Source organism: Streptomyces sp. NPDC041205, from assembly GCF_055591765.1.
The window spans coordinates 230,687-272,721 of sequence record NZ_JBVIZH010000010.1 but is presented as its reverse complement, the minus strand read 5'-3'; the positions used below and the strand labels follow the sequence as shown (position 1 = coordinate 272,721).

General features: G+C 73.6%; 10 protein-coding genes and 1 pseudogene (1 of these 11 cut by a window edge). 2 read left to right on the top strand and 9 right to left on the bottom strand.

Features of this window, described 5'->3' with window-relative positions:
• Nucleotides 1-248 (bottom strand): hypothetical protein (locus ACZ6BG_RS33565; protein ID WP_469008496.1); only part of this gene is annotated, 248 nt, incomplete at its 3' end.
• A 389-nt stretch (nucleotides 249-637) separates the two neighbouring features.
• On the opposite strand from ACZ6BG_RS33565, the gene ACZ6BG_RS33560 reads away from it, so the two are divergent.
• Nucleotides 638-838, top strand: coding sequence for a hypothetical protein (locus ACZ6BG_RS33560; protein ID WP_289943839.1), 201 nt, complete (start codon nucleotides 638-640; stop codon nucleotides 836-838).
• 210 nt (nucleotides 839-1,048) lie between these two features.
• Here ACZ6BG_RS33560 and ACZ6BG_RS33555 read toward each other — a convergent pair whose 3' ends face one another.
• From ACZ6BG_RS33555 to ACZ6BG_RS33535, 5 genes are all read right to left on the bottom strand, one after another.
• Nucleotides 1,049-1,798, bottom strand: a complete 750-nt coding sequence (locus tag ACZ6BG_RS33555) for a thioesterase II family protein (RefSeq protein WP_469008493.1) — start codon at nucleotides 1,796-1,798, stop codon at nucleotides 1,049-1,051.
• A 196-nt stretch (nucleotides 1,799-1,994) separates the two neighbouring features.
• A complete protein-coding gene (locus tag ACZ6BG_RS33550; protein WP_469008491.1) occupies nucleotides 1,995-3,113 on the bottom strand; it encodes an agmatinase family protein in 1,119 nt (372 codons plus the stop codon).
• Between the two features lie 123 nt (nucleotides 3,114-3,236).
• Complete coding sequence (locus tag ACZ6BG_RS33545; RefSeq protein ID WP_469008489.1) at nucleotides 3,237-4,508, bottom strand: cytochrome P450; 1,272 nt, start codon at nucleotides 4,506-4,508, stop codon at nucleotides 3,237-3,239.
• Entirely contained in the window at nucleotides 4,508-5,461 is a 954-nt protein-coding gene (locus tag ACZ6BG_RS33540; protein ID WP_469008487.1) for an ACP S-malonyltransferase, read from the bottom strand. The genes ACZ6BG_RS33545 and ACZ6BG_RS33540 overlap by 1 nt, the downstream gene beginning before the upstream one ends.
• 74 nt (nucleotides 5,462-5,535) lie before the next feature.
• Nucleotides 5,536-6,972: a class I adenylate-forming enzyme family protein gene (locus ACZ6BG_RS33535; protein ID WP_469008485.1), complete on the bottom strand. Its 1,437-nt coding sequence runs from the start codon at nucleotides 6,970-6,972 to the stop codon at nucleotides 5,536-5,538.
• A 446-nt stretch (nucleotides 6,973-7,418) separates the two neighbouring features.
• On the opposite strand from ACZ6BG_RS33535, the gene ACZ6BG_RS33530 reads away from it, so the two are divergent.
• The gene (locus ACZ6BG_RS33530; RefSeq protein ID WP_469008482.1) at nucleotides 7,419-8,861 is read left to right on the top strand and encodes an ArnT family glycosyltransferase; all 1,443 of its coding nucleotides are present in this window, start codon (nucleotides 7,419-7,421) and stop codon (nucleotides 8,859-8,861) included.
• A 260-nt stretch (nucleotides 8,862-9,121) separates the two neighbouring features.
• Here ACZ6BG_RS33530 and ACZ6BG_RS33525 read toward each other — a convergent pair.
• From ACZ6BG_RS33525 to ACZ6BG_RS33515, 3 genes and pseudogenes are all read right to left on the bottom strand, one after another.
• Nucleotides 9,122-22,045 (bottom strand): annotated as a pseudogene (locus ACZ6BG_RS33525) (SDR family NAD(P)-dependent oxidoreductase); the annotation flags it as partial.
• Nucleotides 22,046-22,185: 140 nt separating this feature from the next.
• Nucleotides 22,186-38,229: a type I polyketide synthase gene (locus ACZ6BG_RS33520; protein WP_469008479.1), complete on the bottom strand. Its 16,044-nt coding sequence runs from the start codon at nucleotides 38,227-38,229 to the stop codon at nucleotides 22,186-22,188.
• A 140-nt stretch (nucleotides 38,230-38,369) separates the two neighbouring features.
• Nucleotides 38,370-42,035: the end of a type I polyketide synthase gene (locus tag ACZ6BG_RS33515; RefSeq protein WP_469008511.1), read on the bottom strand. Its footprint extends 6,741 nt past the window's final position; only the last 3,666 of its 10,407 coding nucleotides appear in the window; its start codon lies beyond the right edge, outside the window — the gene reads right to left on this strand; the stop codon is at nucleotides 38,370-38,372.

Sequence of the window (42,035 nt, the reverse complement as noted above, 5' to 3'; positions counted from 1 at the left end):
CCCAACACAAACAACGGCCACACCCGCCGCACCACCAACACCACCACCACAACCACCTGCAACCCCAACCCCGCCCACGGCCCAAACCGCGGATGGCCTTCGTGATGGGTTTCGTTCCAGACGGCCACGACGACGTTGAGGACGATCAGGGCTGTCAGCAGGGTGATGTCGGTCGCCGTCGGGCGGAAAAAGGATGGCTTGCCGGACTCGTCGTCGGACTTTTCTCCGGACGTCCTGGCTGGCTGCACGACAAGCCCACCCCCGTACATGTCGGCTTCGCGCTCTGTGGGTCGTCCAGAGCTTAATGCGTGCGGCGGCTGGGCCCTACCCGCAGCCCTGACCTGGGGCTTTAACGCCCCCTTAGCGGCTTTCGCGACCCCTGGCCAACGCATCGTCGGCGAGAGTCGTGCACCTCCCGGCCTCGGCACACCAGGTCCACGAGAGGGGGAACGCCGGAGTCGGTCACTACTTTCGTCGGTAGAGGTACCAACGTTTCCCTCTGCCTCACCACCGGCGTCAACCGGTTGAATAAGTCTTGTTGGCAGCCCGGCAGGAGCAACACAGAAGCACCACCGGCCGGGGCGCGGCGCGAGAAGCAACAAGACTGCTCACCCGAACAGATCATTTGAGGAGCGACATGCTGTGGGTCGGCATCGTCCTGGCGGTTCAGGGATTCGGTTCATTCCTGACCGAGCGTATTTGGGACACAAAATTCGGTGTCACGGCACTCCTGGGTGACGACAGCCCCTCGTGGGTGAGCCTGGCGATCGGCGTGGTCGGTCTGGTCATCCTTGCGTTCTGCGCGAGTTCACGTACCCGTAAGTCCGTACACAACTGAAATCCCCCTCCCCCGGGTGTTTTTCACTCCCCTGCTGCCGCAGGGGGACAAGCTCCCGGTGGCCGGTTCTCCCCCGTAACCGGCCACCGGGTTTCTTCATGCCCGAAAACGGCCGGGTCGACGGACGCCCTGGCCCGGAAACGACCCGGAATCGACGTGGCGGGTCGGTCGGCGCGGTGACACACGCCGACCGACCCGCCACGTGCTGTTCTACGACGTGAAGTGCGCCTTGAGGACGGCGATGACGTCCTGGGCGTGGTCGGTCAGGTAGAAGTGACCGCCGGGGAACACCTTCATGTCGAAGGTGCCCAGGGTGTGCGGCTCCCAGGCCCGGGCCTCGTCGAGGGTCGTGCGCGGGTCGTCGTCGCCGACCAGGACGGTGATGGGGCTGCCGATCTGCGCGCCGGGCTCGGCGCGGTAGGTCTCGATGGCGGTGTAGTCGCTGCGGATGGCGGGCAGCACCATGCGCAGCACCTCGTCGTCGCCGAGGACCCGCGGGTCGGTGCCGCTGAGCTTGCGCATCTCGGCGATGACGCCGTCGTCGTCGCGCTGGTGGACGTTCTCCGGGCGGTGGCTGGAGGGGGCGCGGCGGCCGGAGGCGAAGACGTGCACGGGGGCGCGGCCGTCCCGCTCCAGGCGGCGGGCCACCTCGAAGGCGAGCACGGCCCCCATGCTGTGGCCGAAGAAGGTCAGCGGCAGCGAGTCGTCGTACGCGCGCAGGGCATCGGCGGCGCGGTCGGCCAGCTCGGCGATGGACTCGATGCCCTTCTCCGTGTGCCGGTCCTGGCGGCCCGGGTACTGCACGGCGACGACGTCGGCGACCGGGCTCAGGGCGGCCGACACGGGGAAGTAGAAGCTGGCCGAGCCGCCCGCGTGCGGGAAGCAGACCAGTCGGGCGGTGGCGTCGGGGGCCGGGTGATAGCTGCGGACCCACAGGTCGGCGGAGGCGGCGGTCGTCATGACGGGGTTCCATCCATGGTCTTCGACGGGCTTGCGGGGTGTTCTACGGGCCTGCTGAGGCTTGCTGAGGAACTACGGCTCGCCTCCGCGCGAGGGCCCGCTGAGAAGGGCTTGAGAAGGGCTGGTGAACGGGCCGAAGGCGGGCCGTGGCCCGCCTTCGACGCGTGCGCGGTACGCGCCCGGGATCCCGCCGCGCTCAGCGCAGCGGGAAGCGGACCTCACCGGCCACGATCGGGTTCGCGTAGTTCTTGCTGGAGATCTTGATGCGGTTCAGGGCGAGGCCGGTCAGCGCCTCGAAGACGGCCCTGCGGGCGTTCATGGCGGTGGAGTAGCCCGCGTCCAGGTGCGGGGCGACCTCGACCACGTCCATGCCGATCAGGTCGGTCTCGTGGGCGATCCGGCGCAGGGCCATGAACAGTTCGCGGGTGTTGAGCCCGGCGGGCTCGGGGGTGCCGGTGCCGGGGGCGTACGCGGGGTCGAGGACGTCGATGTCCAGGGACAGATAGACGTGGTCGGCGACCGCCTTGGCCTCCTCGATGACCTTGTCGATGACCGCGGCGAAGCCGATGCGCTCGATCTCCGCCATGAAGTGCGAGCGCATGCCGGCCCGGCGCATCCAGTTGAACAGCTGGTCGTCGGGTCCGGAGATGGTGCGGATGCCGACCTGGATGATGTTCGGGCCGGGCACCATCTCCTCGTCGATGAGGCGGCGGATCGGCGTGGTGTGGGTGGCGCGGTGCCCGAACAGCTCCTCGTGGCAGTCGGGGTGCGCGTCGAAGTGGATGACGGCGATGGAGCCGCGCCCGTGCACCTCCGAGAGCGCGCCGACGCTCGGCCACAGCAGCGAGTGGTCGCCGCCGAGGACGACGGGCCGCGCCCCGACCTCGGCGATCTCGCGGACCAGGCCGCGGATGGGCTCCATGGACCGGGTGATGTCGAAGGGGTCGACGGCCGCGTCGCCGTAGTCGACGACCTTCAGGACGTTGAACGGGTTGACGCGGGTCGCGGAGTGCACGAACCCCTCGGGCGTGGCGTACAGGTAGCGTTCGTCGGCGCGGATGGCGCGGGGGCCGTAGGCGGCGCCGCGGTGTCCGCTGGAGACGTCCACGGGGCAGCCCACCACGGCCACGTCCACGCCGCCCGCGCGCAGGTCCTCCTGGTTGAGGGCCAGGGGGACGCCCATGAAGGTGGGCACGCCCGAGTAGGACGGCTGGACGTAGTAGCGGCGCAGGTCGATGGGGCCGGGGTCGCGGCGCGGGAAGGTGGAGCGATCGACCTCCCGCCGCCAGGCCTCGGACTCGGGTGTCTCGCTCATCTCTCTCCTCGGATACGCGGGTTCGTCCCCGGCGCGGCGACGCCCGTGGGCGCGGCCCCGCCGGTACTGCGGGTGGTCCTCTGGCACCCGGGGGTGCTCAAGCGGGGTGGCCGGTGCCCGGTCTCACCCGGGGGTGCCGCTGACGGGCAGCCGGGTGCAGCCGCTGATCACGGGCGAGCTGCGGCGCACCACGGGCCCGGCGACGCGCAGGTCCGGCAGCCGTTCGGCGAGGACGCGCAGCGCGGTCTCGCCTTCCATGCGGGCCAGCGGGGCGCCGATGCAGTAGTGGATGCCGCCGGAGAACGACAGGTGCTCGGCCGGGTTCTCGCGGGTGAGGTCGAAGCGGTCCGGCTCGTCGTACACCTCGGGGTCGCGGTTGGCGGCGCCGATGAGGACGACCACGGAACTGTTGGCCCGGATGTGGTGCCCGGCGAGCGCGATGTCGCCGTGCGGGACGCGCTGGGCCTGGAGGGCGGGCGAGTCGTAGCGCAGGGTCTCCTCGACGGCGCGCGGCGCCAGGTCGGGGTCCTCGCGCAGCAGGTCCCACTGGGCGCGGTCGCCGGTCATCGCGAGGACGGCGTTGCCGATGAGGTTGGTGGTGGTCTCGAAGCCGGTGACGGCGAGGACGGTACAGAAGGCGAGGAGTTCCTCGGTGCTGAGCTTGCCCTCCTCGTTGGCCACGGTGAGGCGGCTGATGAGGTCGTCGCCGGGGTCCTTGGCGCGCAGCTCGATCAGCTCGGTGAAGACCTGGTCGAGGTCGTCGACGGCGCCGCGGAAGTCCCGTGCCATCTTCAGGGACTTGACGCCGTCGATGACGGGCCCGACCTTGCGTCCGGCGCGGATGAACCGGTCGTGGTACTCCTCGGGGACGCCCAGAAGCTCCCCGATCACCAACAGCGGCAGGGGCCCGGCGAAGTCCTCGATGAGGTCGAAGCCGTCGCGGGTGGACAGGTCGTCGAGCAGACCGTTGCAGAGCTTCTCCACCTGGACCCGGTACTTGCTGATCATCCGGGGGCCGAAGGCGGGCTGCGCGAGACGGCGCAGGCGGGTGTGGTCGGGCGGGTCGAGGCCGAGGATGGAGCTGTTCCAGGGGATCTCGGCCATCATCTCGTGGCCCGGCACGCCGCCCTGTTCGCGGTTGAGGAACAGGGTGCGGTCCCGCAGGATCCGGCTGCCCAGTTCATGGCTGCCGGTGACCCAGGTGCCCAGGTGGCTGCGGTGCACGGGGCCCCGCTGACGTACCTTCGCATACAGCGGGTACGGGTCCTCCTGGCCCTGGAGGAGGCGGGTGAACGGGTCGCCGAACACGCCGAAGGCGCGCAGGATCGCGCGGGTCGCGCCGAGCTTGGCGCTGAACTTGAACCCGGCCGACTTGCTGTCCATGAGCGTGGCCATCACTGCTCCTTGCGAGAGGCGGTCCTGGCGGGCCGGAGGGCCTGCTCCGGTCCCAGTGCCACCACGTCGAAGGCGCGGGTGGTGACGTCGAGGCGGTGGATGAGCCGGTCCGGGCCGGTGACGTGGACCGTGCGCACGTCCATGCCGCGCAGGGTGTCCACGACCGGGTGCCAGCGGACCGGGTGGTCGAAGGTGTCGAGGAGCAGGGTGCGCAGCTGGTCGGCGCGGGTGATCAGGGAGCCGTCGTGGTCGGCGACCAGGGGCAGTTCGGGGTCGGCGACGTCGAACTTGGCGAGGACCTCCTCCTCGACGCGGGCCCGCAGGCCGGTGAGGACGCGGCAGTGCGCGGGCGGCTTCATGGAGTACAGCGAGTAGCCGCCGACGGCGCTGATGCGGCGCTGGAAGGACTCGAGGACCTGCTCGCGCATCGTGACCATGTGCATGCCCTCGTCGAGGTGGCCGGAGACCTCGTGGAACTCACCGCGCTCGGCCAGCTCGCCGAGGACCTCCGCCAGCGCCGCCGCGGGCACCCGGGTGATGGTGAGCGTCACCAGGTCCTGGTGCTCCTCCTCGAAGAACCGCTGTTCGCACAGGGCGAGTTCATGGGTGAGGCGGACGGCCTCGGCGAACGGCAGGGCGCCGCTGAACGCGGTCGCGGCCTTCTGGCCGAAGCTGAAGCCGACGCAGACGTCGGGGGCGAGTCCCCGGGTCTCGACGGCCCGGTCGGCCAGGGCCACCGAGTTGATGAAGAAGGCGACCTGGGCGAACGCCCCGAAGTCCGTTCCCGCGGTGCGGAATTCGTCCAGGACCGAGCGGCCGAGGGCGTCATCCGCGGCCGCGAGGCGCCCCCGCACGAAGGGGTCGATCATCATGAACTTGCCCACGTCGGTGAAGCGCGAGGGCCCCATGCCCGGAAACACCACGGCGCTGCGTGCCTGGTCGGTCGTCATCATGTCCGCTCTGTCTGGTCTGCCTGGTCAAGCTGGTCTGGCTGGTGTGGCTGGTCGGTCCGCCGCCCCCGCGGGGCTCAGGCCGAGGTGGCGAGTTCCGCCGTGCTCCGCTCGGCCGCCCGCTGCTCCAGGGCGCGCCGGTCGGGCTTGCCGTTGCGGTTGAGGGGGAAGCTGTCGATGACGACGACCCGGTTGGGGTGTTCGTACGAGGGCAGGGCGTCCTTGATGCGGGTGCGCCACTCGGTGACGTCCCGGCCGCTCGCGTCCTCGACGAAGAAGACGAGTTCGCTGCCGCGCGCGTCGTCCGGCAGCGCGATCACCTTGACGGCGCAGCCCGCAGCGGCGGCCTTCCGCTCGATGATCTCCGGGTAGAGGGTGTAGCCCATGCGGTGCACGGCGAGCTTGCGGCCCGCGACGAAGAGGTTGCCGTCGGCGTCGAGGTGACCGAGGTCGCCGGTGCGGTACCAGCCCTGGTCGACCGGGTCGACGGTGCCGTCCTCGGCGAGGTAGCCGGCCATCATGTCGGGGGTGTTGACGACGAGTTCGCCCATCTCCCCGGCGGGCAGGGCGTTGCCGTCGTCGTCCTGCACGCTCAGGCGCAGGCCGTTCATGACGCGGCCGCAGGCGACGGGGTTGTCGATGGTGGCGAAGGCGATGTTGCCCAGTTCGGTGCTGCCGTAGCTGTCGAGCAGCGGCTGCCCGAAGGAGTCGACGTAGGCGTCGGACAGGGCCGGGTCGAGGGGGGCCGCGCCGCTGCAGAACATGCGGACGCCGCCCAGGGCGGCGCGCACGTCGCTCTGGCGCCGGGCGAGGTTGAGCATGCTGCGGTACGTGGCCGGGGTGGCGTCGATGACGGTGACGCCGCACTGCCCGGCCATCAGCAGGGACCGGTCGAGGCGCCGGTGGGGCGCGACGACGAGGGAGCACTTGGCGAGCCAGGCGATGAGGACCATCGACAGGCCGTACTGGTGGGCGAAGGGCAGCAGCGGGAGCAGGACGTCGCCGGGGCCGTGGCCCATGTGGTCGGCGTTGCGCCGCAGGTTCTCCAGGAAGCGGCCGCCGTTCTTCACCACGCCCTTGGGGGTGCCGGTGGAGCCGGAGGACCACATGATCAGGCCGTCGGGCAGGGCGCACCAGGCGTCGAAGTCGAGGGCCGGCTCGGTCGGGACCAGGCCGGACGCCTCGACGAGCAGCTTGTACAGGTAGACGGCGTCGCGCGTCTCGGCCGGCACGGGGGCGTCGTCGTCGTACAGACAGAGCCGGGCGCGGGTGCGCTCGACGATGCGGCCGGTCTCGCGCGCGTGCTCCTGCTGGTCGACGAGGACGATGGAGGCGCCGACGTGCATCAGCGCGAAGAAGGCGTTCAGCCAGGCCGCAGAGTTGCCGGCCTTGAGCAGGACCCGGTCTCCCGGTCGGACGCCCTCCGCGCGCAGGACCATCGCGACCCGCAAGGTCTCCTGCTCGAATTCGGCGAAGGTCCGCGCCGAATCCCCGGTGAATATGTGAGGTGTCATCAAAGCCGCCCCCTTTCCCAAACTTGAGAATCATCGGGCTCGATAGGCACGATAAGGTCGAGCATTTCTCCCGCCCCGATCGGCTCCGCGCGCAGCCGAGCCTTCCGGGGACCTACGGTAGAAGCTATTCAGCGTGCCTGAGCAGCAGAACCCCTATCTTCCCCCTAGTCCCCCCTGAGCAGCCAACTTGCCGGTTGCAGGGGCAAGCTGACGGGCCATGTCAAGCGCTACCTTCGACGGTGATTACGCCATGTACCGCATAAGCCGCGGAGGTCCCGGTGGGAGTTCGGACAGAGACCGGTCACGTACCGGAACAGGAACACGAACAGGATATTAAAGACCAGCAGACGCCATCGGTACCCGAGGCGGAAAAAACCGCACGGCGGGAACAGGAGGAAGGTGCGGCGCCGGATGTCGCCACACCGCCGCCGTTCGCCGGGCGCTGGGTGGGCGCGGTCGCGGGCGCGGCCGGAGTCGCGCTGCTCCTGGTCAGCACGCGGTACGGCTTCCAGGGCGACGAGCTGTACTTCCTCGGCGCCGGACAGCACCTGGACTGGGGGTACGCGGACCAGCCGGTGCTGCTTCCGCTGCTCGCCCACGGCATCGACGCGGTGACCGGCGGCTCGCTGTTCGCGCTGCGGCTGCTTCCGGTGCTGCTCACGGTGGCGGGCGCGCTCGTCGCCGCCCTCATCGCCCGCGAGTTCGGCGGCGAGCGCCGGGCGCAGGTCCTCACGGCCGCCGCGTACGGCTTCGCGCCCGCCATTCTGATCAGCGGGCACGCGCTGTCGACGATGGCGCTCGACCTGTTCCTGTGGACGGTCGTCAACTGGCTCCTGATCCGCTGGGTGCGCACCCGCGAGGACCGGCTGCTGCTGTTCGCGGGCCTGGCGACGGCCCTGGCTCTGCAGGGCAAGTATCTGATCGTCGGCTTCTGGGCCGTCCTCGCCGTGTGCCTCTTCGTGGCCGGCCCGCGCGAGCTGCTGCGCCGCAAGGCGCTGTGGCTGGGCGCCGCCGTCGCGGCCGTCACGTCGCTGCCGGGTCTGATCTGGCAGGCGCAGAACGACTGGCCGCAGATGGAGATGTCCCAGGTCCTCGCCGACGAGGGGATACTCGGCGGCCGCGCGGGCTTCCTGCCGTATCTGATCGTGCTGTCCGGCGGTGTGTTCACCGTCGTCCTGGTCTACGGCCTTGTCCGCCTCCTGCGGTCGCCGCAGCTCGCCCCCTACCGCTTCCTGGCCTGGACGTTCCTCGGTCTGACGGCCGTGTTCCTGATCACCGGCGGCCGTCCCGCGTACGTGGTGGGCGCCTTCGCGCCGCTGTGGGCCGCGGGCGCGGTGGAGCTGGCGCGCGGGGGCGGAGCCCGCTGGTGGCGGTGGCTGGCGACGTGGCCGGTGGTGGCCCTGACGGCGCTGGTGTGCGTGGCGCTCTCGCTGCCGGTGTATCCGGTGTCGCAGGTGACGAAGACCGAGCAGCCGAAGAACAACCCGATGACCGCCGAGACCCTGCGCTGGCCGCACCTCATCGACGCGGTCGACAAGGCCAACAAGGCGCTGCCCGCCGCCGAGCGGAAGCGCGCCGTGGTGGTCACGCAGTACTACCAGGAGGCGGGCGCCGTCGACCACTTCGGCCCCGACCGCGATCTGCCGCCCGCCTACAGCGGCCACCGCGGCTACTGGTACTTCGGCGCGCCGGCCGACTCCTCGGGCCCGGTCCTGTACGTGGGCTCCGACGTCGCGAAGCTCAAGCCGTACTTCACGAAGGTCCGCAAGGCCGCGACGGCCGAGGGCGGCCCCGGCGAGAGCTTCGTCGACGGCGTCCCGGTGTGGATCCTCGAAGGCCGCACCAAGCCCTGGTCCAAGATCTGGCCGGACTACGGCCACTTGTCCTGAGGTCTCGCTGTCTGAAGGCCCGTCCCCGCGGAGGAACGCGGGGGCGGGCCTTCGTCGTGCGTGCGGCGCGTGTGCGGGGGCGGCCGGTGCGTGTGCGTGTGCGGGGGGTGCTGGTACGTGTGCGTGTGCGGGGGGGGGGTGCTGGTACGGCGACGGGCCTGCCCCGGTTTACGGCGGCGGCCCGCCCCCGTCGGTATACGGCGACGGCCCCGCCCCCCCCCGGGTGTGCGGGGGGGGGGCGGGGCCGTCGTGCCGCTCGGTCAGAGGCGGTCCAGCCACTCCTCGACGGCGCGGGCCGTGGTGTGCGAGTGCTCCTCCATCACCGTGAAGTGCGTGCCGGGCACGTCCACCGCTGTGTGCTCCAGCTTCCAGGACGGCCGCCAGTCGTACTCCTGCGTCCACTCCATGAGGGGCTCGCTCGCCCGGACCAGGAGCGTCGGCGCCTTGATGGCGTCGGGCAGCAGGCCGAGGAACATGTAGCGGGCCATGGCGGTGACCCAGGCGTCGCCCCAGTCGTCGCCGTCGGCGTCCGCGGCCGCCGTGCCCTCGGCGTCCGGCGCCGAGTCGTAGCGGTCGCTGAGCTGCTTGCCCATCGCGGCGGCCATGTCGCCGAGCGCCTTCTCCTCGACGTACGTGTCCACGAGGACGACGCCCGCGGGTCCGGCGCCGCGCTCCTCCAACTCCCGTGCCACGGCGTGCGCGACGAGCCCTCCGGAGGAGTGTCCGGCGAGGACGTACGGCTTGCCTCCGGTGTGCCGCAGCACGGTGTCGGCGTGCAGCCGCACCAGCGCCTCCTTGTCGGCGGGCAGCAACTCGCCCTCCAGGAAGCCGGGGTGGGTGATGACGCTGACGTCGCGCCGGTCGCGGAAGTACGCGCCGAAGCGGGCGTAGTCGTACGCGCTGGAGCGGCCGACGTACGACGTGAACAGGACCACGCCGACCGGTTCCTCGCCGCGCGCCAGCGTGAACGGGGCGCGCGGCGCGTCGAGTTCGGCCTCGCCCGTGAACGAGGCACGGAACTGGGCCATGGTCCGCAGCAGCGGGATCAGGTCGTCGGCCCGGCCCTGCCGCGCGGCCTCGTCGTACAGCTCGGCGAGACCGGTCGCGGGCCGGGGCGCCGCGACCGGGAGCGGGGCCGAGGTGGCCCGCTGCGCGGCGGTGGTGGCCGTCGGCGCCGTGGCCGTCCGGGTGGGCTGCGCCTGCCCCGCGGTCCGTTCGCGCGGGGGCGCCGTGTCCTGGCCCGCGGGCGCGGCCTGGTCCAGGTCGGCGGCGAGGCGGTCTGCGAGCGCCCTCGGCGTGCGGTTCTGGAAGACCAGGGTCGCCGGGAGCCGCAGGCCGGTCGCGGCCATGAGGCGGTTGCGCAGTTCGACGCCGGTGAGGGAGTCGAAGCCCAGCTCCAGGAAGCCGCGTTCGTCCTCGACCCGGTCGGCGGACGCGTGCCCGAGCACGGCCGCGGCCTGGTCCCGCACCAGGGCGATGAGCAGCTTCGCCCGCTCGTCGGCGGACGCCGCGGCCAGGCGGCGCGCGAAGGCCTCCGCCTCGGATGCCGCGGCCCCGGCGGCGGCCCGGCGGGCCTGGGCCCGCACCAGGCGCCGCAGCAGCGGCGGCACGGCCTCCCCCTGGCGCGCGCCCGCCCGCAGGGCCGCCGTGTCGAGGCGTACGGGAAGAAGCAGCGGTGCGCCCGACGAGCGGGCCGCATCGAAGAGTTCGACGCCCTCCCGCGACGACAGCGGCAGGACACCGCCGCGCGAGATGCGGGTGCGGCGCGCCTCGTCGAGGTGGCCTGTCATCTCGCTGCTCTCGGCCCACAGACCCCAGGCGAGCGCCGTGGCGGGTACGCCCCGGGCCCGCAGATGGTGCGCGAAGGCGTCGAGGAAGGCGTTGGCCGCCGCGTAGTTGCCCTGGCCGGGGCTGCCGAAGGTGGCGGCCGCCGAGGAGAACAGGACGAACTCCGCCAGGTCCTGACCCGCCGTCAGCTCCGCGAGGTTGAGGGCGGCGTCCAGCTTGGGCCGCAGGACCGTGTCCAGGCGCTCGGGCGTCAGGGACCCCACGAGGGCGTCGTCGAGGACTCCGGCCGTGTGCACGACCGCGGTCAGCGGGTGCGCCGCGGGGACCTCGGCGAGCACGGCGGCCAGCGCCTCCCGGTCGGCGACGTCACAGGCGACCACGCGGGCCTCGGCGCCGAGTCCTTCGAGTTCGGCGACCAACTCGGCGGCGCCCGGCGCGTCGGGGCCCCGGCGCCCGGTCAGGAGCAGGTGCCGGGCTCCGTGCTCGGTCACCAGGTGCCGGGCGACGAGGGCGCCCAGGGTGCCGGTGGCGCCGGTGATCAGGACCGTGCCGTGGGGATCGGGGGTGCGGGGCGTCGTGGCTGCGGCGCCGGTGGCGTCGGCCTTGGCAGCTTCAGCCTCGGCGGCGTCGGCCTCGGCGGCCGGAGCGGGCGCCGGGACCTTCGCCGGAACCGTGGCGGGCACGAGCCGGGGTGCGAGCAGCACCCCTTCGCGTACCGCCAACTGCGGCTCGTCCAGAGCGAGTCCGGCGATGAGCAGGGCGGCGGCGGAGGGCCGGTCGGCCGGGTAGGCGTGGCCCTCGGCGCCCGAGTCGCCCTCGGCGCCCGCGCTGCCCGCGCTACCAGCACCGCCGATGCCGTGCACCGCCTCCAGGTCGAACAACACGCACCCCGCCCCGTCCAGGCCACCGGCCTGCTCGGACTGGGCCGAGCGTGCCAGGCCCCACAGCGGGGCGTGCGCGAGGTCCGGCACGTCGCCGCCGTCGGTGGCGACCGCGCCCCGCGTCACCAGGACGAGCCGGGTGCCGGACAGGCGCGCGTCGGTCTGCCAGGTCTGGAGCAGGGCGAGGGCCCGGCCCAGGGCGGCGCGGGCACGCCCGGCGGTGCCTTCGGCGTCCAGGGAATCGGCCGTCCCGCCCGGCCCCTCGGCGTCCGTCCCACCGTTGTCCGACCCGTCCGTGAAGGACACGAGCAGCGTGCCCGGCGCGTCGGCGCCCTCGTCGAGGGCCGCGTACAGCGCGTCGATGTCCTCGTACGCCGCCACATGCGCGCCGGACGAGGCGAGTTCGGCACCGGCCCGCAGCGGGTCGGGGCCGACCGTCGCCCAGGTCGTGCCGGTCGCGTCGGCCGTGCCCGTGGGCAGCGGTGTCCACTCGACGTGGAAGAGGGCGTCACGGTGGCCGCCGCCGGAGGCCGCGCGCAGTTGCCCGGGGGCGACGGGGCGCAGTTCGAGGGAGTCGGCACGGGCGACCGGCGCGCCGGTGTCGTCGGCGAACAGCAGGGCCACTCCCCCGGTGCTGTCGGGGCTTATCCGGACCCGCAGGACGGTGGCGCCCTGTGCGGCCAGGGTGACGCCGCTCCAGGCGAACGGCAGCCGCACCCCGTCGGTCTCCGCGAAGGGCGCGAGGGCGACGGCGTGCAGGGCGGCGTCGAGGAGCGCCGGGTGCACGCCGAACGCGCGGGCGTCCCGGTGCGCGTCCTCGGGCAGGTGGACCTCGGCGTAGACGGCGTCGCCCACCGGGTCCCGCCAGGCGGCGCGCAGTCCCTGGAACGCAGGGCCGTAGGCGAGCCCGCCCTCGGCGAGGCGGTCGTAGAACCCGTCGACGGCGACCGCTTCGGCGCCCTCGGGCGGCCACACGGCGAGCGCCCCGTCCTCCTGCGCGGACGCGGGCGCGGCCGGTGCCTCGCCGAGGGTGCCGGTGGCGTGCCGCGTCCACAGGGCGTCGGTGGCGCCCTGGGGCCGCGAGGACACGGTGAGCGGGCGGCGGCCCGCGGTGTCGGGGGCGCCGACCCACACCTGGAGGGTGACGGTGTCGTCCTCGGCGACGACGAGCGGCGCCTGGAGGGTCAGCTCCTCGACGAGGCCGCAGCCGACCTCGTCCCCGGCGCGCAGCGCCATCTCGACGTACGCGGTGCCGGGCAGCAGCACGGTGTCGCCCACCGCGTGGTCCGCGAGCCAGGGGTGGGTGCGGCGGGTGAGCCGTCCGGTGAGCAGGTGCTGGTCGGCGTCGGCGAGTTCCACGCTGGCGCCGAGCAGCGGGTGTCCGGCGGACTCGATGCCGACGGCGGTGACGTCGCCGGTGCCCGCGGCGGCGGGCGCGGGCCAGAAGCGCTGCCGCTGGAAGGCGTACGTGGGGAGGTCGACGACGGTGCGCTCGCCGGGCAGGAGGGCCCGCCAGTCGAGTGCGGCGCCGTGGACGTGTGCCGCGGCGAGGGCGGCGTACAACTGCTCGGGGCCGCCTTCGTCGCGGCGCAGCGAACCGAGCGCGATCGCGCCGGTGTGCGGCGTGGCGTCGATGGTCTCCTGCACCGGGACGGTGAGGACCGGGTGCGGGCTCATCTCCAGGAACAGGCCGTGGCCCTCGGCGAGCAGGCCGCGGGTGGCCTGCTCGAAGAGGACGGTGTGGCGCAGGTTGCGGTACCAGTAGCCCGCGTCCATGGGCGTTCCGGCGTCCAGCCAGGTGCCCGTGAGGGTCGAGTACAGCGGGGTACGGGCGGTGCCCGGCGCGATCTCGGCGAGGGCCTCGGCGATGCGGGCCTCGATCTGTTCCACGTACGAGGAGTGGGAGGCGTAGTCGACGGGGATGGCGCGGGCGCGCAGTTCCCGCGCGGCGCACTCGGCAATCAGTTCCTGGAGGGCTTCGGGGTCGCCGGAGACGACCACTTGGGAGGGCCCGTTGACGGCGGCGATCTCGATGCGGCCGTCCCAGGCCTCCAGGAGCGCCGCGGTCTCGTGCTGCGGCAGGACGAGGGAGACCATGCCGCCCTTGCCGGACAGCTCGCGGATGGCCTGGCTGCGCAGGGCCACCACGCGGGCGGCGTCGCGGAGGCTCAGGACGCCCGCGACGCAGGCGGCGGCGATCTCGCCCTGGCTGTGGCCGACGACGGCGGCGGGTTCGACGCCGGCCGCCTGCCAGGTGGCGGCCAGGGACACCATCACGGCGAACAGGACCGGCTGGACGACGTCCACCTGGTCGAAGTTGTCCCCGCTCAGTTCGTCGAAGAGGTTCCACTCGACGAACTCGGAGAGCGCGTCACCGCACTCCCGCATCCGCTCCGCGAACACCGGTGAGGTGTCGAGGAGTTCACGGGCCATCCCGGCCCACTGGGAGCCCTGGCCGGGGAAGACGAACACCGGGCGGACCGTGCCGCTCTGCGCGCGGCCCGAGGCCACGTTCCGCGCGGTCGTGTCGCCCTGCGCCAGCGCCTCAAGTCCGGCGAGCAGTTCCTCCCGGTCCCGCCCGAGGACGACGCCCCGGTGCTCGAACCGCGACCGCGCCACCGCCAACGACCAGGCCACGTCGCCGAGTTCGAGGTCGGCGTGGGCCAGGAGGTGGTCCCGCAGCCGGGCGGCCTGGCCCGGGAGCGACTCCGGGGTCTTGGCGGAGAGGGCGAGGGGGATGACGGTGGGCTCGGAGACGGCCGGGGCGACGGTGGCTCCGGCGGTCGCCGCGGACCCGGCGGCGGAGGCTTCCGCAGCCTCCTCGGGAGCCTGCTCAAGGATCACGTGCGCGTTCGTACCACTGATGCCGAACGACGACACGCCCGCGCGACGCGGCGCCCCGTCCTCCCGCGCGGGCCAGTCGCGGGCCTCGGTCAGCAGCTCGACGCCCGCGCCGGACCAGTCGACCTCGGGGGTCGGCGCGTCCACGTACAGCGTCTTCGGCAGGGTGCCGTGGCGCATCGCCATGACCGTCTTGATGACGCCGCCGACTCCGGCGGCGGCCTGGGTGTGGGCGATGTTCGACTTCAGCGAGCCGAGCCACAGGGGCCGGTCCTCGGGGTGGTCCTTGCCGTAGGTGGCGATGAGGGCCTGGGCCTCGATGGGGTCGCCGAGCGTGGTGCCGGTGCCGTGGGCCTCGACGGCGTCGACGTCGGCGGGCGTGAGGCGGGCGTTGGCGAGGGCGGCGCGGATGACGCGCTGCTGGGACGGGCCGTTCGGGGCGGTCAGGCCGTTGCTGGCACCGTCCTGGTTGATCGCGGAGCCACGGACGACCGCGAGGACCTTGTGCCCGTTGCGGCGCGCGTCGGACAGGCGCTCCAGGACCAGCATGCCCACGCCCTCGCCCCAGCCGGTGCCGTCCGCACCGGCGGCGAAGGACTTGCAGCGGCCGTCGGGGGCCAGGCCGCGCTGGCGGCTGAACTCCGCGAACGAGGTGGGCGTCGGCATGACCGCCGCGCCGCCCGCGAGCGCCATGCCGCACTCGCCCTGCCGCAGCGCCTGCACGGCGAGGTGCAGGGCGACGAGGGACGACGAGCAGGCGGTGTCCACGGTGACGGCCGGGCCCTCGAAGCCGAAGGAGTACGAGAGGCGGCCGGAGGCGACGCTCGCCGCGTCGCCGGTCATGACGTAGCCCTCGACGCCCTCGGCGCCGTTCAGGGTGGTCGAGTAGCCCTGTGTCGACAGGCCGACGAAGACGCCGGTGTCACTGGCGCGCACGGACGCCGGGACGATGCCCGCGCGCTCGACGGCCTCCCATGAGGTCTCCAGGAGGAGCCGCTGCTGCGGGTCCATGGCCAAGGCCTCGCGGTGGTTGATGCCGAAGAAGTCCGGGTCGAACTCGTCGGCGTCGTGCAGGAAGGCGCCGGTCGTGACGTACGTCAGGCCGTCGTCGCCGTCCGTGCCCGCGCCGTCGAGGCCCGCGGGGGCGGCGACGTCCCAGCCCCGGTTCACGGGGAATCCGGACAGGCCGTCCGCACCGGCAGCCACTATGCGCCACAGGTCCTCGGGGGACCGTACGCCGCCGGGGTAGCGGCAGCTCATCGCGACGATGGCGATGGGCTCGTCGGCCGCGTCCTGCGGGGCGTCCATTCGGCCCGCGGGGGCGGCGCTCGGGGCGGCCGACTCGGGGAGCGAGCCGAGCAGTTCCGTGCGCAGGTGGGCGGCGAGGGCGACGGGTGTGGGGTAGTCGAAGACGAGGCTGGCGGGCAGCCGCAGGGCGGTGGCGGCGCCGAGCCGGTTGCGGAGTTCGACGGAGGTCAGCGAGTCGAAGCCCAGCTCCTTGAACGCCTTGGCCGCGTCGACGGATTCGGGCGACGGGTAGCCGAGGACGGCGGCCACGTTGGCACGTACGACGTCGACGAGGAACTGTTCGCGGTCCTCCGGGGCGAGCCCGGCGAGACGCTCGGCCAGGGGCTCCTGGCCGTCGGTCGCCGAGCCGCCCGCTTGCGCCGTGACGGCCTTGCGGACCTGGGCGCGGATGAGGGCGCGGAACAGCGGGGGCACGTCCGCGCCGAACTGGCGGCGCAGCGTGTCGAAGTGCAGCTTCATGGGGACGAGGGCGCCGTCGGGCTGCGCGAGCGAGGCATCGAGGAGCGCGAGGCCTTCCTCGACCGACAGCGCGGCGACACCGGCCCGGTTCATCCGGTCGATGTCCTCATCCGCCAACGCACCAGCCATACCACCCTGGTCCGCCCACAAACCCCACGCAAGCGACGTCGCAGGCAGCCCCTGAGCACGGCGGTACTGAGCCAACGCATCCAAGAAGGCATTCGCAGCCGCGTAATTGGCCTGCCCCGCACTGCCCAGCACACCCGCAGCCGACGAGAACAACACAAACGCCGACAGATCAAGCCCCGCCGTCACCTCATGCAGATTCACCGCCGCGTCCACCTTCGGACGCAGCACCGTGTCCAACCGCTCCGGCGTCAGCGACGTCAACACACCGTCGTCCACGACACCCGCCACATGCACAACCGCGCCCAGGTCATCACGTACAGAGTCGATCAGTCCGGCCAGCGCCGCACGGTCAGCGACATCGCATGCCGCGATGGCGACCGAAGCCCCCAACCCCTCCAGCTCCGCGCGCACTTCACCCGCACCCGGGGCGTCCTCACCCCGACGCGACACCAACAGCAAGTCCCGCACACCATGCCGCTCCACCAAATGCCGGGCCACAACCCGCCCCAGACCACCCAGCGCACCAGTCACAAGCACCGTGCCCCGCCCGTCGAAGACAGGCGGGAGGGTCAGGACGACCTTGCCGACGTGCCGGGCCTGGCTCAGATAGCGGAACGCCTCCGGCGCCCGCCGCACATCCCACGCCTTGACCGGCAACGGCGACAACACACCCTGCTCGAACAGGGCGAGGACCTCCGCCAGCATCTCCTTGATGCGGTCGTGGCCGGCGTCGATCAGGTCGAAGCTCTGGTACGTGACGCCGGAGTGGTCCTCGGCGATGGTGTGCGGGTCGCGGAGGTCGGTCTTGCCCATCTCCACGAACCGCCCGCCACGCGGCAGCAACCGCAGCGACGCGTCCACGAACTCCCGCGCGAGGGAGTTCAAGACCACGTCCACGCCCCGGCCGTCGGTCTCCGCGAGCACCGACGTCTCGAAGTCGAGCGTCCGGGAGGAGGCGATACGGGAGTCGGCGAGGCCGAGGCCCCGCAGGACGTCCCACTTGCCGGTGCTGGCCGTCGCGTGCACGTCGGCGCCGAAGTGCCGGGCGAGCTGCACCGCGGCCATGCCGACACCACCGGCGGCGGCGTGCACGAGGACGGACTCTCCGGCTTCGATTCCGGCGAGGTCCCGCAGGGCGTAGTACGCCGTGAGGAACACCGTCGGCACCGACGCGGCCTGCGCGAAGGACCAGCCCTGAGGCATGCGTGCCAGCATCCGCGCGTCGGCGACCGCCAGCGGCCCGAAGCCGCCCTCCAGCAGGCCGAGGACGCGGTCGCCGACGGTCAGGTCCGTCACGCCGGGGCCGACCTCGACGACGACGCCCGCGCCCTCGGTGCCCATCACCGCGTCGCCGGGGTACATGCCGAGCGCGATCAGCGGGTCACGGAAGTTGACCCCCGCCGCCCGGACCGCGACCCGTACCTCTCCGGCGTCCAGGGCCCGGCCGCCGGACACCTCGGCGTCGTCGGCCACGGGCAGCAGCGCCAGGTTCTCCAGGGTGCCCCGGCCGGTGACGCCCAACTGCCAGGACTCACCGGCGGGCACCTCCAGGACACCGCCGACGGCCCGCGCGAGCCGCGGCACCCACACCACGTCCCCGCGCACCGCCACCTGCGGCTCGTCGAGACCGAGCACACCCGGCACCAGCGCGAGCGCCTGCTCACCACCGTCGACGTCCACCAGGACGAGACGCCCCGGGTTCTCCGACTGCGCCGACCGCATCAGACCCCACACCGGGGCGTCCACGAGGCCCGCCTCCGCCACGACGTCACCGGCGCCCACGCCCACGGCGCCGGAGGTCACCACGACGAGACGGGACTCGTCGCCGCGCTCGAAGGCCAGCCACTCCCCCACGGCGCGCAAGGCGTCGTTGAGGGAGGCGCGCACGTTCCCGGCGACGCCCGGTGCGCGGTCGGCGGCCGTGACGCAGGGGACGAAGACGGACTCCGGGACAGCGGCACCGCTGTCGACCGCCGCCGCGAGGGCGGCCACGTCCGGGTACGCCGCGACCGTCGCTCCGGCGCGCTCCAGGGCCGCGCGCAGCCCCGACTCGTCCGCGCCAAGGACCGCGTAGGACCCGCCCGGCGCGGGAGCCGACGCGGACGCCACGCTCCAGTCGACGCGGTACAGCGAGTCGTGGCGACCGCCCTGTTCGGCGCCCGCGTCCGGCACCGCGAGGGGCCGCAGGACGAGGGAGTCGACGGCGGCCACGGGCTCGCCGGAGGCGTCGGCGACGACGAGGGCCACGCCGTCGGTCCCGGCGGCGGTGAGGCGCACCCGCAGCGCGGACGCGCCCGTGGCGTGCAGCGTCACACCGGTCCAGGAGAAGGGCATGCGGCCCTGCTCGGTGTCGGACACGAAGGTGCCGAGGCCCAGCGGGTGCAGGGCGGCGTCGAGGAGCGCGGGGTGCAGGCCGTACGCGGCGGCGTCGTCCTGGTCGTCCTCCGGCAGCGCGACCTCGGCGAAGAGTTCGTCGCCGCGCCGCCACACCGACCGCAGGCCCTGGAACGCCGAGCCGTAGCTGAATCCGGCGGCGGCGAGGCTGTCGTACAGCGCGTCGGTGTCGGCCTGTTCGGCGTCGGCCGGGGGCCACTGGCTGAGGTCGGCTTCGGCGGGGGCGGCGGCCGGGGCGGGGGCGAGCGTGCCGGTGGCGTGGCGCTGCCAGGGCTCGTCGGACCACAGCTCGTCGGAGGTCGTCTGCTGGGGGCGCGAGTAGAGGTTCACCGGGCGGCGCCCGAAGGTGTCGGCGGCGCCCACGGCGAGCTGCACCTGCACTGCGCCACGCTGGGGCAGGACCAGGGGCGCCTGCAGGGTCAGCTCCTCCAGGTGCGCGCAGCCCACGCGGTGCCCGGCGTGCAGGGCGAGCTCGACGAAGGCCGTGGCGGGCAGCAGGACCGTGCCGCCGAGGGCGTGGCCCGCGAGCCACGGGTGGGTCGTCAGGGAGAGTCTGCCCGTGAAGAGGTAGCCGTCCATGTCGGCGAGCGCGACAGCGGCGCCGAACAGCGGGTGCTCCGCCGGGCTCAGCCCGGTCGCGTGCACGTCTCCGGTGCCGCCGACGCCGGGACGCGGCCAGTAGCGCTCGTGCTGGAAGGCGTACGTGGGCAGGTCGACGCGGTCGCGCGACTCGACAGGCGCGTACAGGGGCGTCCAGTCGACGTCGGCTCCGCGCACGTGTGCCTTGGCGAGGGCCGTCAGGAACGTGTCCGGCTCGGGGCGGTCCTTGCGCAGGGCGCCGATCAGGCCGACCTGGGCGTCCGTCTCGGCGAGGGTGTCGTGCGCCATGGCCGTCAGGACGGAGTCCGGGCCCAGCTCGAGGAGGGTCGCCACGCCGAAGCCGGTGAGCGCGCCCACTCCGTCGTGGAAGCGGACGGCCTCGCGGATGTGGCGGACCCAGTAGCCGGGGTCCTTCAGCTCGCTCGCGGTGGCGAGGCGCCCGGTGACGTTCGAGACGACCGGGAGGGTGGTGTCCTGGTACGTCAGGCTCCCGGCGACCTCGCGGAAGTCCTCCAGGACGGGGTCCATGAGGGGTGAGTGGAAGGCGTGGGAGACCTTGAGCCAGCGGACCTTGCGGCCTTCGCCGCGAAGCTTCTCCTCCAGGCCCTCCAGGGCCGTGCGGTCACCGGAGAGCACGATCTGGGCGGGGCCGTTCACGGCCGCCACGCCCACGCTCTCCGAGAGGCCGTCCAGGAGCGGCAGCACGTCGGCCTCGGCGGCCTGCACCGCGAGCATCGCGCCGCCCTCGGGCAGCGCCTGCATCAACCGGCCGCGCGCGGCGACCAGTTGAACCGCATCTTCGAGGGACCACAACCCCGCCACATACGCAGCGGCCAACTCACCGATGGAGTGCCCGCCCACGATCTCCGGCCGTACCCCGAAGGACTCGGCCAGGCGGAACAGCGCCACCTCCACGGCGAACAGCGCGGGCTGGGCGTACCCCGTCTGTGCGAGCAGCTCGGCGTCCGTGCCGAACATGACGTCCTTCAGGGGACGTTCCAGCAGCCCGTCCAGGTGACCGCACACCTCGTCCAGCGCATCGGCGAAGACGGGGAACGTGTCGTACAGCTCCCGTCCCATGCCGACCCGCTGGCTGCCCTGCCCCGTGAACACGACGCCGAGGCGGCCCTCGGCCACCGAGCCCGACACCACTCCCGGTCCTTCGCCGCCGGAGGCGACCGTCTCCAGGCCGGACAGGAACGCGTCCCGGTCCTGACCGAAGAGCACGGCGCGGTGTTCGAGGGAGGAGCGGCCGGACAGGAGGGACCAGCCCACGTCGACGGGCCGGAGGTCCTCGTCGGCGGTGACGTGGTCACGTATCCGTTCGGCCTGGGCGCGCAGCGCCTGGGCGCTGCGGCCCGACACCAGCCACGGTGCGGCGGCCTTGGGTGTCGCGGCCGCCGTCGGGGGCGTCCCTGCGGGTGCGGGTTCGTCCGTGGGGGCCTGCTCCACGATGACGTGGGCGTTCGTGCCGCTCACGCCGAAGGACGAGACGCCCGCGCGGCGGGGGCGTCCGGCGTCGGGCCAGTCGCGGGCCCGGTCGAGGAGTTCGACGGCGCCCGCCGTCCAGTCGACGTGGGTGCTGGGGCGGTCCGTGTGGAGGTTCTCGGGCAGGATGCCGTGGCGCATCGCCATGACCATCTTGATGACTCCGGCGACGCCCGAAGCGGCCTGGGTGTGGCCGATGTTGGACTTCACGGAGCCGAGGAGCAGCGGCCGGTCGGCGGGGCGGTCCTGGCCGTAGGTGGCGAGGAGGGCCTGGGCCTCGATGGGGTCGCCGAGGACCGTGCCGGTGCCGTGGCCCTCGACGGCGTCGATGTCGTCGGTGGCGAGGCGGGCGGCCGCGAGGGCCTGGCGGATGACGCGCTGCTGGGAGGGGCCGTTGGGGGCGGTCAGGCCGTTGCTCGCGCCGTCCTGGTTCACGGCGGAACCACGGACGACCGCGAGGACCTGGTGGCCGTTGCGGCGGGCGTCGGAGAGGCGTTCCAGGGCGAGGACGCCGACGCCCTCGCCCCAGCCGGTACCGTCGGCCGCCTCGGCGAAGGGCTTGCAGCGGCCGTCGGAGGCGAGGCCGCCCTGGCGGCTGAACTCCGCGAACGCGCCGGAGGTGACCATGACGGCGACACCGGCGGCGACGGCGAGGTCGCACTCGCCCTGGCGCAGGGCCTGCGCGGCCAGGTGCAGCGCGACGAGGGAGGACGAGCAGGCCGTGTCGACGGTGACGGCCGGGCCTTCGAGGCCGAAGACGTACGACACGCGGCCGGAGATGACGCTGGAGACGTCACCGGTGAGCAGGTAGCCGTCGACGTTGTCGGGCGACGCCATCAGGGCGGGGCCGTAGCCCTGCGCGGTGGCGCCGACGAAGACGCCGGTGCGGCTGCCGCGCAGGGAGGTCGGCGGGATGGCGGCCCGCTCGAAGGTCTCCCACACGGCCTCCAGGAGGAGGCGCTGCTGGGGGTCCATGGCCATGGCCTCGCGGGGCGAGATCCCGAAGAAGGCGGCGTCGAAGTCACCGGCGTCGTAGACGAAGCCACCGCCGCGCCCGGGCCGCTCCGGGTCGCCGTCGCCGTCCTCCGTGCGGCCGCCGAGGGCCTCGACGTCCCAGCCCCGGTCGGTGGGGAAGGCGGAGAGCGCGTCGCGGCCCTCGGCCACGAGCCGCCACAGGTCCTCCGGGCTGCTGACGTCGCCCGGGTAGCGGCAGCTCATTCCGACGATGGCGATGGGCTCGGGCTCCTCCGCCTCGGCGTCGCGCAGCCGCTGGCGCGTCTCGTGGAGGTCGGCGGTCACCCGCTTGAGGTAGTCGAGGAGCTTTTGCTGGTCCGCCATCGGAAACTCACCTGTTCGCGTAGTCACAGAAAAACCGCACCGGTCGGGCCGACCGGGCCGTGCACCGGCCCGGTCGGACTGATTCAGGCTGTACTGATTCAAGACATGCCGAGTTCTTTGTCGATGAAGTCGAAGACCTCGTCGGCGGACGCCGACTCGAGCCGCGAGGAGACTTCCTCGCCGTCGGCCGGCGCCTCGGCGTCCGCGCCCTTCCACTTCGACATCAGTGCCTCCAGGCGCATCGTGATGCGCATGCGGGCGCTGTCGTCGGGCGCGATGGAGCTGAGGCCCGCCTCCAGGCGGTCCAGTTCCTGGAGGGTGGAGTCCACCCCGGCGGTGTCGTCCTGGAGCAACTGCGTCCGCAGGTACTGGGCCAGGACGACGGACGTCGGGTAGTCGAACACGAGGGTGGCGGGCAGCCGCAGCCCCGTGGCCTTGTTGAGGCGGTTGCGGACCTCCACGGCCGTCAGGGAGTCGAAGCCCAGCTCGCGGAAGGCGCGGTGGGCGTCGACGGACTCCGCTCCGGTGTAGCCGAGCACGGCGGCCGCGTGCGTGCGCACGATGTCGAGCAGGATCACCTCGCGCTCCGGCTCGGTGAGCGGGGCCAGGCGGCGGCGCAGACCGGCGGCCGCGTCGTCGCCAGTGCCCGCGTCGGCCTCCGGCTCGGCGGCCAGGGACCGCGCGTACCGGCGCACCTCGGGCAGGTCCCCGATGAACGGGCTCGTCCGCGCCGAGGTGAAGGCGGGCGCGAACCGCTCCCAGTCCAGGTCGGCGACGGCGACGAAGGTCTCGTCGCGCGCGACGGCCTGGGCGAGCGCGGCGACCGCGAGGTCCGGTGCCATCGGCCGCAGGCCACGGCGGCGGAACTGCTCCTCGCCGTCGTCCCCGGCCATGCCGCCCCCGGCCCACAGGCCCCACGCCACGGAGGTGACGGTCAGGCCGCGCGCCCGGCGCCGCTCCGCGAGGGCGTCGAGGTGCGCGTTGGCGGCCGCGTAGGCGCCCTGGCTGCCGCTGCCCCACACGCCCGCGTTGGACGAGAACAGCACGAACGCGTCCAGCGCGTCGGTGTCGAGGAGCGCGTCGAGGTGGGCGGCGCCCGCGACCTTCGCCTCCAGGACGTCGGCGATGTCGGCGGCCGTGGTCTCCGCGAGGGGCTGGCCCTGGCCGACGCCCGCCGCGTGGAACACGGAGCGCAGCGTGTGCCCGTCCTCGACGAGTCGGCCGAGGAGCCCGGCGACGGCGTCCCTGTCGGCCACGTCGCAGGCCGCGACGGTCACCTTGGCGCCCAGCTCCTCCAGTTCCGCCTGGAGTTCATCGGCGCCGGGGGCGTCCGGGCCGCGACGGCTGGTGAGCACCAGGTGCTCGACGCCCTCGCGGGCCAGCCAGCGCGCCACATGCCCGCCGATCGCCCCCGTACCGCCGGTGACGAGCGCCGTGCCGCGCGCCGTCCACGGCGGCGTCACGCCCGCGCCGAGCGGCGCCCGCACGAACCGGCGCACGAGCACGCCCGCCTGCCGCACCGCGAGCTGGTCCTCGTCACCGGCACCGGCGAGGATCCCGACGAGCTGGGACAGGGCCCGCTGGTCGGGGTCCTGCGGCAGGTCGACGAGGCCGCCCCAGCGGTCGGGGCACTCCAGGGCCGCGACCCGGCCGAGGCCCCACACCTGCGCCTGCGGGGGCAGGGCGGCGTGGTCGGCGGGACCGGTGGCGACGGCGCCACTGGTCACCGCCCACATCCGCGCGCCGATCCCGGCGTCGCCGAGGGCCTGCACGAGGGTGACGGTTCCGGCGAGACCGGCGGAGACTCCCGGCTGGTCGGCGGGCGCGGACCCGTCGAGGGCGAGGAGGCTGAGCACACCGGACAGTTCCGCGTCCGGTCCGGCGGCGTGCTCGCGCAGCCGCTCGGCCAGCGCCTCGCGCGTCATCCCGCCTGCGGCGACGCGGAGTTCGGTCGTCTGGGCGCCGGAGCGCGCCAGGGCCTCGGTGACGGCCTCGGTCCACGCGAGCGGCCCGGCGGCACCCTGCTCCGACGACTCCTCCGGTACGACGACCAGCCAGCGGCCCGTCGGACCGGCGGCCGGAAGCTCGCCCGCGAGGGGCTCCCAGGCGACCTGGTAGCGCCAGCTGTCGAGCGTGGACCGCTCGCGCCGCTGCCGCCGCCACGACGAGAGGGCGGGAAGGACCGCGCCAAGCTCGGCGGCCGGGCCGTCGGCCACGTCCAGCTCGGCCGCGAGGCCTTCCAGGTCCTCGCGCTCCACGGCGTCCCAGAACCGCGACTCCACCTCGTCGGTGGCGAGCGGCGCGCCTTCCGGCTGCTCCTCCTCCTGCGGGGCGAGCAGCCAGTAGTGGTCGCGCTGGAAGGCGTACGTGGGCAGGTCGACGGTGGCGCGGGCACCCGGGTAGAGGGCTGCCCAGTCCAACTCGGCCCCGTGGGCGTGTGCTTCGGCGATCGAGGCGAGGAGCCGGTTGGCGCCGCCTTCGTCGCGGCGCAGGGAGCCGAGGGTGACGGCCTGGCTGTCGGTCGCGTCGATGGTGGCCTGGACGGGGACGGTCAGGACCGGGTGGGGGCTCATCTCCAGGAACAGGCCGTGGCCCTCGGCCAGGAGGCCTCGGGTGGCGTGCTCGAACAGGACCGTCTGACGCAGGTTGCGGTACCAATACCCGGCATCCATCGGGGTGTTGGTGTCAAGCCACTCCCCCGTGAGCGTCGAGAACAGCGGCACCTCGGCCACCTGGGGAGATACGTCCGCCAGGGCCTCGGCTATCTGGGCCTCGATCTGCTCCACGTAGGAGGAGTGGGAGGCGTAGTCCACGGGGATGGTGCGGGCGCGGATGTCCTGGGCGACGCACTGGGCGACCAGCTCTTCCAGGGCCTCGGGCTCGCCGGAAACGACGACCTGGGCGGGGCCGTTCACGGCAGCCAACTCGATCCGCCCGCCCCAGGCGGTGATCAGCGCACGCACCTCACCCTCGGGCAGCGGTACGGACACCATGCCGCCCTTGCCCGACAGCTCCCGGATCGCCAAGCTCCGCAGCGCCACCACACGCGCCGCATCCCGCAAGGTCAGCGCCCCCGCGACGCACGCGGCAGCGATCTCACCCTGGCTGTGCCCGACGACAGCGGCGGGCTCCACACCCGCCGCACGCCACACCTCGGCCAGCGACACCATCACCGCGAACAACACCGGCTGGACCACATCCACCCGGTCGAAGTTGTCCCCGCTCAGCTCATCGAACAGATTCCACTCGACGAACTCCGAGAGCGCGTCCCCGCACTCCCGCATCCGCTCCGCGAACACCGGACTGGAGTCAAGGAGTTCACGCGCCATCCCGGCCCACTGCGACCCCTGCCCCGGAAACACGAACACCGGCCGGACGATGCCGCCCAGCGCCCGTCCGGACACCACCTGCGTGGCAGCGGCGTCCTCCTGAGTCAGCGCCTCAAGCCCGGCAAGCAGTTCCTCCCGGTCCCGCCCGAGGACGACGCCCCGGTGCTCGAACCGCGACCGCGACACCGCCAACGACCAGGCCACATGGCCCAGTTCGAGGCTGTCCCGCGTGACGAGGTGTTCCCGGAGGCGCGCGGCCTGGTCCCGCAGCGCGCCCTCGGTCTTCGCCGAGAGCGCCAGCGGCACGACCCCGGCCACCACCGGCGACGGCACGGCAGCACCGTCGTCGGTGTCGGCGCCGACGGGCCCCGGCTGTTCGGCGGCCGGGAGCTGTTCCAAGATGACGTGGGCGTTCGTACCGCTCATGCCGAAGGAGGAGACACCGGCGCGGCGGGGCGCGTCGCCTCGCTCGGGCCAGTCGCGGGCCTCGGTCAGCAGCTCGACGGCGCCTTCGGTCCAGTCGACCTCGGGGGTCGGCTCGTCGATGTGGAGGGTCTGGGGCAGTACGCCGTGGTGCATGGCGAGGACCATCTTCATGACGCCCGCGACGCCGGACGCGGCCTGGCTGTGCCCGATGTTGGACTTGATGGAGCCCAGCCACAGGGGTTCGCCGGTCTCCGGGCGCTCCTGGCCGTAGGTGGCGAGCAGGGCCTGGGCCTCGATGGGGTCGCCGAGCGTCGTACCCGTGCCGTGGGCCTCGACGGCGTCGACGTCGGCGGGCGTGAGGCGGGCGTTGGCGAGGGCGGCGCGGATGACGCGCTGCTGGGACGGGCCGTTGGGGGCGGTCAGGCCGTTGCTGGCACCGTCCTGGTTGATCGCGGAGCCACGGACGACCGCGAGGACCTTGTGCCCGTTGCGGCGCGCGTCGGACAGGCGCTCCAGGAGCACCATGCCGACGCCCTCGGCCATGCCCATGCCGTCGGCGGCGGCCGCGAAGGCCTTGCAGCGGCCGTCGGCGGCGAGGCCGCGCTGTTGGCTGAAGGCGATCAGCGCGCCGGGCGACGACATGACGGCGACGCCTCCGGCGAGCGCGAGGGAGCACTCGCCCTGGCGCAGCGCCTGCGCCGCCAGGTGCATGGCGACGAGCGACGACGAGCAGGCCGTGTCGACCGTCACCGCGGGGCCTTCGAGGCCGAAGGTGTAGGCGATGCGCCCGGAGATGACGCTGGGCGCGCTGCCGGTGAGGATGTGGCCCTCGGATCCGGCGGACACCTGGCCGGGGCCGGTGCCGTAGTCCTGGTAGTTGGTGCCGACGAACACTCCGGCGGCCTCGCCACGGACCGCGCGCGGGTCGACCCCGGCGCGCTCGAAGGCCTCCCAGGAGGTTTCGAGGAGCAGGCGCTGCTGCGGGTCCATGGCCAGGGCCTCGCGCGGCGAGATGCCGAAGAAGGCCGGGTCGAAGGCGCCCGCGTCGTGCAGGAAGCCGCCGCCCCTGGTCGTGGTGGTGCCGGGGGTCTCCGGGTCCGGGTCGTAGAGGTGGGCGATGTCCCAGCCGCGGTTGGCGGGGTAGCCGCCGACGACGTCGGCGCGCCCTTCCAGGACCTCCCACATGCGCTCGGGGCTGCTGATGCCACCGGGGTAGCGGCAGCTCATCGCGACGATGGCGATGGGCTCGTCGGTGGCCGCGGCGACGGGTGCGACCGGCGCGGCGGTGGCGGCCTTGTCGGCGCCGAGGACCTGGGTGCGCAGGAACGCGGCCAGGGCGGTGCCGTTGGGGTGGTCGAAGACGACCGTGGTGGGCAGCTTCAGGCCGGTGCCGGCGCCGAGCCGGTTGCGCAGGTCGACGGCGGTGAGCGAGTCGAAGCCGAACTCGCGGAAGGCCCGCTCGGGGTCGAGGGCCTGCGCGGACTCGTAGCCGAGCACCGCGGCCGCGTGGGTGAGGACGAGGTCGAGCAGGACGCGGTTCTGCTCGGGTCCGGCGAGGCCGGTCAGGCGCTCCCGCAGCGCGGCCGCCTTGGACGACGTGTCGCCGCCGTCCGCCTCCGCCTCGGCGCCGCCCTGGGCCGCGAGGACGCGCTGGGCGTCGGGCAGGTCGGCGAGGAGCGGGCGGGCGCGCCGCGAGGTGAACACGGGCACGAACTGGTCCCAGTCCACGTCGGCGAGGGCCAGGAACGTCTCGTCGTCGTCGAGGGCCTGCCGCATGCCCGCGAACGCGAGGTCGGGGTCGAGGAACGGCAGTCCCTGACGGCGCAGTTGCTCCGGGTCGACGTCGATCGGCGCGCTGCCGCTCAGGTGCGGGTTGACGACGTTCCACACGCCCCAGGCGATGGAGGTCGCGGTCAGTCCGCGCGCCCTGCGGTGCTCGGCGAGGGCGTCGAGGTGCGCGTTGGCGGCGGCGTACGCGGCGTGGTCGCCGCTGCCCCAGACGCCCGCGATGGACGAGAACAGCACGAACGCGTCGAGCCGCGTGTCGTCCAGGAGTTCGTCGAGGACGACGGCTCCCGCGACCTTCGCGGCGACGATCTCGGCGAACTCGTCGAGCGTGGTGGTGGCGATCGGCGCCAGCTCGATGAGGGCGGCCGCGTGGATGACGGCGCGCAGCGTGTGCCCGTCGGCGGCGAGCCGGTCGAGCAGCGCGGCGACGGCGTCGCGGTCGGCGACGTCGCAGGCCGCGATGGTCACCTGGACGCCGAGGCCCTCCAGTTCGGCGCGGAGTTCGGCGGCGCCGGGCGCGTCCGGGCCGCGGCGGCTGGTCAGGACGAGGTGCTCGGCACCCTCGCGGGCCAGCCAGCGCGCCATGTGGGGGCCGAGGGCGCCGGTGCCGCCGGTGATGAGGACGGTGCCGCGGGGGGTCCACTTGCCCTGCGCGGACCCGGCGGTCTTGCCCTTCGCGGGCGCGGCGGGCTCGGCGCGGACGAGGCGGCGCACGAAGACCCCGGAGCCGCGTACGGCGAGCTGGTCCTCGTCGCCGACGCCCGCGAGGATCCCGGCGAGCCGGGCCGCGGCGCGGCTGTCGGGCGTGGCGGGCAGGTCGACGAGGCCGCCCCAGCGCTCGGGGTGCTCCAGGGCCACGACACGGCCGAGGCCCCAGGTCTGCGCCTGGGCGGGGCTCTCCACCTGGTCGTTGCGTCCGGTGGAGACGGCGCCGCTGGAGATCACCCACAGCTTCGCGTCCGTCCCGGCGTCGCCCAGGGCCTGGACGAGCGCCACGGAGCCCGCGAGACCGGCGGGCAGCACGGGGTGCTCCGGATGCGGGTCCTCGGCGAGGGCCAGCAGGGACACCACGCCGACCGGCTCCGCCCCGTCGGGGGTGCCGGCGAGCTGCTCGCGCAGCCGCCCGGCCAGCGCCTCCCGGTTCAACTCCGCGCCGCTGACGCGGACTTCGGCGACCTCCGCACCGGCCTGCGCCAGCGCATCGGTGACACCGGCGGCCCACGGATGCGCGGCGGCCTCCTCCGGTACGACGACGAGCCAGCGGCCCGTCAGGACCGGCCCGGGCAGCGCACCGCTCGCCAGCGACTTCCAGGTGACCCGGTAGCGCCAGCTGTCCACGGTGGACTTCTCGCGCCGCTGCCGCCGCCACGACGACAGGACGGGCAGGACCTCGCCGAGCCCGGCGGCGGAACCGTCCGCCACCTCCAGCTCGGCGGCGAGGCCCTCCAGGTCCTCGCGTTCCACGGCCTCCCAGAACCGCGCCTCCACCTCGTCCACGACCGGTGCGGGCTCGGCGCCCGCCTCCTGCTCCGGGGACAGGAGCCAGTAGTGCTGGCGCTGGAAGGCGTACGTGGGCAGGTCGACGGTGGTACGGGCGCCCGGGAAGAGCGCCTTCCAGTCCAGTTCGGCGCCGTGCGCGTGAGCCTCGGCGAAGGAGGCGGCGAGGCGGTCGGCGCCGCCTTCGTCGCGGCGCAGGGAGCCGAGGGACGCGGCCGCGCCCTCGCGCCCGGCGGCCTCGATGGTGGCCTGGACGGGGACGGTGAGCACCGGGTGCGGGCTCATCTCCAGGAACAGGTCATGGCCCTCGGTGATGAGCCCACGGGTGGCGTGCTCGAAGAGGACGGTCTGGCGCAGGTTGCGGTACCAATACCCCGCGTCCATGGGGGTGTCGGCGTCCAGCCACGCACCGGTCAGGGTCGAGTACAGCGGGACCTCGGCGGCCTGCGGGGTCACCCCGGCCAGGGCCTCGGCGATCTGGGCCTCGATCTGCTCGACGTACGCGGAGTGCGAGGCGTAGTCGACGGGGATCGTGCGGGCGCGGACATCGCGGGCCACGCACTGCGCGACCAGCTCCTGCAGCGCGTCCGGCTCGCCGGAGACCACGACCTGAGCGGGACCGTTCACGGCGGCGACCGAGATGCGGTCGTCCCACGCGGTGATCAGCTCACGCACGTCGGCCTCGGGCAGCGGCACGGACACCATGCCGCCCTTGCCCGACAGCTCCCGGATCGCCAGACTCCGCAGCGCCACCACACGGGCGGCATCCTGCAAGGTCAAGGCACCCGCGACGCACGCGGCCGCTATCTCACCCTGACTGTGGCCGACCACAGCGGCGGGCTGCACGCCGGCCGCCTGCCAGGTGGCGGCCAGGGACACCATCACGGCGAACAGGACCGGCTGGACCACATCCACCTGATCGAAGTTGTCCCCGCTCAGCTCCTCGAACAGATCCCACTCGACGAACTCGGAGAGCGCGTCACCGCACTCCCGCATCCGCTCCGCGAACACCGTTGAGGAGTCGAGCAGTTCACGGGACATCCCGGCCCACTGCGACCCCTGCCCCGGAAACACGAACACCGGGCGAACCGTGCCGCCCTGCGCCCGCCCCGTGACCACGTTCTGCGCGCTCGCGTCGTCCTGAGCCAGCTCGGCGAGCCCGGCGATGAGTTCGTCCCGGTCCCGGCCGAGGACGACACCTCGGTGCTCGAACCGCGAGCGCGCGACCGCCAACGACCAGGCCACATCTGTCAGTTCGAGGCTTTCGCCTGTGATCAGGTGGTCCCGGAGGCGTGCGGCCTGGTCCCGCAGCGCGCCCTCGTTCTTCGCCGAGAGCGCCAGTGGTACGACGCCCGCGAGCACCGGCGACGGCACGTCACCGCTCTCGTCGGCCCCCGGCTCATCGGCCGCCGGGCCCTGCTCCAGGATCACGTGCGCGTTCGTCCCGCTGACGCCGAACGACGACACGCCCGCGCGACGCGGCGCGCCGCCGTCACGCTCGGGCCAGGCGCGGGACTCCGCCAGGAGTTCCACGGTGCCCGCCGACCAGTCGACCTCGGGGGTCGGAGCGTCCATGTTCAGCGTGCGCGGCAGGACGCCGTGGCGCATCGCCATGACCATCTTGATGACACCGGCGACACCGGCGGCGGCCTGCGTGTGGCCGATGTTGGACTTCACGGAGCCGAGGAGCAGCGGCCGGTCGGCCGGGCGCTCCCTGCCGTACGTGGCGATGAGGGCCTGGGCCTCGATGGGGTCGCCGAGGGGCGTGCCGGTGCCGTGGGCCTCGACCGCGTCCACGTCCGTGGTGGTGAGGCGGGCGTTGGCGAGGGCCTGGGTGATGACGCGCTGCTGGGACGGGCCGTTCGGGGCGGTCAGGCCGTTGCTGGCACCGTCCTGGTTGACCGCGGAGCCACGGACGACCGCGAGGACCTGGTGGCCGTTGCGCCGGGCGTCGGACAGGCGCTCCAGGACCAGCATGCCGACGCCCTCGCCCCAGCTGGTGCCGTCGGCGGCGGCCGCGAACGGCTTGCAGCGGCCGTCGGGGGCCAGGCCGCGCTGGCGGCTGAACTCCAGGAAGGTGCCCGCCGTGGGCATGACCGTCACACCGCCCGCGAGGGCCAGCGAGCACTCGCCCTGGCGCAGCGCCTGCGCGGCGAGGTGCAGGGCGACGAGGGAGGAGGAGCACGCGGTGTCGACGGTGACGGCCGGGCCTTCGAGGCCGAAGGAGTACGAGATGCGGCCCGATGCGATGGCGCCGGAGCTGCCGGTGCCGAGGTAGCCGCCGAGGTCTTCGGGGACGCTCGCGAGCTGGGAGCCGTACTCGTGGTAGATGAGTCCGGCGAAGACGCCCGTGGGGCTGCCGTGCAGCGTGGCGGGGTCGATTCCGGCGCGCTCGATGGCCTCCCAGGAGGTCTCCAGGAGCAGGCGCTGCTGCGGGTCCATGGCGAGGGCCTCGCGGGGCGAGATGCCGAAGAAGGAGGCGTCGAACTCGCCCGCGTCGTGCAGGAATCCGCCCTCGCGGGCGTAGCTGGTGCCGACGCGGTCGGGGTCGGGGTCGTAGAGGGACGCCGTGTCCCAGCCGCGGCCCTCCGGGAACTCGGTGATGGCCTCTTCGCCGTCGGTGAGCAGCCGCCACAGGTCTTCGGGGGTGTGGACGCCACCGGGGAAGCGGCAGCTCATCGCGACGATGGCGATGGGCTCGTCCTGGGCCGCGACCGCCACCTGCGCGCCGCGGCCGCCGGCCGCGCCCTGGGCGGCCGCGAGGTCGCCGAGGATCTCGGTGCCGAGGTACTGGGCGAGGACCTTGGGCGTCGGGTAGTCGAAGACGAGGCTGGCGGGCAGCCGCAGCTCGGTCGCCGCGTTGAGGCGGTTGCGGAGTTCGACGGAGGTCAGCGAGTCGAAGCCCAGCTCCTTGAACGCCTTGGTGGGCGCCACGTCGTCACCGGAGGCGTAGCCGAGCACGGCGGCCACCTGGGCGCGGACGAGGTCGAGGAGGGCGCGCTCGCGGTTCTCGGGGGCCAGCGCGGCCAGTTGGTCGGCGAGCGAGGTCCCGGCCGCCGCGGGGCCGGCCTCGACCACGCGGCGGGTACGTCCGCCGCCACGGATGAGGCCGCGGAACAGCGGGGGCACGTCCGCGCCGAACTGGCGGCGCAGCGTGTCGAGGTGCAGCTTCATGGGGACGAGGGCGCCGTCGGGCTGCGCGAGCGAGGCATCGAGGAGCGCGAGGCCTTCCTCGGCCGACAGCGCGGCGACACCGGCCCGGTTCATCCGGTCGATGTCCTCATCCGCCAACGCACCAGCCATACCACCCTGGTCCGCCCACAAACCCCACGCAAGCGACGTCGCAGGCAGCCCCTGAGCACGGCGGTACTGAGCCAACGCATCCAAGAAGGCATTCGCAGCCGCGTAATTGGCCTGCCCCGCACTGCCCAGCACACCCGCAGCCGACGAGAACAACACAAACGCCGACAGATCAAGACCCGCCGTCACCTCATGCAGATTCACCGCCGCGTCCACCTTCGGACGCAGCACCGTGTCCAACCGCTCCGGCGTCAGCGACGTCAACACACCGTCGTCCACGACACCCGCCACATGCACGACCGCGCCCAGGTCATCACGTACAGAGTCGATCAGTCCGGCCAGCGCCGCACGGTCAGCGACATCGCATGCCACGATGGCAACCGAAGCCCCCAACCCCTCCAGCTCCGCGCGCACTTCACCCGCACCCGGGGCGTCCTCACCCCGACGCGACACCAACAGCAAGTCCCGCACACCATGCCGCTCCACCAAATGCCGGGCCACAACCCGCCCCAGACCACCCAGCGCACCAGTCACAAGCACCGTGCCCCGCCCGTCGAAGACAGGCGGCAACGTCAGCACGACCTTGCCCACATGCCGGGCCTGGCTCAGATAGCGGAACGCCTCCGGCGCACGCCGCACATCCCACGCCTTGACCGGCAACGGCGACAACACACCCCGCTCGAACAACGCCAGGACCTCCGCCAGCATCTCCTGGACGCGGTCGGGGGACAGTTCGGCGAGGTCGAAGTTCCGGTACTCCACGCCCGGGTGGGCGTCGGCCACGGCGCTCGGGTCGCGGAGGTCGGTCTTGCCCATCTCCACGAACCGCCCGCCACGCGGCAGCAACCGCAGCGACGCGTCCACGAACTCCCGCGCGAGAGAGTTCAGAACCACGTCCACACCCCGGCCGTCGCTGGCCGCGAGCACGGACGCCTCGAAGTCGAGGGTGCGCGAGGAGGCGATGCGCGCGTCCTCGATGCCGGACGCGCGGAGCACGTCCCACTTGCCGGTGCTCGCCGTGCCGTACACCTCGGCGCCGAAGTGCCGGGCGAGCTGCACCGCGGCCATGCCCACGCCACCGGCGGCGGCGTGCACGAGGACAGACTCGCCCGCTTCCAGGGCAGCCAGGTCCCGCAGGGCGTAATACGCCGTGAGGAACACCGTCGGCACCGACGCGGCCTGCGCGAAGGACCAGCCTTCCGGCATCGGCGCGAGCATGCGCGCGTCGGCGACCGCCAGCGGCCCGAAGCCACCGTCGATGAGTCCGAGGACGCGGTCGCCGACGGCCAGGTCCGTCACGCCGGGGCCGACCTCGACGACGACGCCCGCGCCCTCGGTGCCCATCACCGCGTCGCCGGGGTACATGCCGAGCGCGATGAGGGCGTCGCGGAAGTTCACACCGGCGGCGCGTACGGAGACCCGCACCTCGCCCGTCGCGAGGGTCCTGCCGCCGAACTCGTCGGCGTCGTCGGCCACGGGCAGCAGCGCCAGGTTCTCCAGGGTGCCCCGGCCGGTGACGCCCAACTGCCAGGACTCACCGGCGGGCACCTCCAGGACACCGCCGACGGCCCGCGCGAGCCGCGGCACCCACACCACGTCCCCGCGCACCGCCACCTGCGGCTCGTCGAGACCGAGCACACCCGGCACCAGCGCGAGCGCCTGCTCACCACCGTCGACGTCCACCAGGGCCAGACGCCCCGGGTTCTCCGACTGCGCCGACCGCACCAGGCCCCACACGGGCGCGTCGACCACGCCCGCGGCCGACACCACGTCGCCGGAGCCGACGCCCACGGCGCCGGAAGTCACCACGACGAGTCGCGATTCGGCGCCGTCCTCGAACGCCAGCCACTCCCTCACGACGCCCAACGTGTCGTACAGGGAGGCGCGTACGGATCCGGCGGTGTCGCCGTCGTCGGTGTCGCCGACGCGGGTCACGAAGACGGACTCGGGCAGCGCGGCGCCGTCGCGCACGGCGGCGGCCAGGGCGGCCACGTCCGCGTAGGCGGTGACCGGCGCGCCGGTGGCGGCCAGTGCGGCGCGCAGGCCCAGTTCGTCGGTGCCGAGGACGGCGTACGGGCCGCTCGTGGCGGGCGCGGGCGCGGACACCACGGTCCAGTCCACGCGGAACAGTGAGTCGTCGCCGCCGGACGCGGCGTCCAGTTCCCCGGCGGCGAGGGCGCGCAGGACGAGGGAGTCGACGGTGGCGACGGGTTCGCCGGAGGCGTCGGCGAGGGTGAGGGACACGGCGCCGGACGCGGCGGGCGTGAGGCGGACGCGCAGCGCGGAGGCTCCGGTCGCGTACAGGGTCACGCCGGTCCAGGAGAACGGCAGCCGGGCGCCCGCCGTGTCGTCGTCGCCGACGGTGGTCAGGGCGAGCCCGTGCAGGCTCGCGTCGAGGAGCGCCGGGTGCAGCGCGTACGCGCTCGCGTCGTCGCGCTGTCCGTCCGCGAGGGCGACCTCGGCGAACACCTCGTCACCGAGGCGCCATGCGGCCTGTACGCCCTCGAAGGCCGGGCCGTAGCCGAGGCCCGCGGCGGCGAAGCCCGCGTACAGCTCGGTGGTCTCCACGGCGACGGCGCCGGTCGGCGGCCACTGGGCGAGGCCCGTGTCGGCGCCCGTGGGCCGTGCGGCCGACGGGTCGGCGGCTGCCAGCACACCGGCCGCGTGCCGGGTCCACGGCTCGTCGGGGACGTCGTTCTGGCGCCGCGAGTGCAGGGTGAAGGGGCGGCGCCCGGTGGCGTCGGGCTCCTCGACCCACAGTTGGAGCTGAACGCCGGTGCCGTCGTCGGGCAGGACGAGCGGGGCTTCGAGGATCAGCTCTTCGAGCAGGTCGCAGCCGACCTCGTCACCGGCGCGCACGGCCAGTTCGACGAAGGCCGTGCCGGGCAGGAGCGTCCGGTCGGCGACGACGTGGTCGGCGAGCCAGGGGTGCGCGTCGACCGACAGCAGGCTCGTGAAGAGCCGGGCGTCGCTCCCGGCGACCTGGACGGCCGCGCCGAGCAGCGGGTGGTCGGCGTCGGTGAGTCCGGCCGAGGTGACGTCGCCGGTGAGGGCCGGGGCGTGCAGCCAGTAGCTCTGGTGCTGGAAGGCGTACGTGGGCAGGTCGACGCGGTCGCGGGACTCGACGGGGGCGTACAGGGGCGTCCAGTCGACCGTGATGCCGCGCACGTGCAGCTGCGCGAGGGCAGTGAGGAACGTGTCGGGTTCGGGGCGGTCCTTGCGGGCGGCGGCGACGAGTCCGGCCTGGGCGTCCGTCTCGGTGAGGGTGTCGTGCGCCATCGCCGTCAGGACGGCGTCCGGGCCGAGTTCGAGGAGCGTGGACGCCTCGAAGCCCGTGAGGGTGGCGAGTCCGTCGTGGAAGCGGACGGCCTCACGGATGTGGCGGACCCAGTAGTCGGGGTCCTTCAGCTGGTCGGACTCCGCGAGTTCACCCGTGACGTTGGAGACGACGGGCAGCTTCGGGTCCTGGTACGCGAGGCCCTGCGCGACCGCGCGGAACTCGTCCAGGATCGGGTCCATCAGGGGCGAGTGGAAGGCGTGGGACACCTTCAGCCAGCGGACCTTGCGGCCTTCACCGCGAAGCTTCTCCTCCAGGCCCTCCAGGACCGTGCGGTCGCCGGAGAGCACGATCTGCGACGGGCCGTTCACGGCGGCCAGACCGGCACGGTCCTCCGCGCCCTCAAGGAGCGGCAGCACGTCGGCTTCGGCGGCCTGGACGGCGAGCATGGCGCCGCCCCGGGGCAGGGCCTGCATCAACCGGCCGCGCGCGGCGACCAGTCGGGCCGCGTCCTCCAGGGACCACAGCCCGGCCACATACGCGGCCGTCAGCTCGCCGATGGAGTGGCCACCGACGATCTCGGGGCGCACGCCGAAGGACTCGGCCAGGCGGTAGAGGGCCACCTCGACGGCGAACAGCGCGGGCTGCGCGTACCCCGTCTGCTCAAGGAGTCCGGCGTCCGTGCCGAACACGACGTCCTTCAGGGGCCGGTCGAGAAGCGGGTCGAGGTGTCCGCACACCTCGTCCAGGGCCGTGGCGAAGGCCGGGAACGTCTCGTACAGCTCACGCCCCATGCCGATCCGCTGGCTGCCCTGGCCGGTGAAGACGACGCCGAGGCGGCCCTCGGCCACAGCGCCCGAGACGACCGCGGGGCCGTCGGACGCCAGCGCCTCCAGGCCGGTGAGGAACTGCTCCCGGTCCTGGCCGAACACGACCGCGCGGTGCTCGTGCAGGGCACGGGCCGACAGGAGGGTCCAGCCGACGTCGACGGGGTCGAGGTCGGTGCGGGCGGCCACGTGCTCGCGGAGCTTGGCGGCCTGTGCGCCCAGTGCGTCGGCGGTGCGGGCCGACACCAGCCACGGGAGGGCGGTGGCAGGCGCGGGGGCCGCGGGCTCGTCGGGGGCCTCGGCGGGCTCCTCCGCCGGGGCCTGCTCCACGATGACGTGGGCGTTCGTACCGCTCACGCCGAAGGACGAGACACCGGCGCGGCGCGGCACGCCGTCCTCGCGCTCCGACCAGGCGCGGGCCACGGTCAGGAGTTCCACGGCGCCGGCGGACCAGTCGACGTGCGTGCTCGGCTCGTCGACGTGCAGGGTCTGGGGCAGGACGCCCGCCCGCATCGCCATGACCATCTTCATGATGCCCGCGACACCGGCGGCGGCCTGCGTGTGGCCGAGGTTGGACTTGACGGAGCCCAGCCACAGCGGCCGGCCGGCGGGCCGGTCCTGGCCGTAGGTGGCGATCAGGGCCTGGGCCTCGATGGGGTCGCCGAGGGTCGTGCCGGTGCCGTGGCCCTCGACGGCGTCGATCTGCTCGGGGGCCAGGTGGGCGTTGGCGAGGGCCTGGAGGATGACGCGCTGCTGGGACGGGCCGTTCGGCGCGGTCAGGCCGTTGCTCGCGCCGTCCTGGTTCACGGCGGAACCACGGACGACCGCGAGGACCTGGTGGCCGTTGCGGCGCGCGTCGGACAGGCGCTCCAGGAGCAGCAGGCCCGCGCCCTCGCCCCAGCCGGTGCCGTCCGCCGCGTCGGCGTACGGCTTGCAGCGGCCGTCGGAGGCGAGGCCGCGCTGCTTGCTGAAGTCGACGAACGTGCCGGGCGTGAACATCACGGTGACGCCGCCCGCGAGGGCGAGGGAGCACTCGCCCTGGCGCAGCGCCTGGATGGCCAGGTGCAGGGCGACCAGGGACGACGAGCAGGCCGTGTCGACGGTGACCGCCGGGCCCTCAAGGCCGAAGGTGTAGGCGACACGGCCGGACACGATGCTGCTGGACGCGCCGGTGCCGAGGTAGCCCTCGACGTCCTCGGGCACGGAGTGCAGCCGGGAGGCGTAGTCGTGGTACATGACGCCGGCGAAGACGCCGGTGTGGCTGCCGCGCAGCGAGGCCGGGTCGATGCCCGCGCGCTCGAACAGCTCCCAGGAGGTCTCCAGGAGCAGGCGCTGCTGCGGGTCGGTGGCCAGCGCCTCGCGGGGCGAGATGCCGAAGAACGGGGCGTCGAACCGGTCGGCGTCGTGCAGGAATCCGCCCACGCGGGCGTAGGGGGTGTCGTCGCCGTCCGGGTCGTGCAGCGCGTCCGCGTTCCAGCCGCGGTCGGTGGGGAAGGGGGTCAGGGCGTCGGTGCCCTCGGAGACGAGCTGCCACAGCTCCTCCGGGGTGCGGACACCGCCGGGGTAGCGGCAGCTCATCGACACGATGGCGATGGGCTCCTGGTCCCGCTCCTCCACCTCGCGCAGACGGCGACGAGCTTGACGCAAGTCGGATGTCGTCCGCTTGAGGTAATCCCGAAGCTTCTCCTCGTTCGACATCTGGTCGTCAGCTCCTCGTGGTGTTGATGAAGGCCGCGCTGGTGGCGCTGGTCGTGCGGTCGATTGCTTCGGGTACTTCGGGTACTTCGGGGACTTCGGCTGCTTGCGGGGCTTCAGGTGCTCCCGGGGATCGAGGCACGTCAGTCGATTCCGAGTTCGTCGTCGAGCGCGTTGAAGAGTTCCTCGTCCGATACGGCGTCCAGGTCCAGGTCGTCGTCCTGCGGACCCGCGCCGGCGGGGCCCTGGCCCTGGGGTGCGCTCCACCGCGAGAGCAGGCTCTGGAGCCGGATGGTGATCTTCGAGTGGACGATGCCGCCGTCCGCCTCCATCGCAAGGAGCGACGACTCCAGGCGGTCCAGTTCGTCGAGCACCGAGGGTCCGCCGCCGCCCGGCCCCTCGCCCAGGGGAAGGGCGGTGGCCAGGTGGGCCGCGAGGGCGGCCGGGTTCGGGTAGTCGAAGATCAGGGTGGCGGGCAGGCGCAGGCCGGTGGCCCCGTTCACGGCGTTGCGCAGTTCGACGGCCGTGAGGGAGTCGAAGCCGAGCTCGCGGAAGGCGCGGTGGGCCTCCACGGCGGCAGCGGACTCGTAGCCGAGGACCGCCGCGACGTGCGTGCAGACCAGTTCGGTGAGCACCTTGTCGCGCTCCGCCGCGTCAAGCCCGGCGAGCTGGGCGAGGAGCGTGGCCTGGCCGGTGGGCGCGCTCGTCGTGGCTCCTGCTGCGGTCCGCCGCAGGGGGGCGCGGACCAGGCCGCGCAGCAGCGCCGGGATCGCCTCGGCGTCCGTGCCCGCGGTGGCCCGCAGGGACGCGGTGTCCAGGCGGAGCGGGACGAGCGCGGCGGGGGCCGTCGCGTGCGGCGGTGCGGTCAGGGTCACCGCGGTGTCCAGGAGGGCCAGGCCCTCCCGCGTGGACAGTGCGGCGACGCCGCCGCGCGCCATGCGCTCCAGGTCCGCACCGGCGAGCTTGCCGGTCATGTCGCTGCCCTGCGCCCACAGGCCCCAGGCGAGGGAGGTCGCGGGCAGGCCCTGGGCTCGGCGGGTGGCCGCGAGGGCGTCCAGGAAGGCGTTCGCCGCCGCGTAGTTCGCCTGCCCGGCGCCGCCGAGGACTCCGGCGGCGGAGGAGAACAGGACGAACGCGGACAGATCCAGGTGGGCCGTCAGCTCGTGCAGGTGCAGCGCGGCGTCCACCTTCGGACGCAGGACCGTGTCCAGGCGCTCGGGCGTCAGGGACGTGATCACACCGTCGTCGAGTACGCCCGCCACGTGGACGACCGCCGACAGTTCGCCGCCGGTCCGCTCAAGGAGGGCGCGCAGCGCGTCGCGGTCGGCGATGTCGCACGCGGCCACTGTGGCGTTGACGTCCAACTCGGCGAGTTCAGCGGTGAGTTCCGCGGCTCCGGCCGCGTCGTTGCCGCGCCGCGAGACCAGGAGCAGGTCGCGTACGCCGTGCCGCTCGGCCAGGTGCCGCGTCACGACGCGTCCCAGGCCGCCGAAGGCACCCGTGACGAGGACGGTGCCCGCGCCGAACGGGGCGGTCACCTCCGCGGCCGGCTCGGCGGCGACGCGCGTCAGCCGCGGCACCCACGCCTCGCCGCCCCGCAGCGCCACCTCGGGCTCGCCCGAGGCAAGGACGGCGGCCAGCGACGACTCGGCGACCACGCCTCCGTCCGCATCCGCGTCCACGAGCACGAACCGCCCCGGGTGCTCGGACTGCGCCGACCGCACCAGCCCCCACACCGCGGCACCCAGCGGATCGGCCACCGTGTCCCCGGCGGCCACGGCCCCCCGCGTCACCACGGCGAGCCGCGCGTCGGCGAACCGCTCGTCGGCGAGCCAGGCCTGCACCACGGCGAGGGCTTCGGCCAGCGCGGCGGAAACGGACTCCGGCCGTACGAAGACGTCGCGGCCGTCGACGGCAGCGGAGCCGCCGCGATCGTCGCCGCCGTCGACCGGCGCGGCCCCGGCCGACCACACCACCGCCGCCGGAACCTCCTCCCCCGCGTCCACCGCGGCACCCAGCGCCGCGAGGTCCGCGAAGGTCGGCGCCCCGGGCACCGTCCCGCCCGTGCCGAGCTGCGCCGACGGCACCTGCTCCGCGGGCGCCACGGCCTGCCGCTGCCAGGCGACATGGAACATCGAGTCGTCGGCGGCCCCCGCGCCGAGCCGGTCCACCTCGACCGGCCGGAACACCAGGGAGCCCACGGTGGCGACCGGGTCGCCGAGCCCGTCGGCGACGGCGAGCGCCACGCCGCCGTCACCCGTCGGGGTCAGCCGGACGCGCAGGGCGGAGGCGCCGGTCGCGTGCAGCGAGACGCCGGTCCAGGCGAACGGCAGCCGGGCGCCGCCGCTCTCGCCGTCGGCCTCCGTGTCGTCGCGGAGCACGCCGAGGCCGAGCACGTGCAGGGCCGCGTCGAGGAGGGCTGGGTGCAGCCGGAAGGACTCGGCGTTCTGGTGCTGTTCCTCCGGCAGGGCGACCTCGGCGAAGACCTCGTCGCCGCGCCGCCAGGCTCCGCGCAGCCCCTGGAAGGCGTCTCCGTAGGCGAAGCCCAGCTCCGTCAGGTGCCGGTACAGGTCCTCGACGTCGACTTCGACGGCGTCGCGCGGCGGCCATTCGGCGAGCCGGAACCCGGCCTGCGGCTGCCCGGCGCCGGAGAGGACACCGCTCGCGTGGGCGGTCCACCCGCCGTCGTCCGCGTGGTCGTCACGCTCTTCGCGGGAGTGCAGGGCGACGCTCCGCCGCCCGTCGTCGTCCGCGGCGCCGACGCTGACCTGCAACTGCACGGCGCCACGCTCCGGCAGCACCAGCGGAGCCGCCAACGTCAGCTCCTCAAGCACCCCGCAACCCACCTCGTCACCGGCCCGCACGGCCAACTCCACGAACGCCGTCCCCGGCAGCAACACCTGCCCGCCCACGGCGTGATCCGCCAGCCACGGATGCGTGGCCACCGACAGACGACCCGTGAACAGGTACCCGTCCGTACCCGCGAGCGGCACGGCCGCCCCAAGGAGCGGGTGCCCGGCCGACACCAGCCCCGTACCCGACACATCGCCCGCGCCCCGCACGGCCGCACTCGGCCAGTAACGGCGCCGCTGGAAAGCGTACGTGGGCAGGTCCACACGGCGCCGCGCCTCGACCGGGACGTACAACGGCGCCCAGTCGACCTCGACTCCGCGCACGTGCAACTGCGCGAGAGCCGCCAGGAACGTGTCCGCCTCCGCGCGGTCCTTGCGCACCGCCGCGATCAGGCCCGCCTGCGCGTCCGGGTCCGTGATCGTGTCGTGCGCCATCGCCGTCAGCACGGAGTCCGGGCCCAACTCCAGGAGTGTCGAGACTCCCTGGCCGGTGAGGGTGGCGAGGCCGTCGTGGAAGCGGACGGCCTCGCGGACGTGGCGGACCCAGTAGTCGGGGTCCTTCAGCTCGTCCGGGGTGGCGAGCTGACCGGTCAGGTTCGACACGACCGGAAGGCTGGTGTCCTGGTACGTCAGCTTCTCGGCGACCTTGCGGAAGTCCTCCAGGACGGGGTCCATGAGGGGCGAGTGGAAGGCGTGGGACACCTTCAGCCAGCGGACCTTACGGCCCTCACCACGAAGCTTGCCCTCCAGGCCCTCCAGCGCGGCCCGCTCACCGGAAAGCACCACCTGCGACGGCCCGTTCACCGCCGCCACACCCACGCTCTCCAAGAGACCATCCAGCAACGGCACTACGTCCGCCTCGGCGGCCTGCACCGCGAGCATCGCCCCGCCCTCGGGCAGCGCCTGCATCAACCGACCACGTGCAGCGACCAGTTGAGCCGCATCTTCGAGGGACCA

Coding starts and splice junctions, on each gene's coding strand:
- ACZ6BG_RS33560 (WP_289943839.1), top strand. CDS start 638: ATGCTGTGGGTCGGCATCGTCCTGGCGGTTCAGGGATTCGGTTCATTC.
- ACZ6BG_RS33545 (WP_469008489.1), bottom strand. CDS start 4,508: ATGGCCACGCTCATGGACAGCAAGTCGGCCGGGTTCAAGTTCAGCGCC.
- ACZ6BG_RS33555 (WP_469008493.1), bottom strand. CDS start 1,798: ATGACGACCGCCGCCTCCGCCGACCTGTGGGTCCGCAGCTATCACCCG.
- ACZ6BG_RS33520 (WP_469008479.1), bottom strand. CDS start 38,229: ATGTCGAACGAGGAGAAGCTTCGGGATTACCTCAAGCGGACGACATCC.
- ACZ6BG_RS33550 (WP_469008491.1), bottom strand. CDS start 3,113: ATGAGCGAGACACCCGAGTCCGAGGCCTGGCGGCGGGAGGTCGATCGC.
- ACZ6BG_RS33540 (WP_469008487.1), bottom strand. CDS start 5,461: ATGATGACGACCGACCAGGCACGCAGCGCCGTGGTGTTTCCGGGCATG.
- ACZ6BG_RS33535 (WP_469008485.1), bottom strand. CDS start 6,972: ATGACACCTCACATATTCACCGGGGATTCGGCGCGGACCTTCGCCGAA.